Source organism: Gottfriedia acidiceleris, assembly GCF_050457485.1.
In the GTDB taxonomy this organism is placed as follows: Bacteria; Bacillota; Bacilli; order Bacillales; family Bacillaceae_G; genus Gottfriedia; species Gottfriedia acidiceleris_D.
This window is the reverse complement of the sequence record NZ_JBCMJM010000018.1, coordinates 1-57,671: the sequence shown is the minus strand read 5'-3', so window position 1 is coordinate 57,671 and position 57,671 is coordinate 1. Positions and strand designations below refer to the sequence as shown.

Annotated in this window: 58 protein-coding genes and 2 other RNA genes (1 of these 60 running past the window's edge); 49 read left to right on the top strand and 11 right to left on the bottom strand. The window is 31.5% G+C overall.

Features of this window, described 5'->3' with window-relative positions:
- The 12 genes from aroC to ABEY15_RS19535 form a co-directional block, all read left to right on the top strand.
- Positions 1 to 570: the final stretch of a chorismate synthase gene (aroC, locus tag ABEY15_RS19590; protein WP_025671396.1), read on the top strand. The gene continues 600 nt to the left of window position 1, outside the view; the window shows 570 of its 1,170 coding nt (coding positions 601-1,170); its start codon lies beyond the left edge, outside the window; it ends in the stop codon at positions 568 to 570.
- The gene (gene aroB / locus ABEY15_RS19585; RefSeq protein WP_429891771.1) at positions 570 to 1,655 is read left to right on the top strand and encodes a 3-dehydroquinate synthase; all 1,086 of its coding nucleotides are present in this window, start codon (positions 570 to 572) and stop codon (positions 1,653 to 1,655) included. The genes aroC and aroB overlap by 1 nt, the downstream gene beginning before the upstream one ends.
- Positions 1,656 to 1,850: 195 nt before the next feature.
- A complete protein-coding gene (gene aroA, locus ABEY15_RS19580; protein ID WP_429891770.1) occupies positions 1,851 to 3,134 on the top strand; it encodes a 3-phosphoshikimate 1-carboxyvinyltransferase in 1,284 nt (427 codons plus the stop codon).
- A gap of 17 nt (positions 3,135 to 3,151) precedes the next feature.
- Positions 3,152 to 4,411 carry a tetratricopeptide repeat protein gene (locus ABEY15_RS19575; RefSeq protein ID WP_429891769.1) on the top strand — a complete coding sequence of 420 codons (1,260 nt, stop codon included), beginning with the start codon at positions 3,152 to 3,154 and terminating at the stop codon, positions 4,409 to 4,411.
- 54 nt (positions 4,412 to 4,465) lie between these two features.
- A complete protein-coding gene (locus ABEY15_RS19570; protein WP_069031873.1) occupies positions 4,466 to 5,005 on the top strand; it encodes a ReoY family proteolytic degradation factor in 540 nt (179 codons plus the stop codon).
- Positions 5,006 to 5,612: 607 nt separating this feature from the next.
- Complete coding sequence (locus tag ABEY15_RS19565) at positions 5,613 to 6,062, top strand: DUF2487 family protein (protein ID WP_429891768.1); 450 nt, start codon at positions 5,613 to 5,615, stop codon at positions 6,060 to 6,062.
- A 143-nt stretch (positions 6,063 to 6,205) separates the two neighbouring features.
- The gene (locus tag ABEY15_RS19560) at positions 6,206 to 6,709 is read left to right on the top strand and encodes a ubiquinol-cytochrome c reductase iron-sulfur subunit (protein WP_429891767.1); all 504 of its coding nucleotides are present in this window, start codon (positions 6,206 to 6,208) and stop codon (positions 6,707 to 6,709) included.
- Between the two features lie 2 nt (positions 6,710 to 6,711).
- Positions 6,712 to 7,386 carry a menaquinol-cytochrome c reductase cytochrome b subunit gene (gene qcrB, locus ABEY15_RS19555; RefSeq protein ID WP_025671403.1) on the top strand — a complete coding sequence of 225 codons (675 nt, stop codon included), beginning with the start codon at positions 6,712 to 6,714 and terminating at the stop codon, positions 7,384 to 7,386.
- Between the two features lie 63 nt (positions 7,387 to 7,449).
- Positions 7,450 to 8,226 carry a menaquinol-cytochrome c reductase cytochrome b/c subunit gene (locus ABEY15_RS19550; RefSeq protein ID WP_056466650.1) on the top strand — a complete coding sequence of 259 codons (777 nt, stop codon included), beginning with the start codon at positions 7,450 to 7,452 and terminating at the stop codon, positions 8,224 to 8,226.
- Positions 8,227 to 8,377: 151 nt separating this feature from the next.
- On the top strand, positions 8,378 to 8,962 hold the full coding sequence (locus ABEY15_RS19545) for a DUF1405 domain-containing protein (RefSeq protein ID WP_429891766.1): 585 nt from the start codon (positions 8,378 to 8,380) through the stop codon (positions 8,960 to 8,962).
- A 59-nt stretch (positions 8,963 to 9,021) separates the two neighbouring features.
- The gene (locus tag ABEY15_RS19540) at positions 9,022 to 9,804 is read left to right on the top strand and encodes a sporulation protein YpjB (RefSeq protein ID WP_429891765.1); all 783 of its coding nucleotides are present in this window, start codon (positions 9,022 to 9,024) and stop codon (positions 9,802 to 9,804) included.
- Positions 9,805 to 9,859: 55 nt separating this feature from the next.
- Positions 9,860 to 10,540 (top strand): zinc metallopeptidase, encoded by a 681-nt coding sequence (locus ABEY15_RS19535; RefSeq protein ID WP_429891764.1) that lies wholly within the window; start codon positions 9,860 to 9,862, stop codon positions 10,538 to 10,540.
- 68 nt (positions 10,541 to 10,608) lie between these two features.
- Here the strand turns inward: ABEY15_RS19535 and ABEY15_RS19530 are convergent, their stop codons facing one another.
- Entirely contained in the window at positions 10,609 to 11,481 is an 873-nt protein-coding gene (locus ABEY15_RS19530) for a YitT family protein (RefSeq protein WP_335486030.1), read from the bottom strand.
- Positions 11,482 to 11,617: 136 nt separating this feature from the next.
- On the opposite strand from ABEY15_RS19530, the gene ABEY15_RS19525 reads away from it, so the two are divergent.
- The 17 genes from ABEY15_RS19525 (at position 11,618) to ABEY15_RS19445 (ending at position 26,934) form a co-directional block, all read left to right on the top strand.
- Positions 11,618 to 11,947 (top strand): nucleotide pyrophosphohydrolase, encoded by a 330-nt coding sequence (locus ABEY15_RS19525; protein ID WP_429891763.1) that lies wholly within the window; start codon positions 11,618 to 11,620, stop codon positions 11,945 to 11,947.
- A gap of 1 nt (position 11,948) precedes the next feature.
- Positions 11,949 to 12,752: a 4-hydroxy-tetrahydrodipicolinate reductase gene (gene dapB / locus ABEY15_RS19520; RefSeq protein ID WP_429891762.1), complete on the top strand. Its 804-nt coding sequence runs from the start codon at positions 11,949 to 11,951 to the stop codon at positions 12,750 to 12,752.
- 14 nt (positions 12,753 to 12,766) lie between these two features.
- Positions 12,767 to 13,129 carry a methylglyoxal synthase gene (gene mgsA / locus ABEY15_RS19515; RefSeq protein ID WP_248268913.1) on the top strand — a complete coding sequence of 121 codons (363 nt, stop codon included), beginning with the start codon at positions 12,767 to 12,769 and terminating at the stop codon, positions 13,127 to 13,129.
- Between the two features lie 20 nt (positions 13,130 to 13,149).
- On the top strand, positions 13,150 to 13,851 hold the full coding sequence (gene bshB1, locus ABEY15_RS19510; RefSeq protein WP_429891761.1) for a bacillithiol biosynthesis deacetylase BshB1: 702 nt from the start codon (positions 13,150 to 13,152) through the stop codon (positions 13,849 to 13,851).
- A gap of 30 nt (positions 13,852 to 13,881) precedes the next feature.
- A complete protein-coding gene (gene bshA / locus ABEY15_RS19505) occupies positions 13,882 to 15,012 on the top strand; it encodes an N-acetyl-alpha-D-glucosaminyl L-malate synthase BshA (RefSeq protein ID WP_429891760.1) in 1,131 nt (376 codons plus the stop codon).
- A gap of 1 nt (position 15,013) precedes the next feature.
- Positions 15,014 to 16,207 (top strand): CCA tRNA nucleotidyltransferase, encoded by a 1,194-nt coding sequence (locus ABEY15_RS19500; protein ID WP_429891758.1) that lies wholly within the window; start codon positions 15,014 to 15,016, stop codon positions 16,205 to 16,207.
- A complete protein-coding gene (locus ABEY15_RS19495) occupies positions 16,192 to 17,175 on the top strand; it encodes a biotin--[acetyl-CoA-carboxylase] ligase (RefSeq protein ID WP_429891757.1) in 984 nt (327 codons plus the stop codon). The genes ABEY15_RS19500 and ABEY15_RS19495 overlap by 16 nt, the downstream gene beginning before the upstream one ends.
- 381 nt (positions 17,176 to 17,556) lie before the next feature.
- Positions 17,557 to 18,399, top strand: coding sequence for a 3-methyl-2-oxobutanoate hydroxymethyltransferase (gene panB / locus ABEY15_RS19490; protein WP_429891756.1), 843 nt, complete (start codon positions 17,557 to 17,559; stop codon positions 18,397 to 18,399).
- Entirely contained in the window at positions 18,396 to 19,241 is an 846-nt protein-coding gene (gene panC / locus ABEY15_RS19485; RefSeq protein ID WP_429891755.1) for a pantoate--beta-alanine ligase, read from the top strand. The genes panB and panC overlap by 4 nt, the downstream gene beginning before the upstream one ends.
- A gap of 26 nt (positions 19,242 to 19,267) precedes the next feature.
- A complete protein-coding gene (gene panD, locus ABEY15_RS19480; protein ID WP_025671415.1) occupies positions 19,268 to 19,651 on the top strand; it encodes an aspartate 1-decarboxylase in 384 nt (127 codons plus the stop codon).
- Positions 19,652 to 19,809: 158 nt separating this feature from the next.
- Positions 19,810 to 22,599 carry an ATP-dependent DNA helicase DinG gene (gene dinG / locus ABEY15_RS19475; RefSeq protein WP_429891754.1) on the top strand — a complete coding sequence of 930 codons (2,790 nt, stop codon included), beginning with the start codon at positions 19,810 to 19,812 and terminating at the stop codon, positions 22,597 to 22,599.
- Positions 22,600 to 22,706: 107 nt separating this feature from the next.
- Entirely contained in the window at positions 22,707 to 22,877 is a 171-nt protein-coding gene (locus tag ABEY15_RS19470) for a YpmA family protein (protein ID WP_082459338.1), read from the top strand.
- 11 nt (positions 22,878 to 22,888) lie between these two features.
- A complete protein-coding gene (locus tag ABEY15_RS19465) occupies positions 22,889 to 23,353 on the top strand; it encodes a DUF5590 domain-containing protein (RefSeq protein ID WP_429891753.1) in 465 nt (154 codons plus the stop codon).
- Positions 23,354 to 23,368: 15 nt separating this feature from the next.
- Positions 23,369 to 24,556 (top strand): pyridoxal phosphate-dependent aminotransferase, encoded by a 1,188-nt coding sequence (locus ABEY15_RS19460; RefSeq protein ID WP_429891752.1) that lies wholly within the window; start codon positions 23,369 to 23,371, stop codon positions 24,554 to 24,556.
- A 284-nt stretch (positions 24,557 to 24,840) separates the two neighbouring features.
- Positions 24,841 to 25,551 carry a DnaD domain protein gene (locus tag ABEY15_RS19455; RefSeq protein WP_429891751.1) on the top strand — a complete coding sequence of 237 codons (711 nt, stop codon included), beginning with the start codon at positions 24,841 to 24,843 and terminating at the stop codon, positions 25,549 to 25,551.
- Positions 25,552 to 25,778: 227 nt separating this feature from the next.
- Positions 25,779 to 26,441: an endonuclease III gene (gene nth, locus ABEY15_RS19450; RefSeq protein ID WP_429891750.1), complete on the top strand. Its 663-nt coding sequence runs from the start codon at positions 25,779 to 25,781 to the stop codon at positions 26,439 to 26,441.
- Positions 26,431 to 26,934: a YpoC family protein gene (locus tag ABEY15_RS19445; protein WP_429891749.1), complete on the top strand. Its 504-nt coding sequence runs from the start codon at positions 26,431 to 26,433 to the stop codon at positions 26,932 to 26,934. The genes nth and ABEY15_RS19445 overlap by 11 nt, the downstream gene beginning before the upstream one ends.
- 101 nt (positions 26,935 to 27,035) lie before the next feature.
- On the opposite strand, the gene ABEY15_RS19440 is transcribed toward ABEY15_RS19445, so the two are convergent.
- The gene (locus ABEY15_RS19440; RefSeq protein WP_429891748.1) at positions 27,036 to 29,750 is read right to left on the bottom strand and encodes a transglycosylase domain-containing protein; all 2,715 of its coding nucleotides are present in this window, start codon (positions 29,748 to 29,750) and stop codon (positions 27,036 to 27,038) included.
- 50 nt (positions 29,751 to 29,800) lie between these two features.
- Complete coding sequence (recU, locus tag ABEY15_RS19435; protein WP_429891747.1) at positions 29,801 to 30,412, bottom strand: Holliday junction resolvase RecU; 612 nt, start codon at positions 30,410 to 30,412, stop codon at positions 29,801 to 29,803.
- 94 nt (positions 30,413 to 30,506) lie between these two features.
- Between recU and ABEY15_RS19430 the strand changes: the two genes are divergently transcribed.
- Positions 30,507 to 31,514: a DUF2515 family protein gene (locus ABEY15_RS19430; RefSeq protein WP_429891746.1), complete on the top strand. Its 1,008-nt coding sequence runs from the start codon at positions 30,507 to 30,509 to the stop codon at positions 31,512 to 31,514.
- A gap of 857 nt (positions 31,515 to 32,371) precedes the next feature.
- Positions 32,372 to 32,623 carry a hypothetical protein gene (locus ABEY15_RS19425; RefSeq protein WP_098234187.1) on the top strand — a complete coding sequence of 84 codons (252 nt, stop codon included), beginning with the start codon at positions 32,372 to 32,374 and terminating at the stop codon, positions 32,621 to 32,623.
- Between the two features lie 135 nt (positions 32,624 to 32,758).
- On the opposite strand, the gene yppF is transcribed toward ABEY15_RS19425, so the two are convergent.
- Positions 32,759 to 32,935: a YppF family protein gene (gene yppF, locus ABEY15_RS19420; protein ID WP_098234188.1), complete on the bottom strand. Its 177-nt coding sequence runs from the start codon at positions 32,933 to 32,935 to the stop codon at positions 32,759 to 32,761.
- A gap of 200 nt (positions 32,936 to 33,135) precedes the next feature.
- Between yppF and ABEY15_RS19415 the strand changes: the two genes are divergently transcribed.
- Entirely contained in the window at positions 33,136 to 33,933 is a 798-nt protein-coding gene (locus ABEY15_RS19415) for a YppG family protein (RefSeq protein ID WP_429891745.1), read from the top strand.
- Between the two features lie 57 nt (positions 33,934 to 33,990).
- Here the strand turns inward: ABEY15_RS19415 and ABEY15_RS19410 are convergent, their stop codons facing one another.
- Entirely contained in the window at positions 33,991 to 34,719 is a 729-nt protein-coding gene (locus ABEY15_RS19410; RefSeq protein WP_429891744.1) for a GntR family transcriptional regulator, read from the bottom strand.
- A 666-nt stretch (positions 34,720 to 35,385) separates the two neighbouring features.
- Between ABEY15_RS19410 and ABEY15_RS19405 the strand changes: the two genes are divergently transcribed.
- The 4 genes from ABEY15_RS19405 to ABEY15_RS19390 all read left to right on the top strand — a co-directional run bounded on the left by ABEY15_RS19405 (position 35,386) and on the right by ABEY15_RS19390 (position 38,101).
- Complete coding sequence (locus tag ABEY15_RS19405) at positions 35,386 to 35,952, top strand: DUF1273 domain-containing protein (protein ID WP_429891743.1); 567 nt, start codon at positions 35,386 to 35,388, stop codon at positions 35,950 to 35,952.
- Between the two features lie 76 nt (positions 35,953 to 36,028).
- On the top strand, positions 36,029 to 36,334 hold the full coding sequence (gene gpsB, locus ABEY15_RS19400) for a cell division regulator GpsB (protein WP_088010652.1): 306 nt from the start codon (positions 36,029 to 36,031) through the stop codon (positions 36,332 to 36,334).
- A gap of 78 nt (positions 36,335 to 36,412) precedes the next feature.
- Positions 36,413 to 36,798: RNase P RNA component class B (gene rnpB, locus ABEY15_RS19395), an RNA gene on the top strand.
- A 151-nt stretch (positions 36,799 to 36,949) separates the two neighbouring features.
- Positions 36,950 to 38,101: a THUMP domain-containing class I SAM-dependent RNA methyltransferase gene (locus tag ABEY15_RS19390; protein WP_429891742.1), complete on the top strand. Its 1,152-nt coding sequence runs from the start codon at positions 36,950 to 36,952 to the stop codon at positions 38,099 to 38,101.
- 127 nt (positions 38,102 to 38,228) lie between these two features.
- Here ABEY15_RS19390 and ABEY15_RS19385 read toward each other — a convergent pair whose 3' ends face one another.
- Positions 38,229 to 38,447: a hypothetical protein gene (locus ABEY15_RS19385; protein WP_429891741.1), complete on the bottom strand. Its 219-nt coding sequence runs from the start codon at positions 38,445 to 38,447 to the stop codon at positions 38,229 to 38,231.
- A gap of 171 nt (positions 38,448 to 38,618) precedes the next feature.
- On the opposite strand from ABEY15_RS19385, the gene ABEY15_RS19380 reads away from it, so the two are divergent.
- Positions 38,619 to 39,545: a Gfo/Idh/MocA family protein gene (locus ABEY15_RS19380; protein ID WP_429891740.1), complete on the top strand. Its 927-nt coding sequence runs from the start codon at positions 38,619 to 38,621 to the stop codon at positions 39,543 to 39,545.
- A gap of 242 nt (positions 39,546 to 39,787) precedes the next feature.
- Complete coding sequence (locus tag ABEY15_RS19375; RefSeq protein ID WP_429891739.1) at positions 39,788 to 41,719, top strand: ATP-dependent DNA helicase; 1,932 nt, start codon at positions 39,788 to 39,790, stop codon at positions 41,717 to 41,719.
- Between the two features lie 44 nt (positions 41,720 to 41,763).
- Here the strand turns inward: ABEY15_RS19375 and ABEY15_RS19370 are convergent, their stop codons facing one another.
- Positions 41,764 to 42,384 carry an NAD(P)-dependent oxidoreductase gene (locus ABEY15_RS19370; RefSeq protein ID WP_429891737.1) on the bottom strand — a complete coding sequence of 207 codons (621 nt, stop codon included), beginning with the start codon at positions 42,382 to 42,384 and terminating at the stop codon, positions 41,764 to 41,766.
- Between the two features lie 168 nt (positions 42,385 to 42,552).
- On the opposite strand from ABEY15_RS19370, the gene ABEY15_RS19365 reads away from it, so the two are divergent.
- From ABEY15_RS19365 to ABEY15_RS19355, 3 genes are all read left to right on the top strand, one after another.
- The gene (locus tag ABEY15_RS19365; protein WP_429891736.1) at positions 42,553 to 44,067 is read left to right on the top strand and encodes a carboxypeptidase M32; all 1,515 of its coding nucleotides are present in this window, start codon (positions 42,553 to 42,555) and stop codon (positions 44,065 to 44,067) included.
- A gap of 363 nt (positions 44,068 to 44,430) precedes the next feature.
- A complete protein-coding gene (locus ABEY15_RS19360; protein ID WP_429891735.1) occupies positions 44,431 to 44,634 on the top strand; it encodes a hypothetical protein in 204 nt (67 codons plus the stop codon).
- A 340-nt stretch (positions 44,635 to 44,974) separates the two neighbouring features.
- Positions 44,975 to 45,436 (top strand): RDD family protein, encoded by a 462-nt coding sequence (locus ABEY15_RS19355; RefSeq protein ID WP_429891734.1) that lies wholly within the window; start codon positions 44,975 to 44,977, stop codon positions 45,434 to 45,436.
- 62 nt (positions 45,437 to 45,498) lie between these two features.
- Here the strand turns inward: ABEY15_RS19355 and ABEY15_RS19350 are convergent, their stop codons facing one another.
- Both ABEY15_RS19350 and ABEY15_RS19345 read right to left on the bottom strand, forming a co-directional pair.
- Entirely contained in the window at positions 45,499 to 46,017 is a 519-nt protein-coding gene (locus ABEY15_RS19350; RefSeq protein ID WP_429891733.1) for an SRPBCC family protein, read from the bottom strand.
- 126 nt (positions 46,018 to 46,143) lie between these two features.
- Positions 46,144 to 46,455 (bottom strand): ArsR/SmtB family transcription factor, encoded by a 312-nt coding sequence (locus ABEY15_RS19345; RefSeq protein ID WP_025671541.1) that lies wholly within the window; start codon positions 46,453 to 46,455, stop codon positions 46,144 to 46,146.
- A gap of 225 nt (positions 46,456 to 46,680) precedes the next feature.
- Here ABEY15_RS19345 and ABEY15_RS19340 point away from each other — a divergent pair, with 225 nt between their 5' ends.
- From ABEY15_RS19340 to ssrS, 6 genes are all read left to right on the top strand, one after another.
- Positions 46,681 to 48,210, top strand: coding sequence for a carboxypeptidase M32 (locus ABEY15_RS19340; protein ID WP_429891732.1), 1,530 nt, complete (start codon positions 46,681 to 46,683; stop codon positions 48,208 to 48,210).
- 325 nt (positions 48,211 to 48,535) lie between these two features.
- Complete coding sequence (locus ABEY15_RS19335) at positions 48,536 to 49,627, top strand: type III polyketide synthase (RefSeq protein WP_429891841.1); 1,092 nt, start codon at positions 48,536 to 48,538, stop codon at positions 49,625 to 49,627.
- The gene (locus ABEY15_RS19330; RefSeq protein WP_429891731.1) at positions 49,627 to 50,130 is read left to right on the top strand and encodes an isoprenylcysteine carboxyl methyltransferase family protein; all 504 of its coding nucleotides are present in this window, start codon (positions 49,627 to 49,629) and stop codon (positions 50,128 to 50,130) included. Before ABEY15_RS19335 ends, ABEY15_RS19330 begins: the two co-directional genes overlap by 1 nt.
- A 287-nt stretch (positions 50,131 to 50,417) precedes the next feature.
- Entirely contained in the window at positions 50,418 to 54,014 is a 3,597-nt protein-coding gene (locus tag ABEY15_RS19325) for a dynamin family protein (RefSeq protein WP_429891730.1), read from the top strand.
- Positions 54,015 to 54,035: 21 nt separating this feature from the next.
- Positions 54,036 to 54,869: a sulfurtransferase gene (locus ABEY15_RS19320; protein ID WP_429891729.1), complete on the top strand. Its 834-nt coding sequence runs from the start codon at positions 54,036 to 54,038 to the stop codon at positions 54,867 to 54,869.
- 49 nt (positions 54,870 to 54,918) lie between these two features.
- Positions 54,919 to 55,100, top strand: a non-coding RNA gene (gene ssrS, locus ABEY15_RS19315) — 6S RNA.
- A 6-nt stretch (positions 55,101 to 55,106) separates the two neighbouring features.
- On the opposite strand, the gene ABEY15_RS19310 is transcribed toward ssrS, so the two are convergent.
- Both ABEY15_RS19310 and ABEY15_RS19305 read right to left on the bottom strand, forming a co-directional pair.
- Positions 55,107 to 56,042 carry a DMT family transporter gene (locus ABEY15_RS19310; protein ID WP_429891728.1) on the bottom strand — a complete coding sequence of 312 codons (936 nt, stop codon included), beginning with the start codon at positions 56,040 to 56,042 and terminating at the stop codon, positions 55,107 to 55,109.
- Positions 56,043 to 56,058: 16 nt separating this feature from the next.
- Positions 56,059 to 56,439 carry a reverse transcriptase-like protein gene (locus ABEY15_RS19305; RefSeq protein WP_098429800.1) on the bottom strand — a complete coding sequence of 127 codons (381 nt, stop codon included), beginning with the start codon at positions 56,437 to 56,439 and terminating at the stop codon, positions 56,059 to 56,061.
- A gap of 132 nt (positions 56,440 to 56,571) precedes the next feature.
- Here ABEY15_RS19305 and ABEY15_RS19300 point away from each other — a divergent pair, with 132 nt between their 5' ends.
- Positions 56,572 to 57,228 carry a reverse transcriptase-like protein gene (locus tag ABEY15_RS19300; RefSeq protein WP_248268945.1) on the top strand — a complete coding sequence of 219 codons (657 nt, stop codon included), beginning with the start codon at positions 56,572 to 56,574 and terminating at the stop codon, positions 57,226 to 57,228.
- A 16-nt stretch (positions 57,229 to 57,244) separates the two neighbouring features.
- Complete coding sequence (locus ABEY15_RS19295; RefSeq protein WP_069031958.1) at positions 57,245 to 57,430, top strand: zinc-finger domain-containing protein; 186 nt, start codon at positions 57,245 to 57,247, stop codon at positions 57,428 to 57,430.
- The last annotated feature ends 241 nt before the right edge of the window (positions 57,431 to 57,671 follow it).

The window sequence follows — 57,671 nt, the reverse complement described above, 5'->3', positions numbered from 1 at the left end:
ATGAAATCATTAATTGATGATGCAAAACAAAAAGGAGATTCAGTTGGTGGGATTGTAGAAGTTGTTGTTGAAGGTATGCCAGCTGGTGTCGGTAGTTACGTTCATTATGACAGAAAACTAGACTCAAAAATTGCAGGTGCAATCGTAAGCATTAACGCCTTTAAAGGTGTAGAATTCGGCATCGGTTTTGAAGCTGGCTCCTTACCAGGTAGTGAAGTTCATGATGAAATTGCATATTCAGAAGAACAAGGCTACTACCGATTATCAAACCGTGCTGGCGGTTTTGAGGGCGGTATGACAACTGGTATGCCAATTGTCGTTCGAGCAGTAATGAAGCCTATCCCAACGCTTTACAAGCCTTTAAAGAGCGTTGACATTGAAACAAAGGAAGTTTATGAAGCAAGTATCGAACGTTCTGATAGCTGTGCTGTTCCCGCAGCAAGTGTCGTAGCAGAGCATATTGTTGCTTGGGAAGTTGCAAAAGCAATTATTGAACAATTTGAATCAGATCAACTTGAGCGTTTAAAACGTAATATTGAAGATTTCCGTGAGTATGCGAGGAATTTTTAATGAATGTAATAACTGTAAATACAAGCTCTAAACAATACGATGTTTGTATAGGGTTTGGAGTATTGAGTGAACTGCAGTCAAAGTTGGACAGTTTAGTTCCTAAAGTTTCCAAAATACTAATCATTACAGATGATCAAGTTGCTCCACTTTATTTAGAAGAAGTACTACTAAATTGTACTAAAACAAATAAAGTTGAACACTTTATCATTCCACATGGTGAAAAAAGTAAGAGTTTTGCAATATACGAAAATTGTTTAAACTATTGTTTTGATGTCCAATTAGATCGTAATAGTTTAATAATTGCTTTAGGTGGTGGAGTAGTTGGTGATTTAGCAGGATTTGTTGCTGCTACTTATATGCGTGGTATTCGTTTTATCCAATTACCTACTACTTTACTAGCCCACGATAGTGCAATAGGTGGTAAAGTAGCTATAAACCTTCCAAAAGCTAAAAATATAGTTGGTGCATTTTATCAACCGGAATTAGTATTGTATGAATTAAACTTTTTAACTACTTTGCCAATAGAGGAATGGAGATCAGGTTTTGCTGAAATTAGTAAGGAAGCTATGATTTCTTCTAACGACAATTTGAATTGGTTAATGGATCATATTCTTTCACTTGAAGAGTTAGATGATGAGTTAGTTGAAAAATGTGTGACAATGGGAATAAGTGTAAAAAATGAAATTGTATCCAAGGACGAAAGAGAAACTGGTGAAAGAGCATTTTTAAACTTAGGTCATACACTTGGGCATGCAATTGAAGCTTATTTAGGTTATGCTAAAACAACTCATGGTGAGGCAATTGCATTTGGAACGTTATTTTCAATTTATTTGAGTGAACAGTTCTTTAAAGTTGACTTGAAATTTAATGAGATCGTAAATTGGTATAATCGATTGAATTATCCCGTTTATTCAAATTTAGAATTAGAACCAATAATAAATCTAATGAAACAAGATAAGAAAAATATCGATTTGAAAATAAAATATATAATCTTAAAAAGTTTTGGAAATCCAGTGATTTGTGAATTAGAAGAAGACTTTATAAAAGAAAATTTAGATCGTTTTTTAAAACAAATAATTTCATAATGCTTACCTGAAAATGGTGTTTTGATCAAATGTTAAATCAAAATATCATTTTCTTTTTCTAAATTAAGCTAACTTAATCATTGAAAATGAAAAACATAGGGCAATTCGTCGAATAGATTTTCAGAGAAAAAAAAGGTTTGATTAATAAAAAATGGAATGTAAATACATATAGAAAGGTTAGATAAGGTGACTATGATGAGAAATTCCCAGTTAGAAAAAATCCGTTTAGTTGGTGATGTGACAATTCCAGGAGATAAATCAATATCTCATAGAGCAATTATGTTTGGATCATTAGCGAATGGGACTACAAAGATTACTAACTTTCTATTAGGTGAAGATTGTTTAAGTACGATTGCGTGTTTTAGAAAATTAGGTGTACAAATCGAAGTGACAGAAGATGAAGTAGCCGTTTATGGTAAAGGAATTAAAGGACTTAAAGAGGCACAAGAAGTACTTGATGTAGGAAATTCGGGAACAACAGCAAGATTAATGATGGGAATATTAAGTGGTTTACCTTTCCATTCAGTTATTATTGGTGATGAATCTATTGGTAAAAGACCAATGAAGCGAGTTACAAAACCTTTAAAAATGATGGGAACTTCTATAGATGGACGTGAAGACGCTACATATACACCAATTTCTATTAGAGGAGGTTCACTGAATAGTATTTCTTATGCTTCTCCTGTTTCAAGTGCACAAGTTAAATCTTCAATTTTACTAGCTGGTTTATTCGCAAAAGGTACAACGACAGTGACTGAACCAGAAAAGTCTCGTGACCATACTGAAAGAATGCTAAAGGCATTTGGTTGTGAGTTAGTAGTTGATGGAAACAAAGTCTCGATTAATGGAAACCAAGAATTAACTGCAACAGATGTTATTGTACCAGGGGACATTTCATCAGCTGCATTTTTCTTAGTAGCAGGCTCGATTGTTCCTAATAGCGAAATATTATTGAAAAATGTAGGAGTAAACCCTACTAGAACAGGGATATTAACAGTTTTAGAAAGAATGGGCGCTAATATTACTTTAGAGGATGAAAAAGTTGTAAACGGAGAACCAATTGCGAATATACGAGTGAAATCATCCAATTTAAAATCAACTGTAATCGGTGGGGCTGAAATTCCTACTTGCATCGATGAGTTACCGATTTTAGCTTTAGCAGCAGCTTTAGCAGATGGAGAGACCATTATTAAGGATGCTGAAGAGTTAAGAGTAAAGGAAACGGATCGTATCCAGACTGTTGTAACAGAACTTACAAATCTTGGTGTAAGCATTGAAGCAACAAAAGATGGTATGATTATACAAGGGAATAGTTCTTTAATAGGTGCTAATGTAAATTCACATGGAGATCATCGAATGGGAATGATGCTTTCAATTGCTGCATTACTTGCTAAAGGTGATACAATTATTGAAAATACAGAATGCATAGCTGTGTCTTTTCCGAACTTTAAAGAGCAATTAAATGAATTAATTAAGTAGTCATATGAGGTGTAAGAATGAGTTTATACGAAGCTGTTCAGTTAATAGAGAACGGTCATACTGAAAAGGGATTAGATTTATTAAGAAAGAATTTAAAAACTGCTAACGATGAAGAAAAATACGAAGCAGCACTTCTTTTTCAATCATTAGGATTTGTGGAAGATGCGAAAAATATCATTGAAGATTTAGTTTACTTATATGATGACGACGATGATCTTAAAATAATGTATGCAGAAATATTGTTGGATCTTGATTTAGAAGACGAAGCTTTAGAAATTTTACTTGCCATAAAGGATGATAGTGAAAGTCGAGTTCAAGCACTTTTATTAATGGCTGATCTATATCAAGTTCAGGGTCTTGATGAAGTAGCTGAACAAAAATTATTTGAAGCAAAAAGAATTTTACCGAATGAACCTGTAGTAGATTTTGCATTAGGGGAGTATTATTTTAGTAAATATGATTATAAAAAAGCAATTCCATTTTACGAAAAACTTGCTAATCAAGAAATTGAAGTGAGTGGAGTAAATAAAGATTTAAGACTTGCTGAATGTTTAAGTGCTGAAGGTGAATGGGAAGAAGCAATTTCTTATTATGAAAAAGGAATTCAGACAACTAAGGACTTCCATACACTATTAGGATATGGTATTACGCTATTTCAAGCTGAACGCTATGCAGCCTCTATTCCGATATTCGAAGAAGCAATCTTCTTTGACCCTGAATATTTGGTAGCACATTTATGGCTAAGTAAAGCACATGACCTTGAAGGCCAAATTCAAGAAGGCTATGATATATTACAAAAAGCTTTACTTGTTGATGAAACAAATGTAGAATGCCTTTTATCAGCAGCAAAATTAGCTCGTAAATTAAAGAATTTAGATGCCAGTAAAAAACATTTACAGGAAGCATTAATTTATGATCCTTCGCTAATTGAGGCAGTTCAGTTATTAGTCGGAATTCTTTTCGAAGAGGAAGATTTCGATGACGTAATTAGTACAATTGAACTAGCAATTGAGCATGGAGCTTCAGATCCTCATTTTAATTGGGACTTAGGCAAAGCATATTATGGAAATGAAAATTATGAATTGGCATTAAATCAATATCGTCTAGCATATAATGACTTTAACCAGGAAATTTCCTTCTTAAAGGAATACGGAGACCTATTGTTTGAAGAAGGCTTAGTACAAGAAGCAAAAGAGGTTTACAGTAAACTTGTAGACGATGAGTATCTACAGGAAGAAGTAAGAGAGCGTCTTGAAAGAATAAATGAAATTCTGTAGTTTTCTTTATTCAGAAAAGGGGACAAATTTTAAGGACAGAGGAGGGATTTAATAATGGCAACCCCTGTATCTGTGAATGAGAAGAAAGATTTTGTTAAGTGGTTTCTAAGTAATTTTCAGTTAAAGCAAAGAGAATGTGTTTGGATTTTAAATTACCTAATGAGCCATGATTATTTAATGAAAAAGGTTCATTTCGTAGAACAGTCTAAATATTGTCCACGCGGGTTAGTGATGTCGACAAACTGTGTTAAAGAAGTCCCATTTCATTTTTATAAACAAAATGTTATGACGACTGATGCAGAGAAATCTTTTCACGATATTCGACTAAATAGGGATGAGGATATTTATATCCAGCTCAATTTTAAATCTTCTTTTCAATATCCGATGTTTGTTTCAGTTTTAGAAGAGAACCCACATATACCAAAAAACTTAAATAGTAACGAAAAAGACCGCGTAATTGCAGAAAAGCTATTGTCAGATTCAATTATTAATTTCCAAAAAGACAGATTGATGAAAATGATTGACGAGGCTCTAGATAAACAAGACAAAAAGCTTTTTCAAGAATTAACTAAACAACTGAATTCATTAACTTAATGTTAAACTGAAAAAAGTCCTCATTTTGGGGGCTTTTTTACTGTTGAAAAGGTATTTGCTAATTGAACACAATTTAATTTTATAGTTAAATAAGATATGTGGGGTTAATTTCCATTTTTGTACCCTCTCTTTTAAGTGTGGCCAGATTCATGATCTTAATTATCATATGGCGTTCCAAATGGTTCTTATGCCTTCTGGTATATCTCATAGAAGTCGAGTGTTTCAATCAACTTATACAAATTTAAAATTACAATATGTAAACTTAAGATTAGCAAATTACTCATAAAAAAATACTTATATTAAAAAAATAGTAAAAAAGTCATTTAACAGAGAAAGAATCTTGGATTGTTGATCTCATAGAAATATTTGCTACGTAATGGATCGGAGTTCAACTAATTTCACAATTTTTTAATATTAATCAGTAAACAGTTTATGGGATTATTGAATTGATTACAAAGATCCCTTTCCACTTATTGAAAAATCCTTTAGTTAGAGGGCTTTTTTTCTTTCTTAAAATAGTAATGTATGGTTAAATGGAAAATAGAAATTTGTTCACAAAAATTTCACAATTATAAATAAATTATTTTAATAGAAAGAGGTAATTTTGATGAAATGGACAACTAATGAATTAAATCAAGTTATTGAGAATCTGGAATACATCGATACGATCATTATTCCACTTTGTCCTGTTTCTTTGAAAAAAGAAAATATTGGTCTAGCCGAGCAAAGAGAGGACTTAATAATACTTACTTCAGAACTTGAACGTACATATAAAGGCAGAGTTGTAATCGCTCCAGAATTTACTTATTTACCAGAAGAATCTAATAAAATAAGCCGATTAAAAGCTTGGAATGAAGAGTTTAAAGCTAGTGGGATTAAGCATGTTTTTTATCTAACATGTGATTTTGATTGGAGACAGTCAGAAGCTGAAATGGAAGAATCATTAATTTGGTTACCTAATTTAAACATCAATAGCTTAGATGAATCATCACAACGCGTAATAGTAGATAAACAATTATCTCACATAAATGCATTATTTTCTAAAATATGGGGATAAAAATAAAAACAACATTATTACTATGATTATTATTAGGATATTATTGACCTTCTAAATTTGTTATTATATTATGAAAGTGTCCTAGTTTTATTATTATAGCTGTTGTCCGTACAGGAGTACTTGTGATAGAGGGGGGAATTTTCATGAGTGAAAAGGTTTCAAGACGCCAGTTTTTAAACTACACTTTAACAGGTGTAGGCGGCTTTATGGCGGCAGGAATGCTAATGCCATTGGCTCGTTTTGCCATTGATCCAGTCTTACAAAAAGAAGCTGCTGGAGCATTGGTGCAGGTTGGACTAGTTAAAGATTTAACGACTGACCCAAAACGCTTTGACTTTAAAGTTAAGCAGGTAGATGGTTGGGTTAAATCTGATGCGTCACACATTGCATGGGTGTACAAGAATTCAAATGGAGACATCGTTGCGTTATCACCTACTTGTAAGCATTTAGGCTGTACAGTTGGTTGGAATGACAATAAAGATTTTCCAAATCAATTCTTCTGTCCATGTCATGGCGGTCGTTACCATAAGGATGGTAAAAACATTAAAGGTACACCACCGCTTGGTCCACTAGACAACTATGCGGTAAAAGTGAAAGGTGATTCTTTCTATCTTGGTAAATTAGAACCAAATACAGGAGGTAAATAATCGTGCTTAACAAAATTTACGACTGGGTAGATGAGCGATTAGAAATTACACCTCTTTGGAGAGATATCGCTGATCATGAAGTACCAGAACACGTTAATCCAGCGCATCATTTTTCAGCATTCGTATATTGCTTTGGTGGATTAACATTTTTCGTTACAGTAATTCAAATTTTATCTGGAATGTTCTTAACAATGTACTATGTTCCAGATATCAAAAATGCATGGGAATCAGTTTATTACTTACAAAACAACGTTGCATACGGACAAATCGTTCGTGGTATGCATCACTGGGGTGCAAGTTTAGTAATTGTTATGATGTTTTTACATACTTTACGTGTATTCTTCCAAGGCGCATATAAAAAGCCTCGTGAGCTTAACTGGGTTGTAGGGGTATTAATCTTCTTCGTAATGCTTGGATTAGGCTTTACAGGATATTTATTACCTTGGGATATGAAAGCGTTATTTGCGACTAAAGTAGGTCTGCAAATTGCTGAACAAACACCATTTATTGGTAAGCAAGTGAAAACGTTAATTGCAGGTAATCCGGATATTATCGGTGCACAAACATTAACTCGTTTCTTCGCAATCCATGTATTCTTCTTACCTGGTGCTTTACTTGCTCTTATGGGTGCCCATTTCTTAATTATTCGTAAGCAAGGTATTTCAGGTCCACTATAAGATTTAGTGCATGGGGCTTTAGTAAAAAATGACTAAAGTGTGTCGAAATAAAGGAGGGAGAACATGCATCGCGGTAAAGGAATGAAATTTGTAGGTGACTCACGTGTACCTGCAATGGCAGGACGTAAACCTAATGTTCCAAAGGATTATTCAGAATATCCAGGTAAAACTGAAGCATTCTGGCCAAACTTCTTATTAAAAGAATGGATGGTAGGAGCAGTTTTCTTAATTGGATACTTAACATTAACAATTGCACATCCATCTCCACTAGAGAGGGTTGCAGACCCAACTGATACTGGCTATACGCCATTACCAGACTGGTATTTCTTATTCTTATATCAATTCTTAAAATATAGCTATGCTTCTGGTGACTATAACGTAATTGGTGCTTTCGTAATTCCTGGATTAGCATTTGGTGGCTTATTATTAGCGCCATTCTTAGATCGTAGTCCACATAGAAAACCAATTAAACGTCCTTTAGCAACAGGATTTATGTTATTAGCTTTATCTGGTGTAATTTATTTAACATGGGAAGCTGCGGCTCACCATGACTGGAAAAAACAAAAAGAACAAGGTAAAATCCGTACTTTTGTTGAATTAAATAAAGAAGATCCAGCATATAAACTATTGCAAAAAAATACTTGTGTATCTTGTCATGGCGATAATCTTGAAGGTGGCGCAGCAGCTCCAAGTCTTCAAAATAATGGTTTAAAACCTGAAGAAATCGCTCATATCGCAAGAAACGGTCGAAAAGCGATGCCATCTGGCGTATTTAAAGGTACTGACGCAGAACTTAAAGTGCTAGCTGAATTCGTTTCAAAAGCAGGTAAAACAGAGTAATTAAAAGAGAGTCGAATTTTCGACTCTTTTTTTATGTTTTATTGTATACTGAAATAATAACATGTAAAAAATGTGATGATACATATAAATTGTGAACTTTGTGTTATAAATTTATTAAATCTCCTCAATGAAAGTGAGATGAAGTGAAATAGTGAACATACTCTACAGTATGCTACGGCTTAAACCTAACTTAATTGCTTTATTTATAATAAATGTACTAGGAACAATCTATGGATATTATTGGTATAAATCTCAACTTGATTTTACTCCTGGTTGGTTAAAAATATTTGTACCAGATAGTCCAACTGCATCATTATTTTTTTGTATTGTATTGCTACTTTTCATTCTAAATAAACGGAATGGGTTAATAGAAGCACTTGCATATGTAAGCTTGATGAAATATGGTATATGGGCAGTTTTGATGAATGGAATGGTTCTTTATTTATCAGGTGGACTTGATGCGGTTGCATATTTATTAATTTTTTCACATGGAGCTATGGCAATCCAAGCTTTTTTGTATGCACCGACATTTAAAGTTAAAAAATGGCAATTGACTGTTGCAAGTATTTGGATATTACAAGATCTTATTTTAGATTATGTTTTTGGAACAATGCCAGAATACTATATGCTTTCTGATTACAGAATTTGGATTGCTTTTATTACATTTTGGTTAACTATATTTGTTATTTTAATCGCTTATTACCAGTTAATTTTAAAAAATAGAGCTCGTACTTGAACAAGTTCTAATCTTGTCCTTTCTCTCATAATTATTAGTAGTTATGAGGGAGGGGTTTGATGAAAAAATTAATTGCGGGGATAAGCGTTTTTTTTATTTTCTTTTCATTCAATACCGTAAAAGGGTACGCTAAAATAGATCAAGAAACTTCACTAATTGAACAATCGCTCTCTTTAGTACAAGATGGTGATTATGTTCATGGCGCAAATTTATTAGAACAATTAGAATCTAAGTATATGGCGTCAGCAAAAAAGAATAAGGATTTCACACCAAAGGAGTTAGAAACCATTTCAGTTACTTTTCAAAATGCGCTTGTATCTTTAACAAATGATGCAATTGATCCACAAGAAAAAGTTGCTGATGTACTTGGTTTGAGATTATTGATTGATGCAGGAGAAACAACTATGCAGCCGATGTGGAAGGAAATGAAAAAGTCGGTTATGACTCCACTACAGAATATGGAGTCAGCTTATAAACGAGGGAATTCTGAAGCATATGAAACGCAATTAAATCAATTCTTACACCAATTTGAGATTATTTATCCAAGTCTTATCATGGATCTTCCATACGATGAAGTAAAAAAATTAAATTCACTTGTTTCGTTTTTAGATGATTATCGTATTAACCAAGAATCTATACCGGCTTTTCAACAAAAGTTGGATGAGACAAAAAGTGAATTATTATTCATTTTTGATCAAGGTAATTCAATTATTCCACCTGTCTCTATTTGGACAATATTTACAACAGGGATTATTATTGTCGGTACATTAAGTTATGTCGGTTGGAGAAAATATATAGGGGATCGAAATAAAAACAAAAAAAGAAGAGAACATAATGATTGACAAATTTCTCTAAAAGTTATTACAATATCGTAAATCACATCTTGGAGGAATTACAATGAGTTATTTAATTTACTTTTTAATTTTGTTGCTTGTACCTTTATATGCGCAAATGAAGGTTAAATCAACTTTTAGAAAGTATTCTCAAGTTGGTTCTACATCACATTTATCGGGTGCAGAAGTAGCGAGAAAAATTTTAAATGAAAATGGATTATACAATGTGGCAGTAGAGGAAACTCGAGGATATTTATCTGACCATTATGATCCACGTGCAAAAGTTGTAAGATTATCAACTGAAAATTATCATGGATATTCAGTTGCGGGTACTGCAGTTGCTGCTCATGAAGTAGGACATGCAATTCAAGATGCGAATGACTATGGCTTTTTAAGATTCCGTCATTCATTAGTACCTGTTGCAAATTTCAGTTCCAATTTTTCTTATATATTTATATTAATTGGCATGTTTTCTCGCCTATCAGGTGCGTTGTTAATAGGTATAGTTTTATTAGCACTAGGTGTATTGTTCCAAGTTGTTACTCTTCCTGTTGAATTCAATGCCTCAAGTAGAGCTTTAAAACAGATTACGACATTGGGCATTATTAATTCGAATGAGCATGTTTATGCAAAACGTGTTTTAAATGCAGCTGCATTGACATATGTTGCAGCAGCAGCGGTAGCCGTCGCAGAATTATTAAGATTAATTTTAATTTATACTGGTATGACACGTAATGATGATTAATATCAATATAAAATAAAAAAAGGTTCTGGCAACCAATGCCAAGAACCTTTTTTTGTTTCAGCTAAAAATTAAGGGTGAAGAGGGACTTTATTTTCATCTAATGTAAAGCCTTCACCTAGTACATCATGCACTTCTGTAACGGCTACAAAAGCATGTGGATCGATATCCTGAATGATGTTTTTTAAATGAACTAATTCGTTTTTTGGTACGACACAAAATAAAACGTTTTTACTTTCTCCGGTAAATGTTCCAGTTGCTTTTAAATAAGTTGCGCCTCGTTCCATTTCTTTCATAATTCGAGCGGCAATTAAATCATTTTTCTCAGAAATAATATTTGCTCCACGAGCAGCGTATGCACCTTCTTGCATAAAATCAATTATTCTTGCTCCGACAAAAACTGCAACAAGAGTATACATTGCTTCATATGCTTTTAAGTAAGTTAAAAGTGAAAGTGTAATGACAACAAAGTCAAAAATAAACATCGTTTTACCCATATTAATACCTTTGTATTTATATGCTAAACGAGCGATGATATCAACACCACCAGTAGTTCCACCAAATCTAAAAATAATTCCTAAACCTACACCAATAAATACACCCGCAAACAATGAAGCTAACATTAAATCGCCATGAACATCTATATTGAAAGTAAATTTCTCAAATAATTTTAAGAAAAAGGAGACTGCAACAGTTCCAATGATTGTATATAACATTGTCACTGTACCAAGTAATCTCCAACCAATAAAAAATAAAGGGACGTTTAAGGCTAAGTTTGAGATCCAAACGGGAATATTTAGTTCAGCTAAAAGAATTAAGTTAATTCCCGTAAAGCCACCTTCAGCTAGATTGTTTGGAATATTGATATTCATTATTCCAAAAGAAAAAATTGCAGAACCTAAAATAATAAATAAGATATTGCGTAACTTCAATTTAAAAATCATATACTTCCTCCATACTATAAAAATTACCCTAAACTCTTATTTTTATCTTATCTTGTATTTTTTTCAAGTAAAATAATATATAATTTGTCAAAAAGTGGTCAATTCGATAAGATTTAATTGAGGAGTTGATATTAGTATGCACGAAAAAACGATGAAAGAAATGCAAAAAGAAGTCGATACATATATAGGTCAATTTAAAGAAGGGTATTTTAGTCCTTTAGCAATGATGGCTAGGTTAACTGAAGAAATGGGTGAGTTAGCTAGAGAAATCAATCATACATATGGTGAAAAGCCTAAGAAAAATACTGAAGAAGAAAAGCTAATTGAAGAAGAGTTAGGTGATGTATTATTTGTTATGATTTGTTTAGCAAATAGCTTAAATATAGACTTGCAAGAAGCACATGATATGGTGATGAAGAAGTTTAATACTCGAGATAAAGATCGTTGGACAAGGAAGGAAGTTTAAAATGGAAAAAGTAATTAGAGTAGTCTTAGCAGGACCAAGAGGTAAAATGGGAATTGAAGCTTTACAATTAATTGATCGAACTGAGCATTTTCACCTTGTAGCTGCAGTAGATTATAAATTAGGTGGAGAACAAATCCAAAAGGTTAGCCCCGGCTTTAAAGGTGAAGCAAAAATATATGAAACATTAGAGCAATGTATTGAGAATGAAAGCTTCGATGTACTTGTTGATTTAACAACACCTGAAATTGGAAAAAAACATGCATTTTTAGCATTAAAAAATGGTATTCGTCCTGTAATAGGTACAACTGGTTTTACAAAAGAGGAGCTTGATGATTTAAAAGAGTTAGCTTCAAATAATGAGCTAGGTTGTATTATTGCGCCAAATTTTGCAATTGGTGCTATATTAATGATGAAGTTCTCTGCAATGGCAGCGAAATATTTTAAAGATATCGAAATCATTGAGCTACATCATGACCAAAAATTAGATGCGCCTTCAGGTACAGCTCTTAAAACGGTTCAAATGATTGAGGAAGTTCGTGAATCGAAAGTACAAGGACATCCAAATGAAGTTGAAACTGAAGCAGGAGCTAGAGGTGCTGATCTAAATGGAATGAGAGTTCATAGCGTGAGATTACCTGGGTTAGTTGCGCATCAACAAGTTTTATTTGGTGGAGATGGTCAACTATTAACAATTCGACATGATTCAATGAATCGGGCTTCTTTTATGTCTGGAGTTAAAGTAGCCGTTGAGGAAGTAATGAAGCTTACAGAGCTAGTCTACGGTTTAGAAAATATAATGGACTAAAGGTGGTGTAGGTAGTGAAAATAGCTCTAATTGCTCACGATAAGAGAAAAGACGCATTAGTAACTTTCGTTCAAGAAAATGAATCTTTTTTTCAGCAGCATGAACTATTTTCAACAGGTACTACAGGACTACGTGTAATGGAAAATACAGCTTTAAAAGTTTATCGTTTTCAATCTGGTCCACTCGGAGGAGATCAAGAAATAGGTGCATTAATTGCTAAAGGGAAAATGGACGCGATTTTCTTTTTTAGGGATCCATTAACTGCTCAACCGCATGAACCAGATGTAAATGCTTTATTAAGGCTATGCGATGTTTTTCATGTCCCGGTGGCAACGAACATTCAAACCGCTAAGGCAGTTGTGAAATTTTTTAGTTAGTTTGAAAGAGAGTGAGATAAGTGGAATATTTTGATGTACTAGCATTTGGAGCGCATCCAGATGATGTTGAGATTGGAATGGCAGGCACGATTGCTAAGTTTACTAAGTTAGGCTATAAGGTTGCTATTTGTGATTTAACTGAAGCGGAGCTCTCATCAAATGGGGATACTTTTATTAGAAGAAAAGAAGCTGAAGAAGCAGATAAGATTTTAGGGGTTTCAAAGCGTTTTAATTTATCATTACCAGATAGGGGGCTATACTTATCTGAGGAAGCGATTAAACAAGTAGCTGCTTTAATTCGAATGACGAAGCCTAGTATTATTTTCTCGCCATATGAAGTGGATCGTCATCCTGATCATGGTAATTGTACAAAAATAGTAGAAGAAGCTGTATTTTCATCTGGGATTAGAAAATTTAATGTAAATACAAATCATGAAGCTCACAAGGTAAAATACGTTTTTCAATATATGATTAATGGGTTTCATCGACCTAATTTTATAGTTGATGTTTCAGAAACGATTGAAGTCAAAAGAGCAGCTTTAGAAGCATATGAAAGTCAATTTACTCCGGGTCCAGATGGTGTAGTTACGCCATTAACAAATGACTATGTAAATAGCGTAATTGCTAGAGAGAAAATTTTTGGGAAAGAAGCTGGAGTGCCATATGGGGAAGGGTTTATGACAAAGAGACCACTCCTTTTAAATGCAGATTGGTTAGTTTAAGAAGAAATGAAGAAGTTTAGGAGAGATAAAATGAAATTAAAAATTGGGATTACATGTTATCCTTCAGTAGGCGGTTCTGGTGTGATTGCGACTGAGCTAGGAAAGTTATTAGCAGAACTAGGACATGAAATTCATTTTATTTCATCAAGTATGCCGTTTCGTTTAAATAAAGTATATCCTAATATTTATTATCATGCAGTTGAAGTAAATCAGTATTCAGTTTTCCAATATCCTCCATATGATTTAGCATTGGCGAGTAAGATGGCTGAAATTGCAAACCGTGAAAAATTAGATATTTTACATGTACATTATGCGATTCCGCATGCAATATGTGCTGTTCTAGCAAAACAAATGATTCATCACGATATTAAAATTGTAACGACATTACATGGTACAGATATAACAGTTCTTGGTTATGATTCATCTTTAACAGAGTTAATTAAGTTCGGGATTGAAAAATCAGATGTTGTAACTGCGGTCTCAAATGATTTAATACGTCAAACTGAGGAATTAGTTAACCCTGATAAAGAATTACAAACTGTGTATAATTTTATTGATGAAAGAGTGTATTACAAAAGAAATTGCCGGGCATTAAAAGCAGAGTACGGGATTAGGGAGCATGAAAAAGTCATTATACATATTTCTAATTTCCGCCAAGTTAAACGAACAAAAGATGTAGTAGATGTATTTAACTTAGTAAGAAAAGAAATACCATCCAAGTTATTATTAGTTGGTGATGGTCCGGAAATCTCAAGTTTATGTAAATTAGTAAGAGAGCTTGGTATTGAGGATGATGTTTTATTTTTAGGAAAGCAAGAAAATGTTGAAGAGTTACTTTCAATGAGCGATATAAAATTACTTCTTTCGTCAAAAGAAAGCTTTGGTTTAGTATTACTTGAGGCGATGGCTTGTGGAGTTCCATGTATCGGTACTAGAGTTGGTGGGATTCCAGAAGTAATCGAACATGGAGAAAACGGATTTATTTGTGAACTTGGAGATATTGAACAAATCGCTTATTATACACTCAACTTATTACAAGATGAAGAACTATATAAACGCATATCAAGTCGCGCGATTGAAATTGTTAAAGAAAGATTTCAATCAAATAAAATCGTTTCACAATATTTATCCATTTATAATGAGTTATTAGGAATGAAATAATATGGAAATTTTTGATAAAGCAAAGCCGATATTAGATAAATTAATAAAAAATGGCTTCGAGGCCTATTTTGTCGGCGGTTGTGTAAGAGATAAATTATTAAATAGAACAATTGGAGATATTGATATTGCAACTTCAGCTTTACCTGAAGAGGTTATGTCAATATTTCCAAAAACAGTTCCTACCGGATTACAGCATGGAACGGTTTTAGTTATACAAAATAGTGAGCCATATGAAATTACAACATTCCGAACTGAATCAACATATCATGATTTTCGTAGACCATCGGAGGTTACATTCGTAAAATCAATCGAAGAAGATTTAAAACGAAGAGATTTTACAATGAATGCCATTGCTATGACGACAAAAAATGAAATAATAGATCCTTTTAATGGTACAATTGATCTTTATGATGGGTTAATTAGATGTGTCGGTGAAGCTAAGGAAAGATTTCAAGAAGATGCTCTTAGAATGCTAAGAGGTATACGGTTTGTAAGCCAATTAGATTTTCGTTTACATGATGAAACGTTTAACGCAATTAAATCAAATAAACATTTAATTGAAAATATAGCGATTGAACGCATTTCGGTTGAAATAGAAAAAATGTTAATAGGAAAGTCGCCTAAAAAAGGCATCGGACTATTAATACAAACAAATTTAGTAAATCATCTTCCAAGCTTAAAAGAATTTACAAATCAGTTTAATGATCTATTAGAACTTCCTATTCAATCATTAAAAACAATTGAAGAGATTTGGGCGCTAATATTATATAAATGTAATTTTGATAACCCAGAACAGGTTTTAAGAAATTGGAAGATGTCGAATAGTCGCATGAAACAAATATTAAAGATATATAATTTGTTAAATGAAACGGAAATTAAATGGAGCAATACAAAGTTATATCAAGTTGGATTACCGGATGCAATAAAATATGAACGTTTACAGTGTGTCATTGATAAGATAGATGCAAATGAATTTAATGAGGATTTATTAAAGACTTTATATAATCAATTACCGATTTATTCAAAGGCAGATATATGTATAACAGGTAATGATTTATTAGAATGGTCACAATTAAAAGGTGGTCCATGGTTGAAAGAAGTATTAAGTGAAATAGAATTTCAATTAGTAGAGAACCAGCTTGAGAATAACCAACTTGCTGTTAAGGAGTGGTTCATAAATTGGCTTCAAAAGTAAAAGAAAGAATTATACAATTGTTTACGGAAAATAGTAATGAATATTTATCAGGTCAATTTTTGAGTGATGAATTAGGAATTTCACGTACTGCAATATGGAAATACATGAAAGAATTGCAAGATGAGGGAATTGAAGTTGAAGCAGTTAGGAAGGTTGGATATAAAATAACAGGCAAATCTGATCGATTAACTCCAACGGATATTCAACTTGGTTTAGAAACGAAAAAATTCGGAAGAAATGTCGTATACAAAGAAGAAACTAATTCAACCCAAACGATAGCTAATGAATTAGTGCTAAATGATGCTCCAGAAGGTACGATCGTTTTGGCTGAGCGTCAATTATTAGGTCGAGGCAGATTACAAAGAAACTGGTTAACTTCAGATGGAAAAGCAATTGCGATGAGTGTTATCCTTAGACCAGCTATTTCACCTAGAGTAGCACCACAGCTAACATTATTAACAGCTGTAGTCATTGCTTCAGCAATCGAAAAAGTGACCGGTTTACATCCCAATATAAAATGGCCAAATGATATTTTAATCAATAATAAAAAAGTTTGTGGAATATTAACTGAAATGCAAGGTGACGCTGATTGCATTAAAAGCGTTGTCATAGGTATTGGGATCAATGTAAATCAAGTTGAAGAAGATTACCCATTAGAACTGTCAGATATCGCTACATCATTACGTATTGAAAAAGGACAAACCTTTATGAGAGCTAATTTAATTCAAGCTATTTTAGCTGAATTTGAAAAGTTCTATGAAATATTTTTAGAAAAAGGATTTAAACCGATAAAAATTTTATGGGAAAGCTATGCAATTTCGTTAGGGAAACAAATAAAAGCCACGACTTTAACCGAAGAAATTGTCGGTAATGCCATTGGAATTACTGATGAAGGTCAATTATTAATTGAAGACCACTTAGGTAATGTTCATACAATTTATTCAGCGGATATTTCGATAAATAAATAATTTAATACTAAATAAAACAACTCTCTTTTTATATTTGAAGGAGAGTTATTTTATTTGCTGTATAATTGTCACGTATATTTGTAAATAATACCAAGTTTTTTCTTTACTTAATTGCTATTCTTACTATAAACTGTAGTGGAAGGGTCGCGACTATCGCTGATACTTCAAGGGTGGTATCTGAATAGGGTCAATCAAACTTTAGTATCCTAAGAAGAACTACACCAGGTTTTAAAAAATCAATTCTAAAAATGTGTCTGCCTTGATCCTATAAGGGACTGGGACAGAGGAATGAGACGGTTTACAATTTTCCTTTGTTCTCTTTTGAGCAAAGTTTTTTTATTGTAGCCCCCATTTCCTCTTCATTTAAAAGGAGGAAAAAAGATGAAAACAACAAAAGATTTTTTAAACATGAAACAAAATAATGACCCAATTGTCATGATTACTGCTTATGATTACCCTTCAGCACTATTAGCAGAAGCTAGTGAAGTAGATATGATTTTAGTCGGTGACTCACTTGGGAATGTTGTCCTAGGATATGATTCTACAATTAAGGTTACTGTAGATGACATGATTCATCACTCAAAAGCAGTTAAGCGCGGGGCAAAAAATACGTTTATTGTGACAGATATGCCATTCATGTCTTACCACTTTTCAAAAGAAGAGGCTTTACGTAGTGCATGTCGCATTATGCAAGAAGGTGATGCGCACGCTGTTAAGGTTGAAGGCGCGGATGAAAATGTTTTAGAAGTGATTAAAGCATTAACAATCGCAGGAGTACCAGTTGTAGCTCATTTAGGATTGACTCCTCAATCTGTAGGTGTATTAGGTGGGTATAAAGTTCAAGCACGTGACTCTGAAAGTGCGATGAAATTGTTTAATGATGCAAAAAAATGTGAAGAAGCAGGAGCATTTGCAATCGTACTTGAATGTGTACCAAAGCAAATTGCAAAGGATATTACTAAAGATCTTTCCATTCCAACAATAGGAATAGGTGCCGGTGTTGATACAGATGGTCAAGTACTTGTTTACCATGATTTAATAACATATGGTGTTGGTCGAGTAGCTAAGTTTGTTAAGCAGTATGCAGATGTATCTACAACAATTGAAAATGCAATTGCTTCATATGTACAAGAAGTTAAAACTAGACAATTTCCAGATACTAAACATTCGTTTACGATGAAAGAAGAACAGTTAAAGGCATTATACGGGGGAAGTTCGCAATGAAAGTGTTTCACACGATAAATGATTTAAGAAATGAATTGAAAATTCACAGAAAAAATGAAAAATCGATTGGATTTGTTCCAACGATGGGGTTTTTACATGAAGGCCATGCGTCATTATTAGAAGAAGCTAGAAAAAATAATGATATCGTCGTTTTAAGTATTTTTGTTAATCCGACTCAATTTGGCCCAAATGAAGATTTTGATCGATATCCAAGGGACTTTGAAAGAGATGAAAAAGTTGCACTAAATGCTGGTGTAGATTGCCTCTTTTATCCAACAGTTGAAGAAATGTATCCAAATGAATTAAAATCAACAATGAAAGTAACAAAACGAGTAGATGTCCTTTGTGGCGAAAAAAGACCTGGACATTTTGATGGTGTTGCTTTAGTTGTAACAAAATTATTTAATATTGTTCAACCAGACCAGGCTTATTTTGGATTAAAGGATGCTCAGCAAGTTGCTGTAATTGAAGGTTTAGTTGAAGACTTTAATATTCCTGTAAAAATTAATCCAGTTCCAACTATTAGAGAAGAAGATGGATTAGCTAAAAGTTCTAGAAATGTCTATTTAACAGACAAAGAAAGACAAGAAGCACCAGTTCTTTTTAAAAGTTTACAAAAAGCAGTTGAAGATATAAAAAATGGGAATTTAAATCCAGATCAACTGCAACAAAATATTATTTCTACAATACAAAGCGAAACATCTGGAACAGTAGATTACGTAAGTATTTATTCTTATCCAGATTTAGAGCCTTTAAATAAAATAAATGGAAAAGTAATTATTGCGTTAGCAGTAAAATTTTCTAATGCTCGCTTAATCGATAATATTTTAATTTCTATTTAAGGATTGAACAACTAGGGGGAAATGACATGATTCGCACAATGATGAGAGCAAAACTTCATAGAGCTACAGTTACAGAAGCTAATTTAAATTATGTTGGAAGTATTACAATTGATCAAGATTTAATGGATGCTGTAGATGTACTTGAAAACGAAAAAGTTCAAATTGTAAATAATAATAACGGTGCACGACTTGAGACATATGTTATTCCAGGAAAACGTGGAAGTGGTGTAATTTGTCTTAATGGTGCAGCGGCTAGATTGGTCCAAGAAGGCGACAAAGTAATTATTATTGCATATGGTCAGGTAGAGGAAGAGAAACTGGATCAACATGAACCAAAGATTGCTATTTTAAATGATGCAAATGAAATTGTCGAAATGATTGGCAAAGAAATTGCAGGAACAGTTAAGTAAAAAGTCAAAGTATTTAACAGACAAGTGAAACACCGAAGAAAACGAGCGTTTGAGGGCAATTTGAAATCCCCTTCTTTAGGGGATTTTTTTGTTGGTTGTATTGTTTAATCTGTTTATGCAAAATAATATCTATATAGAGAATTTGGAGGTGGCAAAATATGAATAAATTTGTGGTCGTTGACTTAGAAACAACCGGAAATAATAATAGAGGTCAAGATCGAATTATTCAAATTGCAGCCTTTTTATTGGAAAGTGGAGAAGTTATTGAACAGTTTTCAAGTTTTATTAATCCAAATATGAATATTCCAACCTTTATTTCCGAACTAACAGGGATTTCAGATGAAATGGTTCAATATGCTCCTCAATTTGAACAAATAGTTGAAGAATTATACCCGATGTTTAATGACGCCTATTTTGTTGCACACAATGTGCATTTTGACTTAACATTTTTGCAAAAAGAATTTGAGCGGATTGGTTTACCAAAAATTTCTCCGTTAGCTATTGATACAGTTGAGTTAACAAGAATTTTATATCCAACATTAACTAGTTATAAATTATCTGATTTAGCAAAAGTATTCAATATACAACATGAAAACCCTCATCAAGCTGATAGTGATGCTGAAGTAACTGCCGAATTATTAACAATTTTATTAAAAAAACTTGAGAGCTTGCCATATGCATCATTAAAAATATTAGAAAAACTTAGCACTAGTTTTAAAAGTGACATTACATACTATATTTCGGATTTACTTCAAAAGCAATCTGAGTCATTTTCAAATGAATCTGTTGATTATGAAGAATTTAGACGAATAGCTCTTAAAAAAAGAAGATTTAGTTTACCTCAAGAGGAAGAAGATTTCGTAGAATTCGACGAGCATCTTAAACGTGAACTTGTTGATCAGATGGCTGTGGAAATTCCAAATTTTATAAAAAGAGATGAACAGTTTGCATATATGCACGATGTATTCGATGCATTTAGCCAGAATAATATTCTCTTAGCTGAGGCTGGAACAGGAGTAGGCAAGACATTTGGTTATTTAATTCCATCAGCATTTTTCTCAAAACAATTTGGCAAACAAGTGGTCATCAGTACAAGCACCATCTCGTTACAAAAACAATTACTTAAAAAACATATAAAAACAATTGAAAAAATAGTTCCATTTCAGTTGAAAATAGCTTCTATACAAAGTAAAAGAAATTATCTATGTCTGCAAAAATTTGAATATATTGTTGGAGAACAATTTGATGATAATTACGATAGTATTTTATCGAAGGCTATGATAACAGTTTGGTTAACTGAAACTGAAAATGGAGAATTAGATGAATTATCACTTCCTTCAGGTGGCGTACATTTATGGGAGCGTGTTTGTTGTAACGAAGAAAGTGAAAATAAAAGAACAAATCCTTGGTTTCATAAATGTTTTTATCAAAAGGCTAAAAATCAATTAATGTTAGCCGATATAATTATTACAAACCATGCATATTTATTGTCTACTTTAAAAAATAAAGATCACTTAATTAATTCTGTCAAAACGATTGTAATTGATGAGGCGCATGCTCTTGAGGAGACAGCATCAAAAACTTTTGGAATCACTTTCTCTTGCTTAAAATATTATCAATATTTAAGTAGATTAAGTACTACTGATAGTAATGAACTTGTACACCGATTATATAAATTTGATGAGGGAATACCAAATCGTGAAAAATGGTGGAAAAAAGTTGATCATTTAGTAAAAGAAATAAAGTATGAATCAGAAGAGTTATTTAGGTTATTACGTGATTTTATTTTAAGTAAACAAAATGAACTTGATAAAGAAAACATTAGACAGTCAATTACATTAAGTGATAAAAATACTGCTAGCCAAAATTGGAAGGTTATTCAAGAATGTGCAAATAGATTAATGCATGTGAATAACACTTTATTCACGGGTTGCGAGCAATATTTGAATTTAATTGAAGATAATAAGGTATCAGCGTTTCACCGTTCAATCGTAACGGAGTTTAAAATGATTATTGACCAATTAAAAAACATGAAAAATGGTCTTTATGAAATATTATTCGATAAAAATGATCATTATATTTGCTGGATGGAAACTGAAGCAAAAGGTTCATTTCATACAACGATGCTTTATAGTGAGAAAGTTGAAAATGCAGATTTAATACAAAATTATTTAATTAGTGAAAGAAATTCTATTGTACTTACATCCGCTACGATGTCGATTGATTCATCCTTCTCATTTATAAAGTCATCATTAGGAATTAGTGAAAATATTAATGTCATTGAAAAAATATACCCTGTCCCAACTGATTTTGCCCAGGGGATGAGAGTGTATATTCCATCAGATTTAATGGGAATAAAAGAGATTACACAAGAAGAGTACGCATTACAAACTTCGAATACAATTCGAAAAATTGTTTCGGAAATAAAAGGTAGAACATTAGTTTTATTTACAGCTTTTGATTTATTAAAACAGACTTATGATCAATTAATACAAGATTTAGACTCACTGAATTCATCTGTATTAGCTCAAGGTGTTTCTCCTGGAGGAAAACAAAAGTTAATAAAACAGTTTTTACAATCTAAACAAACAATTTTATTAGGTACGAACACTTTTTGGGAAGGAATTGACCTACCTAATGAAGAATTAGATTGTTTAATCATTGTACGCTTACCGTTTACAAACCCTGAAAAGCCTATGTTTATTGCTAAATCAAATTTATTAAAAAAAGCTGGAGAAAATTCTTTCTCAAGTTTGGCTTTACCATTAGCAGTATTTAAGTTTAGACAAGGTTATGGTCGTCTAATTCGAAATGAAAAAGATCAAGGTTCATTATTTGTTTTAGATAATCGCATAATAAATACTAGTTATGGATCAGAATTTTTAAAGTTAATCCCGAAAAACAAAATAAAAATTAATACAATTGATGAATTATTAAAAGATTTTTAGTAGTTTTTCAAAATTTAGCATGAGAATAGTAGGGGATTTAAGGTTAGACGTGTGGTATAATGACATAAATTGTAATGTATTTATAATACATTTTTAGGAGGAGCAACATGAATTCAAATATTGAAGTATTATCAACAACAAAAATTGAATATACTAGAGATTTATACAAAATTGTTGATAGTTTAAATCGTACTTTAAAAGAAAAAGATTTAATGTTTGGACTTGCACTTGATAAAGAAGATCAAGAATATGCGGTATTTACAATTTATCGAACATAAATGAGGTATATATGAAAAAATGGTTAGTCATCCTTGGATTAAGCATCATTTTTCTTTCATTATTTTTAATCGCCACATATCAATCATCAATTTCAAAGCTAAATGATGATAAAAAACATGCCGAAGAGCTTATTTTAAATCAAGGGTATTTAAAATCTGTGGAAACATCTGATTATTTCCATGGAAAAGAACAAGCGATCGTTGTAAGTGGTAAAGATGATGCAAATAATGAAATGATCGCGTGGGTACAGGATGGAGAAGTTATTACACGAAAGAAAAGTGAAGGATTGACTCAAAAACAAATCATTGACAAAGTAGTCAGTGAAAGAAACCCAAAAAAAATACATAAAGTAAAGTTAGGAATAGAGAACAAAATACCACTTTGGGAAGTAGTATATATAGACCAAAACGGCCGATATAATTTTTACTACGCTGCTTTCGAAAATGGAGAGCTTTTAAAACGTTATAGTATTTAGGGGGAAATTAACAAGATGAAACTAGCAAAAAGAGTAAGTGCACTAACACCATCTACAACACTAGCTATTACAGCAAAAGCAAAAGAGATGAAAGATCAAGGAATTGATGTAATAGGATTAGGAGCAGGTGAACCTGATTTTAATACACCAGTTGAAATTATTGAAGAAGCTTATTCAGCAATGCTTAAAGGCCAAACTAAATATACTCCTTCAAACGGTTTACCAGCTTTAAGAAAAACCATTTGTGATAAGTTATTGAAAGATCAAGGATTAATCTATTCTCCAGGAGAGGTTGTTGTAACAAATGGTGCAAAACATGCACTTTACACACTTTTCCAAGCGATTTTAGATCCAGGTCACGAAGTAATTATTCCGACACCTTACTGGGTAAGCTATCCTGAGCAAGTTATATTAGCAGAAGGTGTACCAGTATTTATTGAAGGGTATGAACATCAACAATTTAAAGTAACACCTGATCAAATCGAAGCAGCGATTACAGAGAATACAAAAGCGATCATTATTAATTCACCAAGTAATCCAACTGGTATGATTTATGATGAGCAAGAATTAAAAGCAATCGGAGAAATTTGTTTAAAACATGATATATTAATCGTTTCTGACGAAATATATGAGAAATTAGTATATGATGGTGCAAAACATGTTTCAATTGCTTCATTAAGCCCAGAGCTTAAAGAGCAAACGATTATTATCAATGGTGTATCAAAATCTCATTCAATGACAGGATGGAGAATTGGTTATGCTGTTGGTAATAAGGAAATAATTAATGCCATGACAAATCTTGCTAGTCACTCTACTTCAAATCCTACTACAATGGCTCAAATAGCTACGATTAAAGCATATGAGTTAGGCGATGGTCCTGTTGAAGAAATGAGAGTAGCGTTTGAAGATCGTTTAAATAAAACGTACGAGCGTTTAATTACAATTCCAGGATTTAGCTGTGTTAAACCGAATGGTGCATTTTATTTATTCCCAAATGTGACTGAGGCAGCTAAAATGGCTGGATATCAAAATGTAGATGAATTCTCTACTGAATTACTTGAAAAAGCTAATGTAGCGGTAATCCCTGGTTCAGGATTTGGTTCACCTGATAATATCCGCCTATCATATGCAACATCTCAAGTACAGTTAGATAAAGCTTTAGATCGCATTGAGCAATTTATGAAAGCAAGTATCTTAAGTTAATTTCAATCAGTTGAAAACACATATTTTTAAACACTGAAGCTAAGCATTTGCTTAGCTTTTTTCAATATTTGTTAGAATTTTAAGCACCACTAAGCAAAAGTATTCCATCTTTATTAAACAGACTATATCCTTAATTAAATAATTTATTAGTTGGTTTTTTAAATACTAAATAGATATACTAAAATAGAGGTGTGATTTACATGCCTCTATTTATTTTTATTTCACGAGTTTCTTTTACTGTATATTTTATGTAATCATGCTATACTATGCTAGAGGTGTTCGAAGTGAATAATAATAGCATTCTAAACTGGATTCAATTTGGGAATATTAGTATTCCAAATATACTTCTCAGTCATTATTCTTCTTTAAACATAAGTGAAGAAGAACTAGTCATGATTCTACAGCTTTACTCTTTTCAACAACAAGGTCATACGTTTCCAACACCTACTCAATTAGCAAAGATTATGTCAATAAATGAACAAAAATGTATGGAAGTTATTCGAGAACTTCTAAAAAAAGGTTTATTAGAAATTACAGAAGAAATTGACCATCATAATTTACGATGTGAGGCGTATTCACTTTCTCCGTTATGGTTAAAATTAATTGATTTGACCCAGAATGGTCAACAATCAAATGAAAAACATACTATTCCTTCAATTATTGAACAAGAAGAGGAATCAATTTACTTAGTGTTTGAAAAAGAATTTGGTAGATTATTGTCACCTTTCGAGATTGAAACTTTAACAATGTGGATGGACCAAGATGATCATAATGAAAAACTAATAAAAACTGCACTTAAAGAAGCTGTCATAAGTGGGAAATTAAATTTTCGTTATATAGATCGAATTCTTTTTGAGTGGAAGAAAAATGGAATAAAGCAAGTAGACCAAGCAATGAATTATAGTAAGCATTTTAGAAAGAAAGAAACAAGGGAACCACAAAACGAAACAAAGTATACAGGATCAATTCCTTTTTATAATTGGCTTGAAAAATAAAGCGAGGACATGCTCCTCGCTTTATTGTGTAAACAATGTACAAAAATTTGAACAGAATGTCTGAAAGCGTTTGTCTTTCGAGGCGTGAAGCCTGGTGAGGAGCGGAGTTACCTTTAAACGGTAATGAGCACCACAGTCAGGTGGAACAACGAAGAAAGCGAGCGGTTGGCGGGCAGTCTGAAGCGAGGACATGCTCCTCGCTTTTGTTTAGTAAGGAGTGTTTTGAGATGTTAAATAAACAACAAATAAATGAGGTTCTTAATATAATTGGTGATATGTTCCCCGATGCACATTGTGAATTAAACCATAAGAATCCGTTTGAATTAGTAGTAGCGGTTGCTTTATCCGCTCAATGTACTGATGTTTTAGTAAATAAAGTGACAAAAAATCTATTTGAAAAATATAAAGAACCTCAGGATTATTTAAAAGTTTCTTTAGAGGAATTACAAAATGATATTCGATCAATCGGTCTTTTCAGGAACAAAGCAAAAAATATCCAAAAATTAAGTGAAATGATTATTAATGAATTTAATGGAGAAGTTCCACGTACTAGAGAAGAGCTTGTAAAATTGCCTGGAGTTGGTAGAAAGACAGCTAATGTAGTAATGTCAGTCGCATTTAATATTCCAGCAATCGCAGTAGATACTCATGTTGAGAGAGTTTCAAAAAGATTAGCTATATGCCGTTGGAAAGATTCTGTTTTAGAAGTAGAAGAGACATTAATGAAAAAAGTTCCAATCGAGGACTGGGGAGTAACTCATCATCGACTCATATTTTTTGGTAGATACCATTGTAAAGCTCAAAGGCCGAGTTGTGAGGTATGTCCTTTACTTGATATGTGTAGAGAAGGAAAAAAACGAATGAAAGTGAAGAAAGTAAATGACAAATAATATTTATAAGGATTTTATTGTTACGCCATTTTATAAAGCAAATGGCAATGAACAAATAATCAATGAAGAACTTAAAATAAAAAATAAACCGTTTTTTTATGAAAGCAATCAGATTCTAGTTAATGAGAGCTCTAACATCCCGAATGAAAGTGATGAAATTATTAAAGAGATGTTTAATGAATGGAAAGAGGAATCTGAACACATTTCTAATTACTTTAAACAACGGAATCGAAAACTTGCGAGTGAGCCGATGATAAGAGGATTAGCTAATTTTATATCAATACTTACATGGTTAAATGGCCAAATGCTGCTAAATTTAAATAATTTATTACTTGAGTTAGATAAATTAAAAATTAAGCCAATCAATTTAGACGAGCGTATTAATTTTTTATTAAATCAACCAGATCACTATCACTCATTCATTCAACTTTCGGGCTTATATACAGAGTTGGAAAAGCTTTATTATAAGCAAAAAATAACCTCCTCAAGATGAGGAGGCTTTTTTAGATTTAGAGTAAATTGATTATACTTAGGCTCCAATGTTTAGATTAATTACATAGAAAAACCTCCTCAAAAAACGAGGAGGTTTTTAATTTATGCAATAATATTACGTTCCAACTTATTAAATCGATTATTAGAGTATGAATCTGTGTTATACGAAGTTGGATTCGTATTAGTTGGTTTTGATGGTTTAGTTGGATCTGGCGTAGTAGGTGGAGTAGTTGGATTTGTATTACCATCTCCAGTTCCGCCACCATCACCATCACCAGTACCCGTGCCAGTACCGTCACCAGTGCCCGTGCCAGTACCGTCACCAGTACCCGTGCCAGTGCCGTCACCAGTACCCGTGCCAGTGCCGTCACCAGTACCCGTGCCAGTGCCGTCACCAGTACCCGTGCCAGTGCCGTCACCATTGCCGTTACCATTGCCGTTACCATTACCGTTGCCATTACCATTACCATTGCCATTACCGTTGCCATTACCGTTATTATCAGCCGGTGGGGTAGTAGGCTCTTTGGTAGTAGTTAAATCGACTGTAACAGTAACCGCAGCACTCTTGGTTTCGCCATTAGTTGCTACGATCGTAATTTTTACTTTGTTTCCTGCTACGATACCATTAATTTTTGCTGATGTTCCATTTACTTTTTGAGTTTGGCCTTTAACACCGTTAATATCATAGTTTACTTCAAAAGTAGTAGAAGCAAGTAACTCAGCAGGATACTGCCAATTTAACGAAACACTGCTCGTTTTTTCATCATATTTCGCTGTAACACTTTTAGCTGGATCTAACGTATCTGGTGTTGGTAGATCATCCATTTTTTCACCTTTAATATATAATTCGTCTTGTACTTTTACAACTGAACTTGGTTTATGGAACTCAGACGAACGATCAGCTGTTGCTGCTAACATATCTCTAGCAATATATTTAGCTAAATTTGTTGATGTTTTACTTAAATAATGACCTTCTTTATTTTTCTCATAACCAGTCCAAACCGAAATCGTTACATCTGGAGTATAACCAACAAACCAACTATCTCGAGTTGCGTTTGAAGGGAAGCCATATTTGTCTTTTACTTCTTGTGGATAGTTTGTAGTACCAGTTTTACCTGCCATATCAAGTCCAGGTACATTAGCTCTACCACCCGTACCACCTGGAGCCTTAACAACGTCACGTAGCATGTCTGTAATCATATATGCAGTGTAATCGCTCATTGCTTGTTTTGGTTCAGGAGCTAATACTTTTTCAGTTTTATCTTGATAGATAATTTTTGTAACAGCATGTGGTTTTATATATACACCGCCATTACCGAAGGCTGCATATGCACCTGCCATATCCATTGCAGATACACCGGTAAATCCACCGATTGCATGAGACTCATAAAAACTGTCCTTTTGAAAGTTAAATCCAAGTCCGTTACCAAATTCACGTGATTTATCTAATCCAACTTGCTGCATTGTTTTTAATGCAGGAATATTTCTTGAACCGATTAACGCCTTACGAATCGATAATTTACCTTTATATGATTTATCAGCGTTTCGAATAGGTGTCCCATCAGAATATTGATATGGCTCATCAACAAGTTGATGATTAGTAGACCATTTTAAATATTGTATCGCAGGACCGTAGTCTAGGATTGGTTTAATAGTTGATCCAGGTTGTCTTTTAATGTCTGTTGCAAAATTTAGACCACCACTTGTTGTGTTTCTTCCAGCACCTACAGCTTTAATTTCACCTGTTTTAGTGTCAGTTAATACAAAACCAGTTTGGAAATCATCACTAGGATAAAAATCAGATCCGCGATTAATAATTTCATCTGCTTTAGCCTGTGCTTTTGGATCTAAAGTTGTTTCAATTGTTAATCCATCTGTATTTATATCTGCATCACCGTATTTTTTTACCTCATCCATAACGACATCAATGAATGCTTGATACTTTGTTTGGCCACTTTCATGAACTTTAACTATTGATTTCTCTGGAATTGCTTTCGCATTAGCATATTGTTCATTAGTTATATATCCATATTTTTTCATCTGGCTTAATACAACATTTCTTCTTGCTTCTGATTCAGCTGGATGTTTTGCTGGATTGTAGTTATTTGGACTTTGTACCATACCAGCAAGTGTAGCTGCTTCAGGTAATGTAATTTTCGATAAATCTTTACTAAAATATGTTTCACTTGCTTTTGCTACACCATAAACCCCTCGGCCTTTTAAACCATTTGAGAAGTAAACTTTATTTAAATACATTTCTAAAATTTGTTGTTTAGAATATTTTTGTTCAAGCTGGAATGATAAATACCATTCTTGTACTTTACGTTTAATTGTTTTTTGTGGAGACAAGAATGAGTTTTTGACAACTTGTTGAGTAATTGTACTACCACCTTGTGATCCAAATCCACCAGTAATATTAGCTAAAACTGCGCCAAGCACACGGCGGATATCAACACCTTTATGCTTATAAAAACGTACGTCCTCAGTAGCTATAAATGCATCTTCTACTACTTTAGGAATCTCGTTATATGAAACTTTCGTTCTTTGTTCAGTTCCTAGCTCAGCAATAACATTCCCATTTTTATCTAGAATCGTAGACGATAAAGGTACTTTAAGCTTTGATTCATCAAGTTTAGGTGCATCACTTACTAAATAATAGAAAGTTCCAACTCCACCAAGAATACAAAGTACCGCTAAAGTTAATATTGATAAAGTAATCTTTTTCCATAAACCTTCACGTTTTTTTGGTTTGACATTTGAAGGCTTTTCCATTTCCATTTGTTTTCGTTCTTGTCGTGAACTATACTCTTTTGCCATTTTTTTGTTTCTCCTGCCTTTCAAATGAACTTAATGAAATTATTAAAATATTAAATTACAAAAAGTTCATCGATACATTTTAAGTAAGGAACAATGATTGGATAACTTGGTTTAAGTAACGTTCCATACTCTTTGCATTCTTCTCTAGAAATTGATTTTCTTCCACCATCTGTTTGCCTTTTCCAAAAGGTAAGAATATCAGTTGCTTTCATAAAATAAATTTCATTATATAATGAAAATTTTAATATGACAAACGAAATTCCACCGTGATTCAGTACATTTTCCATATGCTCTATTTGGTGTAAATGGAAATTTTGTAAAGGAAAACTAGTTTTATTATTGGTTTCCTTAGCTTCAAAATCAATATACTTCCCTTTATAGATGCCATTATAGTCGGTAGTTGATGGTTGCTTAAAATAGGCTTCTCTAATAACTGCAGCACTTCTTTTTGGATAGTCTACTTTTACGATTTGTACAGGTGTTGGTTTTTTATGTATGTTTGCGATGTTATTTGATAAATAATACGTATTAGTAGCATTTAAATCATCTTCAAGGGACATTCCGCGATTACTATAAGTATTATTTGGTTTTACTTGTATTTCGTTATTTTTTTGACTTTTTTGGACTACATTATTTCTTCGATTTGGGTAACTTATTGTCATAAAACCAACTCCACATTAATTTACATACATCTCGTATTATAGCACTAAAACAGATGTTCGTGTAAAAAAATACCAGATTGCTTGGGGTGAGTCAATGAATGCAAACCATGAAAGCTGGAAAGGTTTCATAAAAGAAAGAAGAGAAGCTCACAATTTATCACAGGAAGAAGCAAAACTTATTAATTTAATAAAGAAAGAAACAGTTAAATATAATGCTGATAATATTTCCAGAACGATTGCATACCAAGAATATTTTTTAAGACAAAGTGAAATAGAGTGGTCTTTTTTAGCAAGTATGGTGTCACGTAATGCAGGCTACAACATGACAGATTTGGAAAACCAAATCTTCGTTAAAGGACTAAGTATAAAACAAAGAAAACAGCTTTTTATGACGTATGAACGGGCAAATTGGATTATTTTTTTAGATGCATTTCCACAGTTACTTCTTTTTGAATATTCAAAAGTGAATAATAAGCCATTTTTCTATTTATTGAAATATTTTTCAGTATCTAGTTTTATGGAAATTGAATGGGAGAAATTTTGGACGGATCGTGAAAAGAAAAGATTAGTTTATTCATTGATCATTAATGAACAAAATATGATTGAAAGACCAGTCATCCAAAATAAATTTTTTAAAAGTGAAGTTTTTAATTCTTTAGCATTTAAACTTCAAGAACAATTAAAACTTAGTTATGTTATATTTCCAACAAGAAATGGTGAACTATATGGACTCGGTGTTTACCAATTTGAAGATTTAACGAAAAGGATTCAAATTGGTAAACAATTATATTCAATTTTATTTCATGAGGATTTATACAATGAATTTATTGATTTTGCTATGCAAACTATTCACACAGGTAGTAGAAGTGATTATGAAGGGTTAGTTGGAATTACAAGTTCAAATAATCCGAAATTAAGAGATGTTTATCCAATAATTCCTCACACACGAACTGTTGAGGATGATTGGTATACAAATAGTAAAATTTTAAATGGATGGTATGAATTTGAGGAAGTTATTAATGGAGATAGTTTTAAGCAATCTTTTTTAATAAAGCAAGAGCTGCTTGGTTCATTGTTAAAATTGAAATCGTTCTTTCAATAAAAATGTTAGCTTTTTTTCACACTATTGAAAAACAAACCTTGTCAATTAATGACCAAATTTTCGTAAAAGGAGTTTAATGTTGTTGATTTCCACTACGGGTTGCTCGCTTTCCATGGGGCGAGANNCAATCAACTTATTCAATCAAAAAAAGTCTGCAATAAATCCTAATCAAATAGCCTTTACTTAGAGTAACATACCTGTATATTAATCAGCTTGTAGGTCAATTAATATCGAACTTTAATTAAACTAATCAATTGAATTTGTTTTTCTAAAAATTAGCTCATATATTTTTAACTTCTGAAAAAAATCATAAGTAGTGTTATTGGAATCATAAAATTGCTCAAACATATTAACATTTAAAACCATTAATAGATCATCCAAAAAATGATAATTTCATCATTAAATAAATGTTCATTTAATGTCTGTTTTTACCTATTGACCAATTTATATTTCAACACTCAGAAAAAGCTAGCACACAAATGCTAGCTTTTTACTTTGAAATCGATTTTTCAATAGAAGAATGTCAATCAAAATCGAGTGGTTCCCAATGTTTATGTAGCAGGGAAATTAGGACCATCTAATTTTGGATTACCAGTTTGTTGACTTTTACTTTTTTCTTGTTTTTTCTTTTTTTCATTTTTGTTTTTTGCCATTTGAAACACCTCCATGTAATATACCTTTCCCAATTCTGTTCCACGTTACAAGTTTTTTTGTCGAAATTATAGATGAAAATACCTTTATTCACTTTGTTTAGCGAAATAGTTCTAGTTTTGTCACTAGGGAAGGAGGTAGATGAACTGTTGTTGAATTTATTTTGTAAAGAAAATTTAGAAAATTAGGAAGAGGAGTTGAACTGTATGGAGTTAATTCAAAGAGATGATTTTTTTCGAGCAATTGATGAATTTTTAAATGAGGTTGAATTTATTGAGCACTCCTTAGCTTTAAGAATTGATCAAAAATGTGATGAAGAAAAGAATTTACTTTTAAATAAGATCCAGTCAACAACAGTGCATCTTCATCATTTTGAAAAGAAAGTAAGTCAAGCAAAAGAGGGTGGTAGTTGGATCTCAACACCATTTTTAGGAAGACAATTAGCATTTAATATTTAATAAATAGATATAAGGTAAAACATATTTGTTTTGAATGAAGGGATAAGAGAATAATGGAATTAAATAAAGCGATACACTTTTACAATTTAGTAAATGTGTATCGCTTTATTTCTTATAATATTATATGCCCGATTACTAAATTGGCTTACAAGCGCCAAATAGTTCAAGTTCTTTAACTAATTCTCTGTAATGTTGAATAGTAACCTCACCATTTAGGTAATTTTGTTGTAAAAAGTCCATTAATTGATTAAAGTCAGTTGGTTCGAAACTTTTTGATGAAATAAACTTCCTCTTTAATTCTTGTAAAGTCATTATTACCCCTCCAACATTAAAATTTAATTAACAACTTGTATAACTAAATAAAATGTACCATAAATATTTAAAATTTAAATTTTTTTAAAAATTTAAACTTCCGACATATTATGACAAATAGTGCATAAGATAATAGAAGTAACAGAATAGGCATTTGTAACATATTTATAAATGAGAAAACTTATAATGGATGTGAGAATATGAAATCTCAAATGTTTCCTCCAAATCATTCAGATAACAGCTTTGAATGGTTTAGAAAGCAAAATCAAATGATTGATGAGAATTTTAATTTTCCCGAAATGAATCAAATATCTAATGAAAATCAGCGTTATTATGGAAATACAATTCAACCTTTTTCCCAAAACCCTACTATGAATACACTACAACCGCCAGTTCAATCGCAACAGACACAATCGACTCAACTAACACAACCAGCTCTACCAACACAATCTACTCAACCAATCCAACAATCACAGATGATTGAGTCATCTCCTTATGGGGGAACATCAATACAAACAAGTAGTTATGATCAAAGTCAAATGCAGTATGCAGTACCACAACACTTTTCAATGCAGCATCCTACAGTATCATATAACCAAGGGTATCAATACGATTCTAATTATTACGGAATGATGCAAAACCAATATCCATATATGCCAATGTATCCTTCACAATTCGGTCATCAAACGAACTATTTAAGTAGCCCTCAAAATCACCAGTATTCAATGCAACCTCAACATGCTCAAATGTTGCAACAAGGTCCATTTACAACTCCACCAATGTTTGCGCCTAGTACACCTTATCCAACTCAACCCAAAAAATTAAACCAGCAAAATAATAATGGTCAATCTTTTCAGTTTTCATCAATATTAAATCAATTTAAAAATGGTTCAGGTTCATACGATGTCCCAAAAATGATGTCTACTGCAGGTCAAATGATGAATACGATGAATCAAGTAGGTGGACTATTTAAACAAATAGGGGTTTTATTCAAATAAAAAAGCCAGGATTTCCTGGCTTTTTTATATCGTATAAAGAATTTACCTTCTATACAATTAATCATTTCTAGATAAAGAATGTACAAGCTTGTAGCGGTCTGCTCTATATACAGTCAGTTCGTATTCTAAAACTTTGCCACTTCTCAAATATGTTGTTCGATAAATTGCTAATACGGGACAATTCGGCGGAATTTCTAATAATTGTGCTTCTTCTTCAGAAGGCATTCTAGCTTGAATCGATTGATCAGCATATTGAATAGGATCTGGAATATTGGCATTTACATAATCAAAGAATGATTTTTCTAAAACACTTTGATTTAGGTTTGGAGCTATATCACATGACACGTGGATACTTTCAATCGACATAGGAATAGAGTCTGCTAAACGGACCCGTTTTATAAAAAAAATAGGATCGTTTTCTTTAATCTTTAGTATATTGGATAATGCTTTATCAGAATTTAAAATATCAAATTGAACTAATCTACTACTAGGTTTTAAACCTCTTTCAATCATCTCTTCTGTGTAACTATTTAATCTACTAATTTTTTTTTCAACTTTTTGACGACTAACAAATGTACCTTTACCTTTTTGTCTGTAAACAATTCCTTCTTGAACTAAATTATTTAATGCTTGTCGAACGGTCATACGAGATATTTGGAATTTCTCTGAAAACTCTCTTTCTGATGGAATCAATTCATCAGCAGGGTATTCACCTGATGCGATTTTACATTTTATGTATTCTAATAATTGATGATAAATTGGTATTGGGGAATTTTTGTTAATCATTTTTTACTCCTTGAATTGCAATAATTATCTATATTTAAAACGATTTCATAACTCATTTTAAAGGAATAAAATGCTTTCGGCAATCATTGTGTATACTCGCAAAAATCAGAATATTTAAACTTTTAAACATTATTAATTTTATTGTTGTGAAATATGTTCAAACCTAATAAAATAAAAAAGTTGACATTAAAGTATATTTAGGATATTGGAGAGGATAATTTTGAACAAAATACTTTTTTTATTTTTTTTCACAATTACATTAACATTAATTATTTTTACGAGTTTTAAACAAGCTTTGTATGTAATTTTATCATAAAATTTCGACGAAAAAATTTTAACAATAATATTCCTATCACAATAACTAATCTAAAGGGAATAAAATATCCTCTATTAGCAGCAATCAAATATTGAAATATTGATCTTAAATTGGTCTTAATAGTTGATTTCCACTAAGCTTATGACTACTATGCAAAGTTAAATATTAGATTCCCTCAATATAAATTTCTACATTTGAATATTATTTAAATAAATGATTTTTGCGAGATAAATATACTTACAATATTTATTTGTTACTAAATATTTGAAATAAAGCAGAGTATTTAATAAAATAAAATTTAATTTGTGGAAGAACTTTTAGTTCTTCCTAATTTATTATTGTGAGGTAATATGAAGATACTACTTATATCTGGTTATAAATCATTTGAATTAGGAATTTTTTCGAATAAACACGATGCAGTTAAGTACATAAAAAAAGCAATAAAAAATAAAATACTTTTATTTTTAGATGAACTAGAATGGATTATTATTTCAGGGCAAATGGGTACTGAATTATGGGCTGCAGAAGTAATATTCGAGCTTCAGCTTGATTATCCCGAATTAAAGTTAGGTATTTTTACACCGTATGAAGATCAAGAGAAAAATTGGAATGAAGCAAATAAAGAATATTATAATGAAATCTTAATTGGGGCAGATCACGTCGACTCAATTTCAAGAAAACCATACGAATCACCATTACAGCTAAAAGCAAAAAATGAATTTTTAGTTAGTAAAAGTGACGGATGTATTTTATTTTACGATAATGAAAAAGAGGGTAGTCCTAGATATTTATATGATTTAGCATACAAGAAAAATGAACTATTTAATTATCCTTTAGAAATCATCACATTTGACGATTTACAAGTGATTGCAGAAGAGTCATTTGAGAATGATGACAATAAATATAGGGAATTATAGAATAGATAATTGACAATTTATGAAGAGTTTGAAAAAATAGAAGGTAAATATTTCTAAATGTTTTGGGGTGACACACATGGAATCAACAAAAATAAAACTAAGTATAAAAGATATCCTAAATAAAGAGTTTAAAGTTTCAATGCGAGGATATAATCAAGAGGAAGTGGATCAATACTTAGACACTATCATTAAAGATTATGAATCGTTTCAAAATCAAATCGTAGCCCTACAACAAGAAAATGCAAAGTATAAAAAATTGTTGGAGGACCAAAAGAACACAGCTACACCTCCACCATCACCTTTTAATAATACGAATACTGATGTTCTAAAAAGATTATCAAATTTAGAGAAGCATGTTTTTGGTAGTAAACTATTCGAATAATTTTAACTTAATTTATATTTTAAGAAAGCATTGCAAACTTAAGTATAATTTACTATACTAATAAATGTTCGTTTCAATATGTTCGGGTAATCGCTGCAACGCTTGACGTTGTTGAGGAAAGTCCATGCTCGCACAGTCCTGAGATGGCTGTAGTGTTCGTGCCTATCGAAGTCATAAGATAGGGTAGCTGTGTAAACAGCTAACGGCAGGGAACGGACCTAAGTCCTTTATGGATATGGTTCTACTACCTTTAAAGTGCCACAGTGACGTAGTCCTCGAAGAAATGAGAGGAGTGGAACGCGGTAAACCCCACGAGTGAGAAACCCAAATTATGGTAGGGGAATCCTTTCAAAGGAATTGAACAGAGAAAGGGACAGATTATTCTGTAGATAGATGATTACCACCTTGTAGTACGAGGCGAGAGCCGCTTGAAGTACGAATGGTACAGAACATGGCTTACAGAACATATGAAATGATGAAACTGCTTAAAAACTCTTCATTCTATGGAGAGTTTTTTGTAATTTCGACGTAAATTGTTCATAATGAAAATAGGAATCAAAATGAAAATATGAAAAGAAAAGTTCATTCTTAGTTTGAATGAGATAGGTGGTTAAATTGGCGAAATATACATTAATTGCTACTGCTGCAATGGGGATCGAAGCTCTAGTCGCTAGAGAAATAAAAAGCCTAGGGTTTGAAGATGTAGTAGTTGAAAATGGTCGAGTATTATTTAAAGCGGACGAAGCTGGAATTGTGAAAGCGAATTTGTGGCTTAGAACAGCTGACCGAGTGAAACTACGTGTTGGTGAATTTAAGGCAACCTCATTTGATGAATTATTTGAAAAAACAAAAGCCTTACCTTGGCATCTGTTTATACCAAGAAATGGTCAATTTCCTGTGTCAGGAAAATCGCATAAATCAAAATTATTTTCAGTATCTGATTGCCAAGCAATCGTCAAAAAAGCAATTGTTGATAAATTAAAAACAATCCAAAATATTCAAGGTATGTTAATTGAAGATGGTCCATTATTTCGAGTAGAAGTTTCTATTTTAAAAGATATCGTAACATTAACGATTGATACTACTGGTCGTGAAGGTTTACATAAAAGAGGATATCGTGTAGATCAAGGTGAAGCACCATTAAAAGAAACACTTGCGGCTTCATTAGTATTACTAACGAATTGGAATGCTGATTTACCTTTTGTTGATCCATTTTGTGGATCTGGTACTATTCCAATTGAGGCTGCATTAATTGGACATAATATTGCTCCAGGGTCGTTTAGAAGCTTTGCATCTGAAGATTGGCATTGGATCGGTAAAAAAAGATGGAATGAAGCAAGACAAGAAGCAGAAGACTTAGCAAATTATGATCAAAAACTTGAAATAATCGGATCTGATATTGATCATCGAATGATTAATGTTTCAAAAGCGAATGCTGATGAAGTTGGATTATCAGATTCGATTGCTTTTAAACAAATGCAAGTAAAAGATTTTACTACTAAATCTGAGTATGGGTATGTTGTTACCAATCCACCGTATGGTGAGCGATTAAACGATCGACCTTACGTGGAAAAGTTATATTCAGATATGGGGAATGTTTTTACAAAATTAGATACATGGTCAGCGTATGTACTAACTAGTCATGAGGGATTTGAGCAATTTTACGGTAAACCAGCAACAAAAAAACGTAAATTATTTAATGGTTTCATTAAAACTGACTATTATCAATACTTTGGAAAAAGACCTCCAAGAAGAATCGAAGAGTAAAAAAGTTAAAAGGGTGTGCCCAATTGTCTTTTTAGACAATTGGGCACCTTTTTTATTTTTATTAACGTATTTCGTTAAAGTTTTTACGAACAAAACTTGAACAAAAATTGTATTCTTTTTGTTAACATTATAAATTTATTGCAGGTACAATTCTAAATCCGTGATTTTTTTCAAGTAAATGTGCAACATGCCAATTCGTTTCTGCAGTACTTTTATATTGAGTGACTAGATTATGGAATTCATCATTAGAGAAACTCTTTTCATGCTGAAGTAAATAAAGGTCTCTTACAACACTTATATCATCATTTGTATCAAAATTAGTCTGAATTAAAGAATATAAGTACAAATAAACACCTCCAAACTACCATTTTTATCATTATTTTATAGATTTCCCGATAATTCGAATGTTATTGCCAATAGATAATTATGAAATATAATCATTTTTCTTTTAAATGAAGAAAGATAATTTGGTACAATAAATCTAGAAAAATAAGCCAATTTAAAGGACTGATCAAAAATGAAAAAACCACGTATTGGAATGGTAGGATTAGGCAATATTGCACAAAAAGCATATCTGCCGATTCTTACAAAAGAAGAAAATTGGGATTTTATCGGTGCATTTTCACCAAATAAAGAAAACCGTAAGAAAATATGCTCACAATACCGAATTCAAGATTTTGAAAGTTTGGAATTTCTTGCAGAACAAAGTGACGCAGTATTTGTACATAGTTCAACTAGTTCACACTTTGAGGTTGTATCGTATTTATTAAATAAAGGTAAAGATGTATATGTTGATAAACCTCTAGCAGCTACATTGCCAGAGTCAGAAAAATTAACTGAATTAAGTATTAAACTAAATCGAAAACTTATGGTTGGATTCAACCGCCGATTCTGTCCAATGTATGTGCAGGCAAAAGAACAGGCAAAGAATATAGCGGTAATCAGATTTGAAAAACATCGAGAGAATAAAATTGGGTCTAATTCATTCGAGTTTACGATGTTGGATGATTATTTACATTTAGTTGATACCATTAGATGGTTTGCAGATGGAGAAGTTAACTTGTTTAATGGTAGAGTCAAACTTACTCATACTAATCAATTAGAGTATTCTACTCACCAATATGAATCGTTAAAAGGAACTACTATTAATACAGTAATGCACCGAATGGCAGGAACAAATCTAGAACGCTTAGAATTAATTACTGAAGGTTCGATTATAAGGGTAAAAAATATGAACAACTTTGAGGTGGAAAAAAATAACTCAATAAATAATTCGTTTTCATCATCATGGGACACAACATTAAAACAAAGAGGTTTTGAAGATTGCATCAACCATTTTATCAATTGCATACACTCTGATGAAATTCCATCAATTAATGGTGAAGAAGCATTAAAATCTCAAATGATTGTTGAAGAAATGATAAAACAAGCAAAAAGTTGGTAAAGTTAACTAAGGAGAGATTAGGGGTATTAAGAATTGAAAGCTTGGACATTTAATTCGTTCCTAATTTACATTCCCTTAGTCTTTAGGTGATCATGCCTTATTTCCCTTGCCTTTCCCTCACATTTTTTGTATGATAGCGGGTAGAGACAATTTTTAAATAATATAATGGATCGAATAAATTTGCAAAATTAGAGTTCTCAAAAGAGGACTTTTTCTTTTTAATTTACATTTTGGGGGTAGCAATGAGTCATTCAACTAAATTACCTTTTGAGGTAGGAAAGCAAGACCAGTTCATCGAAAAGCTAGGGGAATGGATTGGGGACGTTTTTTACGATTTATTACCAGATGCAGGCTATGAATTAAGAGATGAGCAAATCTTTATGGCCTATCAGGTTGAAAGAGCGTTTAAAGAAAAGAAAGTAATTTTTGCTGAAGCAGGTGTTGGTACAGGTAAAACGTTTGTTTATTTGCTATATTGTTTATGCTATGCAAGATATACAGGTAAGCCAGCTATTATCGCATGTGCTGATGAATCTTTAATCGAACAGCTGGTAAAGAAAAATGGGGACATTGAAAAATTATCGAATGCTTTAAATTTGTCAATCGATGTTAGATTAGCAAAATCAACTACAAATTATTTATGTTTAAAAAAATTAGATTTACAGCGTTCAGAAATTGATGTATCGGATGCTGTTTTAGGGGTTTATGAAAATTTACCAAGCTTTGTAAATGATTATGGAACACTCCAAAAATTTACTCCATATGGAGACCGTACTGAATATAAGGACCTAACAGATGAAGAATGGGATACAATTTCATATGATTATTTCCAGGATTGCTCTACTTGTGAACAACGACATAGATGTGGACAAACTCTATCAAGAGAACATTATCGTAAAGCAACTGACCTAATTGTTTGCTCACAAGAATTTTATATGGAGCATATTTGGACGGTAGAATCTAGAAAACGTGAAGGCCAATTGCCATTACTACCTAATCCAAGTTGTGTAGTATTTGATGAAGGACATTTACTTGAATTTGCAAGTCAAAAATCGTTAACTTATCGTCTGCAACAAGAGACATTAAATACATTTTTATCATTTTTAATGCAATCTGGGACGCGTGAAAGCTTCCAACAATTACTAGAAGATACATTAGAAACGTACGATCAATTCTTTTATGAATTAGATAATAATACTGAAGAAGTTGAAGGATCTAGACGATTTAAACTGAATATGAATGAAAGATTAATTAAGTTAGCAAGTAGATTAAAGTCTCAAATTAGCAACATTGGTGATGAGTTAGTTTTTGAAAGTGAAATGTATACGATTGATGAATATCAGTTAAATATTGTTGATGAGCATTTAGATGATGTTGAGCGTTGCTTAAATTTATTTATTAATGAAATTACGGCGATTCAATGGATTGAGTATAATCAAAATGAATTAACACTAGTAATCATGCCAAAGGCTGTAAATGAGCTTTTACAAGAAAAAGTATTTAATCAAAAAATGCCGATAATATTTTCATCTGCAACTCTTTCTCAGAATAGTTCTTTTGATTATATCGCAGGTAGTTTAGGCATAAAAGATTACTTATCATTTTCGGTTAATTCTCCGTTTGATTATGATGAACAAATGAAAATAGAGTTAAATCAAGTTGACCCATCCAAAATTGAGGAAAAAAATGAAAAGATTATTGAGAAGTTAAAGGATAATAACGGAAGTACTTTAATTCTCTTCAATTCAACTCAAGAAATGAAAAAATTTAAACTGCAAGTTGAAAAAGAAAAATTGGACTTCAATTTATACTTTGAAGGTGAAGAAGAAATTAGTTCGATTGTACAAAAATTCCAAGAAGATATTAACGCGTCTTTATGTGCTGTTCATTTATGGGAAGGATTAGATATTCAAGGAATGTCACTAAGTCAAGTAATTATTCATGCGCTACCATTCCCTCCAAATGATCCTGTATTCCAGTCAAAACGTCAAAATTCACAAAACCCTTACTTCGAGATTGATGAGCCGTATATGTTATTAAGATTACGCCAAGGTATTGGACGACTAATCCGTAGTCATGAAGATAAAGGAAAAATCGTTTTATTTATAGAGAATGATCTAAACAGTGAAACAAAAGAAAAAATCTTAAACAGTTTGCCTGTTGAGCCATCATAAAAAACCGTAGGATAATTAAAAAAGCTAGCATTCGCTAGCTTTTTTTAATTACAAATTCCAACTCTAGATTTATTAAAATTGGATTCGAAAAATTCCTTAAATGCGAAAAAAGCTGTATCTCCAGTTGTGATACGATGGCCATCAAGCGGTAAATAATTCTTTTTGGCACGAATATTTTTAGTTATTGGTCCATCTGGTAAGTAAGTAGGGCAAACAATCGTCCAATTTAACTGACTTTCATTTAATAAGTTATAAGCTTTTTCATGATCGGTTGCTGCCGTTGTTGATTTCCGTTTTGATTCAGAGCTTTTATAGCGTAGAATGGTTGGATCTACTCTTGATTGTAAAATACCAGCAGTTCCAATTGTAACAATCCTACCTATTTTTTTCATTTCAAGAAGAGGAATTAGAAGTGCCATTGTTTTAGATAAAATATTTTCACCTCCAGTATTTAAGGCAGAAATTACTCCATCTACGTTTTCTAAAGCTAAATTTAAATCTTTTTCATTTAGCGTATTCCCTTTTAAAACTGTAAGAGCTGCATGGTTAATCGTTATTTTTTGTTCATCTCTTACTAAAGCAATTACTTCACACTTAGCTTCTAATAATAAATCCACTAAAAATGATCCGACTCTTCCAGTTGCTCCTAATAATAATATTTTCATAACATCACCTTGCTGTATTGTACAATATTTTTATTAATTATGTCTTTTATATAAACTTAATCATATGATTTCTGAAAATAAAATGCTTTTTAAGCTTAATATTAATTCAATATAAAAGTTATGATAGAATGAAATTAACATCCTAAAATTTAGAAATGAGGGGTATATATGGCAATAAATAAAATACAAGAAGAATTTACTGACTATTTAAAGAAGATCGAAAATTATAATGAAGCAATTAATGTTATGTATTGGGACCTAAGAACGGGAGCGCCTAAAAATGGTGCTGAACAAAGATCAAATGTCATTAGTCATCTTTCTGCAGAAGTTTTTGAAATGACAACATCAAGTACAATGGAAAACTATTTAAATTTATTGGAAAAAGAAATAGGCACAGGAAACTTAAATGAAATCATTGAAAAATCTGTTAAGGAATGTAGAAAAAATTATGATTTAAACTGTAAAATCCCTAAAAATGAATATGCAGAATATGTAAAGCTTTGTTCATTAAGTGAAAATGCTTGGGAAGACGCTAAAAATGAAAGTGACTTTAGTAAGTTCCAACCATATTTAGAAAAAATTGTAGCGATGAAAAAACAATTCATTGAATATTGGGGGTACAAAGAAAAGAAATATGATACTTTATTAAGCTTTTATGAGCCTGGTATGACAACTGGAAAGCTTGATGAAGTTTTTGGTAAAGTAAGAGAAAGTCTTGTGCCATTAGTAGCGAAAATTTCAAATTCGCAAACTAAACTAATGCGCGAAGAGTTGTCACAACCGATTTCAATTGATCTTCAAAAAGAAGTTAGTGAAGAGATACTTGTAAAATTAGGTTATAATTTCGATTCTGGTCGTTTAGATGAAACAGTTCATCCATTTCAGATTACTTTAAATCCTGGTGATGTTCGTGTAACAACGAAATATATAGAAGATAACTTTATGAGTGCGCTTTTTGGAACCATTCACGAATGTGGACATGCACTATATGAGCAAAATTTATCATCGAATTTAATTGGGACACCGTTATGTGAAGGTGCATCGATGGGAATTCACGAGTCTCAATCACTATTCTTTGAAAATATGATTGGAAGAAGTAAAGAGTTTTGGGAAGCACAGTATGAAAATTTAATAGCGAAAACTGGTGAATATTTTAAAAATTTATCGGTGGAAGAATTTTATAAAGCAATAAACCATAGTGAGCCTTCGTTAATTCGAATTGAAGCGGACGAATGTACATACCCATTGCATATAATGGTTCGATATGAAATTGAAAAAGAACTGTTTGATGGTGATTTACAAGTAAAGGATTTGCCAAAAGTATGGAATGATAAAATGGAAGAATACTTAGGTATCGTTCCATCAAACGATCGAGAAGGCGTTCTTCAAGATGTTCACTGGGCAGGTGGAGATTTTGGTTATTTTCCTTCGTATGCATTAGGTGCGATGTACGCAGCACAGTTTAAGCATAAAATGAAACAGGATTTAAGCGATTATGAAACGATTTTAAAAAGCGGCGAAATTGATCAAATTGTTAATTGGCTAACCCTAAATATTCACCAATATGGAAAACTAAAAGAACCGAAAGAATTATTAGTAGATGTTACAGGTGAAGAGTTAAATGTAAAATACTTTATTGATTACTTAGAAGATAAATACTCTAAATTATATAGTCTAGTATAATCTGATTCGTGTGGATGGAGGTTGTTAGGAACCTCCCCATACTCATTTTTAAAGAAAACATAAATTAATGATTAATTCTAAGTTATTATTTTTTTATGTTTTTTTAATAAGTTCAAAGAATAGACATATTTAGATATTTAATAAATTACTTTTTTATAGTATTATAGATAAAAATGAAAGCGTGTTCACAGTTGCTTAATAAGAAGAATTGAATTTAATTAGGTGAAATATTGAAGATCTATAGTAACTGAAATTAAGTTCAAAAAATATTCACATTTAGAAAGTGTTAAGATATTTTTTTTATAGTATTATAGATAAAAATGAAAGCGTGTTCATACTTTTTTTGAAAAGGAGGTAATTTGAATGTTTTTTAGGACAGCCAGATCATTACAACGAAATATTGAAGAAAAACGAATCAAGTTGCAAGAAGCTCAAAATCAAAATAATGACAATCATCAAGAAGTAGTAAAGATTCGTCATCAGTTGGACACTGATTTAAGAGAACTACAGAAGTTATTGAAAGCGGTTGCAGTTAAACAATCAAAAATTAATATTAAACCAATATGATAAAATAGTACATAGACCACAAAATATTTTTTGTGGTCTTATTCTTTTTGTAGTGGAAAGCTAATAGTAACAAGTAATAGATCACTAATAGCTAAATTTATTTTTTATTAATTAGTTTTAAAAATCTTTGATGAAAAATATTATCTATAGATTTTATTATAAAAATTGTTAGAACAAGGGTACTTATACGATTTGTGCTTAAAATGCTAATTATGTAGCTTGTATAAAAAAATTAATACAAATAGTTAAAAATCACTAATCAAAAACAAAATTCCCTAAGTATAATAGAGTATATCGATTAATATCCATTTTTTTATAAAAATGTGGAATGAGGTTCTAGATGGATTTCGAACTGGCGAGTCGTATTAGAAGATTGTTAGCAGCTTGGATCGATGGCTCATTAAATCTTTTATTTTCTAAACTGGGGTTATTAATACTTGGGTTAGAAAGTAAAGACATTTTAGATTTATTTATGTTTAGTAGTAAGCAACTGTTTTTATATTCAATTTGGTCGTTATTATTTATTTTCCTATTTTATGTCATTGTACCTACTTATATTTGGAACGGACAAACAATAGGAAAAAGATTATTAAGTATTATGGTTGTGAGGGATACAGAAGACTTAGTTGATTTCAAAACTATGACATTACGCTCGATATTTGCTTTTGGGTGTCAGCTAAATTTGCCAATATTTATAGAAGCAATCGGAATTTTGTATCTCGTTGATCTATTTTTTATCTTCCGAAAAGATCGGAAAACATTGCATGATTTAATCGCTAAAACGAAGGTTGTTTATTATTAATAACACTAAAAAATACCCTTTAAAGCTATTTTCAAGCTTTAAAGGGTATTTATATTTTTATCTTATAATGATGTTTTAGCTAAATATTCATCTAGTTGGTCAAATGTACCAGTAAAGCCTTGCTGCATAGAATCTTTATTTGCAATAAATGCTGCAACTTCTTCATCTGTAGCATTTATTGGGAAACCTTTTAATGTAATAGTTGTTTTACCATCATTTTCTTCTAAAGTTAAAGTGTTTTGAATTTCCAATGGCCAAACTTCAAAGAATGGAGCGCGAACCATATTTCCTTCTTGATCAGAGAATGAATTAACAAATACGATTTTCTCAGGTTCAATAATTTCACCAAAAACAAATAATCCCCACATTACGAATCCTTCTGGTGATTCCATTTTATAGTGGAATTTACCTCCTGGTCTAAATTCTAACGTTGTTACATCCATTTCAAAGCCTTTTGGACCCCACCAGTTTTTGAGATGCTCTGCTTCTGACCAAACTTTGAATACTAATTCACGAGGCGCATCAACAACCCTTGTTAAAACTAATCCTTGTTCATCTACATTAAACGTATTTTTACTCATTTTTAATTCCTCCATTTATTTTATTATTTACTAAATTAGACATTGTTTCTTCTTTTAAAAACTAGGTACTGCTCCTTTCAATAATAGTTAGTACTAATTAAATTGTGTGCAATGAATAAGCTAAGATTATTTGCCTTGTAACTTTTTTAAATAATCATCCAATTGATCGAATCTCTGTTCCCAGACGTGACGGAATGACTTAATCCACGAATCCATTTCTTTTAGCGGCTGGGGTCTTAGTTTATAAATTCTTTTATTGGCGATTGGTTGAACTTCGACAAGCCCAGCTTCACTTAGAACGCGAAGATGCTTTGAAACTTGTGGTTGTTTAAGTCCTAAGCTTTCAGCTATTTCACCGACTGATAGAGGACCGTCACGTAAGAGTTCGACAATCTGTAACCGGTTCGGCTCTGCAAGAGCAATTAAAGTCGAATTCATAAATTGAATATACCTCAATAGGAATATTCCTGTCAAGGAATATTCAGAATATAAATTTGTGCTAATCTAAAAATGACTTGAGTAGTATTTACGGAGTGATAAGACAATATTCATTTTTGTCGAGAAATATTATTTGAAAAGTAAGATAATTCTTATTTATCCATCAATATTTTATGTTACTATTTAGCTGACTCAAAAATTTGATTTTAAAAGGTGGGTGTTTTGATGAGCTTAAAAGATTATGAGGCTTCGTTTTTAGATTATGTAAGAAAAATGTTAAACATAGAAGAAGCAATTAGTGTTTTATATTGGGATCTTCGAACAGGTGCACCTAAAAATGCTGTAAGTCAGCGTTCAAATGTAATTAGTCAATTATCAGCCGATGTTTTTAAAATGAGTACTTCAAAAGATATGGCTCATTATTTAATAACCATGGAAGAAGCCATTAGTGCAGGTAAATGTTCATTAGAAGTTGAAAAAACTGTAAAATACTTAAGAAAGCAGTACGATCGAAATACGAAAATACCAGTTGATGAGTTTGAAGCTTTTGTTAAATGCCAAGCAATTTCTGAGAGTGTTTGGGCAGAAGCAAAGGAAGAAAATAATTTTGCTAAATTTGAACCATATTTAACTGAAATAATTGAGTATAAACGTAAGTTCGTTGAATATTTAGGATATAAAGACTGTAAATATGATACATATTTAGATCAATATGAACATGGAATGACTGTAAATAAACTGGACGAAGTATTTTCAGAAGTAAGAAATAAATTAGTACCGATAGTTAAAGCTGTATCGACTAGCGGGAAAAACTTTGAAAAAGAAGAGATGAAATCATTCGTTTCGACGCAAAAACAAAAAGAAATTTGTGAACAACTATTAGCTTCTCTTGGTTATAATTTTGATGCTGGAAGATTAGATCCAACTCCACATCCTTTTGCTACTTCTCTTAATTTAGGTGATGTTCGAGTAACAACGAAATATCATGAAAATAATTTTGAAAAAGCCATTTTTAGTACAATTCATGAATGTGGTCATGCACTATATGAGCAAAACATTTCCAAAGATTTGGAAGGTTTACCGATCGCTCATGGAGCGTCGTTAGGTATTCATGAATCTCAGTCACTTTTATATGAAAAGATAATTGGACAAAGCTATGAATTTTGGAAATCAAATTATCCAAAGTTAAAAGAGCAACTTAATGGAGTGTTAGATAATGTTTCGTTAGATGAATTTTATAAAGTGATAAATAATAGTAAGCCTTCATTTATTCGTATTGAAGCTGATGAATTAACTTATCCTTTACATGTAATGATTCGTTATGAAATTGAAAAGGATTTATTAGATGGAAAAATTCAAGTTTCAGAGCTTCCTTCAATTTGGAATCAAAAAATGGAGGAGTATCTAGGAATAATTCCCGAAACTGATCGAGAAGGTGTTTTACAGGACGTACATTGGTCAATGGGGCATTTTGGATACTTCCCAACTTATGCATTAGGTGCAATGTATGCTGCGCAAATTAAAGCAACAATGGAAAAAGAATTACCTAATTTTAGTGAATTAGTTGAAACGAATGATTTCCAAACAATTCTTGATTGGTTAAAAGTGAATATTCATCAATATGGTGCAATGAAGGAACCACAACAAATTTTGAAGGATGTTACTGGTGAAGAATTGAATGTGAAATTTTTTGTTGATTATTTGGAATCAAAATATACAAAATTGTATGAGTTGGAAGAAGTAAATAAATCATAATTGTGAATTATTAATGTTGTGGGCTTTATTGTAGAAGCATTTTAATGGAAATAATTGCGAATGTAGATTCGAGTAAAATGAGATATACTAAAACTGCACAACAGAAAGAAAACTCCTTTGAAACGCTTAGACAATTCTTATTATTTGTTCATGGTCCATGAATAAATAGTGAATTGTCTTTTTTTTGTTTAAATTTTGTACGAATTTAATCTTGTAAATTTTGAGGTTAAAATGTCAGCTTATTTCCACTCTAGAATTTTTCATGTATTAAAGAATAATTTTCAAATTTAATACAAAAGGTAATGACTATAAGGAGTGGGAAATGATGCCTTTAATTTTATCTGTTGGAAAAGCTGTACCAAAATATAAAATCGATCAGGAAAATATAGTGCCTTTTATTCGAGAGCTTTTTTTGAAAAGATACCCTTCAATCGATCGCTTATTATCTGTATTTCAAAATGGTGAGATTCAAAGTCGATATATTTCTAAAGAGCTTTCTTGGTATAGCGAAGAGCATAGCTTTGAGCAAAAAAATCAGGCTTATACTGAAATCTCAATTGAATTATCAATAGAAGCTATTAAAAATTGTTTGACAAGTAATGAATTTCTTTCTTCGGAAATTCAATATGAAAAAATTGATGGAATTATATTTGTTTCTTCAACTGGTATTTCAACCCCTACAATTGATGCTCATATCGCAAATATCCTGCCATTTAATTCTTCTATTAAAAGAATTCCCATATGGGGCTTAGGGTGTGCCGGTGGTGCTAGTGGTATTTCTAGAGCATTTGATTATTGTAAAGCCCATCCAAAGTCAAATGTTTTACTAGTTGCAGTTGAATTATGTAGTTTAACATTTCAAAAAGAAGATCTTTCCAAAAGTAATATAATAGGAACTTCCTTATTTGCAGATGGAGCAGCAGCGGTTCTAGTTATTGGCGACGAGAGTGATTTGAAAAATCGAACGATACATAAATCTTTACCGTCAATTGAACAAACTAATTCAACTCTAATGCCAAATTCATTAGACGTAATGGGATGGGATGTTCGGAATGATGGTTTATTTGTCATTTTTTCAAGGGATATACCATCAATCGTTAAAAGTTGGTTACAACCAGTTGTTTCAAATTTTTTAACGCAAAATGAACTAACAATAAGGGATATTACTCATTTCATTGCTCATCCTGGTGGGAAAAAAGTATTGGACGCATATATCGATTCTTTAGATCTTTCCGAAGCGAATATCGAAATTTCATTAAATATTTTAAAATCATATGGAAATATGTCATCTTGTACTGTGTTATTTGTGTTAAGTGAGTATATGAAATTAGGAAAAATAAATGAGTACGGTCTTCTTTGTGCTTTAGGACCAGGATTTAGTTCAGAGTTATCATTGTTAAAGTGGGTAGAATGCTAATGTTAAAGATTATTTTTTTATTCATTATCATACAAAGAGTGATTGAGCTAGGTATAGCAAAGAATAATGAAAAAAAATTAAAAATACGGGGCGCACGTGAATTTGGCCAAGAGCATTATAAGTTTTTTATCATCTTACATAGCATGTTTTTTATTTCAATTCTAATTGAGAATTATTTCATTCATTATTTAGAAATTAGATTTTTTACCTTTCTCCTAATCGTTTTTATCATATTACAATTAGCAAGAGTATGGGTTATTTCAACGTTAGGAGAAAGATGGAATACAAAAATCATTATTTTACCTAATGAAAAATTAGTAAAACGTGGGCTTTATAAGTATATCAAGCATCCAAATTACATAATCGTTACAATTGAATTATTAGTAATACCTATTATGTTTCATGCGTATATTACAACTGTAATCTTTTCTGTTTGTAATTTAATTTTATTAAAAGTAAGAATCCGAGAAGAAAATAAAGCGCTTTTACAATCAATCGAATAGTTATTGACAAATGGAAAATAACTGATTATGATTAATGTAGAATGAAAATCATTATCAACTTCGAAAGGTTGTGCGTCAAATGGTTCTTGGATTTGTGTCAGCTACAATTCTTTTATACTTTTTATTAACTAAATATGTACTTAAACAAGTTCAAAACTAGGTGATGTTACCTAGTTTTTTTATTTTATATGCATATGCCTATACATTCTTCTTCCAAATTAATATATATGGGGATAAAATAATGCTAGGGAAATTATTTGAGTATGAAATGAAATGGGGAAATCACGTTGCAAAACACTAAGATTAACAGAGGGGAACTACTGAATAAGGTTTCTTCAGGTATCAATTTACTTTCTGAACAAGGAAATTCGAAGGAATTATTTCAATTAAAAAAATTAGCATACAAAATACAAAATCAAGAAAGTTATTACGTATTTTGTGGGCATTTTTCTGCTGGTAAGTCATCTTTACTAAATGATCTTTTACAAGTAGAAAAACTACCTACAAGCCCAATTCCTACAAGTGCAAACGTTGTAAAATTAAAAAATGGCGAAAGTAAAATGTTAATTACCCTTAAAGATAGTGAAATGTTTCAGATTCAAGAGGATATTCAAGTCGATGAACTAAAAAAGTTAGCTTCTGATAGTGGTACAATTATTGAGCTCGAGTGGGCACAAGAATTATTTAAAATTCCAACTGGATCTGTTTTAATTGATACTCCAGGAATTGATTCAACAGATATGGATCATTTAGAGGCGACAAACTCAGTCATTCATCTTGCGGATAGTATTTTTTATTTAATGGATTATCAACATGTTCATTCGAAAACAAATATTGATTTTATTCATAATTTAGTTGAAAAAAATAATAAAGTTTGTTTAGTCATTACATGTATTGATAAACACGATGAAACAGAATTGACGTTTGAACAATTTAAACATGGTGTAATTGGAAACTTAAAAAAACAAGGATTAGGCAACTTACAAGTTTTTTATATTTCTACAAGAGATAAATCTGTAGATAATAACGAATATAACCAGTTTATTAATTATTTAAATGACTTATACAGTCATCAAGATGTAGTGCAACTTGAAAATGACTATGTAAGCTTTTTAACAATTATGAACGAACAAATACAACAACTTGAGAACGATTACATTGATCTCGATCAAAATGCTGATGAGATTAGATCGCAATATAATGAGTTAAATAATGAAATTGAAGTTATTGAAACATCAGTTTCTACATTTGAGGAAAATTGTTTGCAGTCTACACAACAAGTTCTTACTAATTCAAACATTACGCCATTTGAAATGAGAGAATTAGCCTCAAAATATTTGGAATCAGAAAAGGCATTGCAAAATAAAGGATTATTTCAATCTAGAAAAAAACTTGAAAATGCTTTACATGAATCTAAAAGTCAATTTATTCACAAGGTACAAGAATTAACAAATAAACAAATTGAGTATTTTGTAAAAGAAGCAGCAATTCGAACTGTAAAACAACTTGAAAATAATAAAATTGATAGCAGTGACTTTGATAAAATCTTAGAGCCTAATTTGAGTGAAGATGTAATTTGTCCTAAGCCATCCCATTTGATTGATACAGGTGGTAACTATTTATTACAGTATACGAAGGAAGTAAGTGAAGGAATTAAGGCGGTATATCGTAAAAGTATTGCTGAATTTATTTACACACTTTCAAAGGAACTTAAGGTACAAAATGAATTAACTATTCTAAAGTTAAAAAATCAAAAGAATGATTTACAATCAAAAATAGATGGATTTGATGAATTAGAGTTTAATAATCAAAAAATTTCACATATGGTCTCAGAACTTAAGACGATTTTAAATAATCATCAAGAAATGAATCAAGACCTGCCAGAAATTAAGCCTACTTTAATATCAGTAAGTGAATTAATTAATCACAAAATCTTAACCGTTCAAGCACCGGAAATAAAAGAAGAACTTATTACTGACATTGAACAAACTAATTCAAAAAAATATTCTAACGAAGAAATTCAAGCTAAATATGAAGTTGCTGATTTTATATTAGACGAATTAACTTCAAATAAATTTATCCAGAGTAAAATAGGTACTCTAAAAGAAAAAAGAGAACAAATAAAATCAAACGAATACACAATTGCATTATTCGGAGCGTTTAGTTCTGGAAAAACATCGTATATAAATACTCTATTAGGCAATCGTGTACTACCTGTTTCTCCACACCCAACAACAGCGGCAATTTGTAAGATTAAACGCTCAACAGCTGAATCTGGTAATAAGAAAGCTGATGTGAGTTATAAATCAGAAGAATCTTTAAAAGAAGAGTTTCTGGATTTCTTTAAAAAATGGGGCGTGGAAGCAAATGAAAAAGAGTGGTTTAGTACCATTCAAAATTTAATTAAGAAACAAAAGGATAAAATTCCTACTGATGCTTTCGTTTATGCAGAAAGCGTATGTCAAAATTATGAAGAAATGAGAAGCTTACTAGGTACAACTAAGCGATATGACTTAAGTGAGTATGTAAGTGTTATAAGTGAAGAAAATAGAGCGTGTTTTGTAAAAGAAAGTACAGTTTATTTTGATTGTGAGATCACGTTAAGTGGAATCGTATTAGTGGATACGCCAGGGGGAAATAGTATCCATTCAAGACATACTGAACTAGCATTCGACTATTTGAAAAAAGCTGATTTAATTTTATATGTTGCACATTATCAACATGCCTTTACACGTCAAGATGAGTCTTTTTTAATGCAAATCGGACGAATGAGAGAAAGCTTTGATAGTGATAAAGTTTACTTTGTGTTAAATGCTTCGGATTTAGCAAAAGATCAAAACGAAATCGAAATCGTTCAAAATTTCTTTGTAAACCAATTAACGAAACTAGGAGTTCGTTTCCCATCTGTGTTTGCTATTTCAAGTATGCTTCAGATGAAGGGATATGGTGATTCAGAGTTAAATTTGGAAATCCAGAATAATTATAAGAAATTAAATACGAAAATCCAAAATTTCTTCCAATTTGAGATTGCGAATGAAGTTTTTAAAACATTTATTAATGACCTATTAACAATTGAAAAAATCTTACGTGATACGATTAATCGTTTCGAAAGAATAAAACGTGAAAAAGATCAATTCTTCAACGAACTTGAGCAAATTCAGAAAAAGGTTAAAGATGCGATTAAAAATGCAGACCCTACAAATTTACCAAGAGCATTTATGAAAGAAAACGAACAATTGATTTTCTTTATCGAAAAGCGTATCGAATTAAGGATGCGAGATTTATTCCCTTATTTCTTTAATCCAAGTATTTTCAATAATACAACGAAAAATATTAAACAATTATTTGTAACTAAAATTCGTGAATTTATTTATGAAGTATTGGAAGAGATTTTAAAGGAATTAAGAGTAACTGGATTTAGATTAGAGAAGTTTTTAATGAATGAAATTTCAATGTCACAAGATCGAGTAATTGGTGAAATACATTCAATTCAATCTGAATTTATCGTTCAAAAAAGTGAAATTAATGAGATCTTACCTGTTTCGATAAAAAATCCTGATCAATTTATTAATGTAGATCGTTTTGAAAGTTTAAAGAATTACTTCAAAAATCCTAAAAGCTTTTTTGTTGAAAACATGAAAGAAACTATGATTGATGAATGCATTAATGAGTTGAGAACACCATTAAAAGACTATTTAGCAAATATGAATAGCTTATTTGGAAAGCACTATCACATTCAATATGTTGATGCATTAAATTCTGTACTGCACAACTGTGGTAATCAAATCGAAAATGATGTTCAACAAACAATTAAAGCAACTGAAAACTTAAATGAAGTAGTAGTAGATGAAAGAGTATTAAACTTATTCCAAAAATTAATTTAATATGAGGGTGGACAATTAAAATTGAAAAATATTATTGATGTAAACATTGCAAATAAATTGCGCTTAAATAAAAATGTTGTATTTTTAGATTGTCGATTTCAATTGTCAAATCCTGAATATGGTTTAAGTGAGTATAAGAAAAATCATATTCCGCTTTCTCGTTATGTTGATTTAAATAATGACTTATCTAGTCCTGTACAAAAGCATGGAGGCAGACATCCGTTACCTAATTTAAATGATTTTGGAAATCTTTTAGGAGATCTAGGGATCGATCATGATACGATTGTTATTTGTTATGACGATGGTACGAATGATAATGCCGCAAGATGTTGGTTTTTATGTAATTTGGTAGGGCATCAGTATACTTTTGTTTTAAATGGTGGTTATAAAAAATGGTTGGAAAATGATTTTGAAGTAACGACTAAAACTGAAGAAGTCATACCTAAAAAATTCGAGATTAATGTCCAAGAGTATATGATCACTTCGATGAATGAAGTTAAGAAGAATGGTAAAAAAGAGGATTTCAATTTAATTGATTCTAGAGAATCTATTCGATTTATTGGCGAATTTGAACCAATTGACCGAATTGCTGGCCATATACCTGGAGCAAAAAATTCATTCTGGAAAGAAGTTTTAAATGAAGCGGGAGAATTTAAATCAAAAGAAGAAATACAAACTCTTTTTAAGCCATATAACAAGATCAATGAAACAGTTGTTTATTGTGGCTCAGGTGTCACTGGATGTGTTAATTATTTAGGATTAATTGAAGCTGGATATGCGAATGTAAAACTGTATCCAGGAAGTTTTAGTGATTGGATTTCTTATGAAGAAAATGTAGTGAATAAGGAAAAATAATTAGTTGCAAAATAGTTTTAGTTGGTATAGAATGAGAATACAAATTAAACAAAACCTGCTGTGTGCGTTGTCAGTTTATGTCTTAAACCAATGATTTGTATACCGGAAGACCAATATTTAAGTAACAACATCGTGCCTACATATAGGAGGATGAGCGTTACTTGTGAGGACATCCACCTTGGAGTTCGGTTTACTTAGACATAAATGAATAACGGCATTTGCGGGAAAAAAAACCATTCACATTTTGTGAATGGTTTTTTCTTCTTTATATAATTGCTTTTTACTTTTGTTCTTTCTAATTTGAGTTACGATTGTAGAAACTAAAATCAAGCTGCAACCGAATAAACCAATTTCTTGTAATCTTTCTCCACCATAATAATACCCAGTAATCGCTGCAAAAACTGGCTCGGTAGCGAGAATAATCCCTACTTCAGTTGCACTTATTGTACGTTGGGCAAACATTTGGATAAAGAAAGCTGCAGCGGTACAAAAAATTGCTGTAAATAGAATTGAAAAAACAAAATATTTATTTGTCCATAATGCATGGTTGAAAATGACTTGCCAATCTTCAAAGATTAAAGCACATGTCCATGAGGCTAAACCTACAAAAGTTATTTGTACAGTTGCCAGTTGTAGTGAATTATAATTCGGTGAGTAGATCGTTGAATAAATAATATGAAGAGCAAACGCAATCGCACTGAAAAAGGATATAATATCACCAGAATTAAACTTGGAATTTGTTGATAGTGTTAATAAAAATAATCCGATGAAGGCAATAATTGCACATACATTTTCCCGTAAAGTAGGTTTTTTCTTATATTTAAAGAACAAAAGAAAAGGAACAATCGCTACACTAATACCTATAATAAAACCTGATTTGGATATAGACGTGTAATGTAATCCAAATGTTTGAAATACAAAACCTAGAAATAAAAATAATCCTATTACGATTCCGGGGAAAATAAAACCAGCTTTTCCGCGATATCTTTTATTATTTTTTCGATTTAATAAAGTTTGAACTGTAAATAATACAATTGCTGCTACTATAAATCGTAATGCATTAAATGTAAATGGTTGGACAAACTTAAGTGTTTCTTTAACGATGAAAAGCGAAGAACCCCAAATGAAGGACACAAAGAGTAAAGAAGAAAAAGCGATTAATTTATTTTTCATATCGTCCCTTCCTTTTTTATTTTATAGCTTTTCGAGCAAGTTCATCAGCAACCTTATTTGCGCTTGATGGAATCCATTTAATAAAGAAAAGTTCAAGTTGATTAATCAGCTTTAGTGATTTCTCTAATAAAGGAATAAACAAATCGTTTTTCGAATATTTCTTATCAATACTTTCTTCAACGATTTTTGAATCTGTACGGAATGAAACAATTGTTAAATTATTTTTGACACAATAATCTAGTGCAAGTAGCAATGCATGAAACTCAGCTTCATGATTAGACATCGAATCTAATGGAATACTTAAAAAAACAGGTTCTTTAATTCCTTTTATGAAAATACCTGCACCTGAGGGCCCGGGATTTCCTTTGGAAGCTCCGTCAATATAAACTTCAATCATAGTAAACCTCCAAAACTTATATATGTACCATTTTAGTATATTTTCAAAAAAATGAAAACTTAAAATATGAAATGAAGTAATTTATATTCAACCATAACATGTCTAAAATAAACTATAGAAGAGGTGTGTCGGATGAAGCTAAAGATCAGTTGGAAATATCAAACCAAAAAGAAATATCAAATTACACTTGAAACTGAATGGTTAGAAATAAAAGAAGCACTACTTTTAGCGGAAGATTTTGAAAGTACAGGTAGAACAAGAGAAATCATCTTTTTAGATCAATTCGACACAGAGTGGACTAAAAAACAAGTAATAAAGTACTTAAAAGAACTCGAAGAAGAACCTCATAATATTTCAATATTTTTTGACGGTGGATTTGATCTAGCAACATCTATATCTGGAATAGGTGTATGCTTATACTTTAGCCAAAATGGTAAAAACTATCGAAAAAGGTTTAATGAAAAATTAGACGGGTTATTGACAAATAATGAAGCGGAATTTGCTGCGATTGAAAATGCAATCCTACTATTAGAGGAAATGAATATAACAGGACAAACGATTGTTATTAAAGGAGATTCACAAGTAGTCATTAATCAATTAAATGGAGATTGGCCTTGTTATGAAGAACAACATGAACGATTTATAAATCGAATTGAAAGAAAATGTAAAAACTTAAAATTAACCTTACAATTAGAACTTATTAAACGTAATGATAACAAAGAAGCTCATAATCTAGCAACGCAAGCACTAAAAGGGAATAAGATAATAAGTACGATTGAAGTTACATGAAGAGGTGAATTGAATTATGGAACGTAAAGAAATCCTGGATGAAATAGATACTTTAATTAAGACTTATTGCGATGGCTGTTTTGTCTATAAACATTTTAGAAAAGACCATAGCCAAAAATTCGCACAATCATTTTGTATTAATAAATGTACAATCGGAGAAAAAATAAAAACGATTGGTAAGCAATTAACTTCTGACTGTTAATTTATACATTAAAGGAACATGAGAATTAAAAAAGAAATATCTTGTTGAATTCCATTACAGTATACTCGCTTTCCATGGGGCAATAAATATCAAAATAACTACGTCTCATAATTAATGTTAAAAATTCCAATTTAATATTGACTACGTCTTAATTCTAAATAAAAAGAAGGTACTAATAAAAGTACCTTCTTTCACGCTGTTGAAAAACAATCTTGTCAATTAATTATCAAATTTTCATAAA

Bases quoted from the DNA above. Each gene is read 5' to 3' on its own strand.
- aroB (WP_429891771.1), top strand. From the start codon at position 570: ATGAATGTAATAACTGTAAATACAAGCTCTAAACAATACGATGTTTGT.
- aroA (WP_429891770.1), top strand. From the start codon at position 1,851: ATGAGAAATTCCCAGTTAGAAAAAATCCGTTTAGTTGGTGATGTGACA.
- ABEY15_RS19575 (WP_429891769.1), top strand. From the start codon at position 3,152: ATGAGTTTATACGAAGCTGTTCAGTTAATAGAGAACGGTCATACTGAA.
- ABEY15_RS19570 (WP_069031873.1), top strand. From the start codon at position 4,466: ATGGCAACCCCTGTATCTGTGAATGAGAAGAAAGATTTTGTTAAGTGG.
- ABEY15_RS19565 (WP_429891768.1), top strand. From the start codon at position 5,613: ATGAAATGGACAACTAATGAATTAAATCAAGTTATTGAGAATCTGGAA.
- ABEY15_RS19560 (WP_429891767.1), top strand. From the start codon at position 6,206: ATGAGTGAAAAGGTTTCAAGACGCCAGTTTTTAAACTACACTTTAACA.
- ABEY15_RS19550 (WP_056466650.1), top strand. From the start codon at position 7,450: ATGCATCGCGGTAAAGGAATGAAATTTGTAGGTGACTCACGTGTACCT.
- ABEY15_RS19540 (WP_429891765.1), top strand. From the start codon at position 9,022: ATGAAAAAATTAATTGCGGGGATAAGCGTTTTTTTTATTTTCTTTTCA.
- ABEY15_RS19535 (WP_429891764.1), top strand. From the start codon at position 9,860: ATGAGTTATTTAATTTACTTTTTAATTTTGTTGCTTGTACCTTTATAT.
- ABEY15_RS19530 (WP_335486030.1), bottom strand. From the start codon at position 11,481: ATGATTTTTAAATTGAAGTTACGCAATATCTTATTTATTATTTTAGGT.
- ABEY15_RS19525 (WP_429891763.1), top strand. From the start codon at position 11,618: ATGCACGAAAAAACGATGAAAGAAATGCAAAAAGAAGTCGATACATAT.
- dapB (WP_429891762.1), top strand. From the start codon at position 11,949: ATGGAAAAAGTAATTAGAGTAGTCTTAGCAGGACCAAGAGGTAAAATG.
- bshA (WP_429891760.1), top strand. From the start codon at position 13,882: ATGAAATTAAAAATTGGGATTACATGTTATCCTTCAGTAGGCGGTTCT.
- ABEY15_RS19500 (WP_429891758.1), top strand. From the start codon at position 15,014: ATGGAAATTTTTGATAAAGCAAAGCCGATATTAGATAAATTAATAAAA.
- panB (WP_429891756.1), top strand. From the start codon at position 17,557: ATGAAAACAACAAAAGATTTTTTAAACATGAAACAAAATAATGACCCA.
- panC (WP_429891755.1), top strand. From the start codon at position 18,396: ATGAAAGTGTTTCACACGATAAATGATTTAAGAAATGAATTGAAAATT.
- panD (WP_025671415.1), top strand. From the start codon at position 19,268: ATGATTCGCACAATGATGAGAGCAAAACTTCATAGAGCTACAGTTACA.
- dinG (WP_429891754.1), top strand. From the start codon at position 19,810: ATGAATAAATTTGTGGTCGTTGACTTAGAAACAACCGGAAATAATAAT.
- ABEY15_RS19470 (WP_082459338.1), top strand. From the start codon at position 22,707: ATGAATTCAAATATTGAAGTATTATCAACAACAAAAATTGAATATACT.
- ABEY15_RS19465 (WP_429891753.1), top strand. From the start codon at position 22,889: ATGAAAAAATGGTTAGTCATCCTTGGATTAAGCATCATTTTTCTTTCA.
- ABEY15_RS19460 (WP_429891752.1), top strand. From the start codon at position 23,369: ATGAAACTAGCAAAAAGAGTAAGTGCACTAACACCATCTACAACACTA.
- nth (WP_429891750.1), top strand. From the start codon at position 25,779: ATGTTAAATAAACAACAAATAAATGAGGTTCTTAATATAATTGGTGAT.
- ABEY15_RS19445 (WP_429891749.1), top strand. From the start codon at position 26,431: ATGACAAATAATATTTATAAGGATTTTATTGTTACGCCATTTTATAAA.
- ABEY15_RS19440 (WP_429891748.1), bottom strand. From the start codon at position 29,750: ATGGCAAAAGAGTATAGTTCACGACAAGAACGAAAACAAATGGAAATG.
- recU (WP_429891747.1), bottom strand. From the start codon at position 30,412: ATGACAATAAGTTACCCAAATCGAAGAAATAATGTAGTCCAAAAAAGT.
- ABEY15_RS19430 (WP_429891746.1), top strand. From the start codon at position 30,507: ATGAATGCAAACCATGAAAGCTGGAAAGGTTTCATAAAAGAAAGAAGA.
- ABEY15_RS19425 (WP_098234187.1), top strand. From the start codon at position 32,372: ATGGAGTTAATTCAAAGAGATGATTTTTTTCGAGCAATTGATGAATTT.
- yppF (WP_098234188.1), bottom strand. From the start codon at position 32,935: ATGACTTTACAAGAATTAAAGAGGAAGTTTATTTCATCAAAAAGTTTC.
- ABEY15_RS19415 (WP_429891745.1), top strand. From the start codon at position 33,136: ATGAAATCTCAAATGTTTCCTCCAAATCATTCAGATAACAGCTTTGAA.
- ABEY15_RS19410 (WP_429891744.1), bottom strand. From the start codon at position 34,719: ATGATTAACAAAAATTCCCCAATACCAATTTATCATCAATTATTAGAA.
- ABEY15_RS19405 (WP_429891743.1), top strand. From the start codon at position 35,386: ATGAAGATACTACTTATATCTGGTTATAAATCATTTGAATTAGGAATT.
- gpsB (WP_088010652.1), top strand. From the start codon at position 36,029: ATGGAATCAACAAAAATAAAACTAAGTATAAAAGATATCCTAAATAAA.
- ABEY15_RS19380 (WP_429891740.1), top strand. From the start codon at position 38,619: ATGAAAAAACCACGTATTGGAATGGTAGGATTAGGCAATATTGCACAA.
- ABEY15_RS19375 (WP_429891739.1), top strand. From the start codon at position 39,788: ATGAGTCATTCAACTAAATTACCTTTTGAGGTAGGAAAGCAAGACCAG.
- ABEY15_RS19370 (WP_429891737.1), bottom strand. From the start codon at position 42,384: ATGAAAATATTATTATTAGGAGCAACTGGAAGAGTCGGATCATTTTTA.
- ABEY15_RS19365 (WP_429891736.1), top strand. From the start codon at position 42,553: ATGGCAATAAATAAAATACAAGAAGAATTTACTGACTATTTAAAGAAG.
- ABEY15_RS19360 (WP_429891735.1), top strand. From the start codon at position 44,431: ATGTTTTTTAGGACAGCCAGATCATTACAACGAAATATTGAAGAAAAA.
- ABEY15_RS19355 (WP_429891734.1), top strand. From the start codon at position 44,975: ATGGATTTCGAACTGGCGAGTCGTATTAGAAGATTGTTAGCAGCTTGG.
- ABEY15_RS19350 (WP_429891733.1), bottom strand. From the start codon at position 46,017: ATGAGTAAAAATACGTTTAATGTAGATGAACAAGGATTAGTTTTAACA.
- ABEY15_RS19345 (WP_025671541.1), bottom strand. From the start codon at position 46,455: ATGAATTCGACTTTAATTGCTCTTGCAGAGCCGAACCGGTTACAGATT.
- ABEY15_RS19340 (WP_429891732.1), top strand. From the start codon at position 46,681: ATGAGCTTAAAAGATTATGAGGCTTCGTTTTTAGATTATGTAAGAAAA.
- ABEY15_RS19335 (WP_429891841.1), top strand. From the start codon at position 48,536: ATGCCTTTAATTTTATCTGTTGGAAAAGCTGTACCAAAATATAAAATC.
- ABEY15_RS19330 (WP_429891731.1), top strand. From the start codon at position 49,627: ATGTTAAAGATTATTTTTTTATTCATTATCATACAAAGAGTGATTGAG.
- ABEY15_RS19310 (WP_429891728.1), bottom strand. From the start codon at position 56,042: ATGAAAAATAAATTAATCGCTTTTTCTTCTTTACTCTTTGTGTCCTTC.
- ABEY15_RS19305 (WP_098429800.1), bottom strand. From the start codon at position 56,439: ATGATTGAAGTTTATATTGACGGAGCTTCCAAAGGAAATCCCGGGCCC.
- ABEY15_RS19300 (WP_248268945.1), top strand. From the start codon at position 56,572: ATGAAGCTAAAGATCAGTTGGAAATATCAAACCAAAAAGAAATATCAA.
- ABEY15_RS19295 (WP_069031958.1), top strand. From the start codon at position 57,245: ATGGAACGTAAAGAAATCCTGGATGAAATAGATACTTTAATTAAGACT.